This window comes from Pedobacter psychrodurus (assembly GCF_004331735.1).
Classification (GTDB): domain Bacteria; phylum Bacteroidota; class Bacteroidia; order Sphingobacteriales; family Sphingobacteriaceae; genus Pedobacter; species Pedobacter psychrodurus.
Genome location: NZ_SJSO01000028.1, coordinates 1 through 57,671 on the forward strand (window position 1 = coordinate 1; position 57,671 = coordinate 57,671).

The 57,671-nt window shown below is 37.7% G+C and carries 46 protein-coding genes (1 of these 46 running past the window's edge); 16 read left to right on the forward strand and 30 right to left on the reverse strand.

Annotated elements, in window-relative coordinates:
• From EZ456_RS22360 to proS, 5 genes are all read right to left on the reverse strand, one after another.
• The coding region (locus EZ456_RS22360) for a beta strand repeat-containing protein (protein WP_165501395.1) at positions 1-9,032 on the reverse strand (9,032 nt) is incomplete at its 3' end.
• 522 nt (positions 9,033-9,554) lie between these two features.
• Positions 9,555-10,169 (reverse strand): Crp/Fnr family transcriptional regulator, encoded by a 615-nt coding sequence (locus EZ456_RS22365; protein WP_131534006.1) that lies wholly within the window; start codon positions 10,167-10,169, stop codon positions 9,555-9,557.
• 116 nt (positions 10,170-10,285) lie between these two features.
• On the reverse strand, positions 10,286-11,137 hold the full coding sequence (locus EZ456_RS22370; protein WP_131534008.1) for a TIGR02757 family protein: 852 nt from the start codon (positions 11,135-11,137) through the stop codon (positions 10,286-10,288).
• Positions 11,138-11,352: 215 nt separating this feature from the next.
• A complete protein-coding gene (locus EZ456_RS22375; RefSeq protein WP_131534010.1) occupies positions 11,353-12,492 on the reverse strand; it encodes a cystathionine gamma-synthase in 1,140 nt (379 codons plus the stop codon).
• A gap of 97 nt (positions 12,493-12,589) precedes the next feature.
• Positions 12,590-14,062, reverse strand: a complete 1,473-nt coding sequence (gene proS, locus EZ456_RS22380) for a proline--tRNA ligase (protein ID WP_131534012.1) — start codon at positions 14,060-14,062, stop codon at positions 12,590-12,592.
• Between the two features lie 198 nt (positions 14,063-14,260).
• Here proS and EZ456_RS22385 point away from each other — a divergent pair, with 198 nt between their 5' ends.
• Both EZ456_RS22385 and EZ456_RS22390 read left to right on the forward strand, forming a co-directional pair.
• On the forward strand, positions 14,261-15,277 hold the full coding sequence (locus tag EZ456_RS22385) for a hypothetical protein (protein WP_131534014.1): 1,017 nt from the start codon (positions 14,261-14,263) through the stop codon (positions 15,275-15,277).
• Between the two features lie 19 nt (positions 15,278-15,296).
• Positions 15,297-16,826 carry an OmpP1/FadL family transporter gene (locus EZ456_RS22390; protein WP_131534016.1) on the forward strand — a complete coding sequence of 510 codons (1,530 nt, stop codon included), beginning with the start codon at positions 15,297-15,299 and terminating at the stop codon, positions 16,824-16,826.
• Positions 16,827-16,927: 101 nt separating this feature from the next.
• On the opposite strand, the gene EZ456_RS22395 is transcribed toward EZ456_RS22390, so the two are convergent.
• Together EZ456_RS22395 and EZ456_RS22400 are read right to left on the reverse strand one after the other, a co-directional pair.
• Positions 16,928-18,763 carry a UbiD family decarboxylase gene (locus tag EZ456_RS22395; protein WP_131534018.1) on the reverse strand — a complete coding sequence of 612 codons (1,836 nt, stop codon included), beginning with the start codon at positions 18,761-18,763 and terminating at the stop codon, positions 16,928-16,930.
• A gap of 104 nt (positions 18,764-18,867) precedes the next feature.
• Complete coding sequence (locus EZ456_RS22400; RefSeq protein ID WP_086545755.1) at positions 18,868-19,347, reverse strand: Dps family protein; 480 nt, start codon at positions 19,345-19,347, stop codon at positions 18,868-18,870.
• 282 nt (positions 19,348-19,629) lie between these two features.
• Here EZ456_RS22400 and EZ456_RS22405 point away from each other — a divergent pair, with 282 nt between their 5' ends.
• Together EZ456_RS22405 and EZ456_RS22410 are read left to right on the forward strand one after the other, a co-directional pair.
• Positions 19,630-21,150, forward strand: a complete 1,521-nt coding sequence (locus EZ456_RS22405) for a muramidase family protein (RefSeq protein ID WP_131534020.1) — start codon at positions 19,630-19,632, stop codon at positions 21,148-21,150.
• Positions 21,151-21,152: 2 nt separating this feature from the next.
• Complete coding sequence (locus EZ456_RS22410) at positions 21,153-21,797, forward strand: uridine kinase family protein (protein WP_131534093.1); 645 nt, start codon at positions 21,153-21,155, stop codon at positions 21,795-21,797.
• Positions 21,798-21,913: 116 nt separating this feature from the next.
• Here the strand turns inward: EZ456_RS22410 and EZ456_RS22415 are convergent, their stop codons facing one another.
• From EZ456_RS22415 to EZ456_RS22435, 5 genes are all read right to left on the reverse strand, one after another.
• The gene (locus EZ456_RS22415) at positions 21,914-22,573 is read right to left on the reverse strand and encodes a CoA transferase subunit B (protein ID WP_131534022.1); all 660 of its coding nucleotides are present in this window, start codon (positions 22,571-22,573) and stop codon (positions 21,914-21,916) included.
• 101 nt (positions 22,574-22,674) lie between these two features.
• Positions 22,675-23,379 (reverse strand): CoA transferase subunit A, encoded by a 705-nt coding sequence (locus tag EZ456_RS22420; protein WP_131534024.1) that lies wholly within the window; start codon positions 23,377-23,379, stop codon positions 22,675-22,677.
• A gap of 297 nt (positions 23,380-23,676) precedes the next feature.
• Complete coding sequence (locus EZ456_RS22425; protein ID WP_131534026.1) at positions 23,677-24,765, reverse strand: PQQ-dependent sugar dehydrogenase; 1,089 nt, start codon at positions 24,763-24,765, stop codon at positions 23,677-23,679.
• Between the two features lie 288 nt (positions 24,766-25,053).
• On the reverse strand, positions 25,054-27,432 hold the full coding sequence (locus EZ456_RS22430; RefSeq protein ID WP_131534028.1) for an endonuclease MutS2: 2,379 nt from the start codon (positions 27,430-27,432) through the stop codon (positions 25,054-25,056).
• 1 nt (position 27,433) lies between these two features.
• Positions 27,434-27,991, reverse strand: coding sequence for a DUF4296 domain-containing protein (locus EZ456_RS22435; RefSeq protein WP_131534030.1), 558 nt, complete (start codon positions 27,989-27,991; stop codon positions 27,434-27,436).
• Positions 27,992-28,060: 69 nt separating this feature from the next.
• Here EZ456_RS22435 and EZ456_RS22440 point away from each other — a divergent pair, with 69 nt between their 5' ends.
• The 4 genes from EZ456_RS22440 to EZ456_RS22455 all read left to right on the forward strand — a co-directional run bounded on the left by EZ456_RS22440 (position 28,061) and on the right by EZ456_RS22455 (position 31,791).
• On the forward strand, positions 28,061-28,762 hold the full coding sequence (locus EZ456_RS22440) for a YggS family pyridoxal phosphate-dependent enzyme (RefSeq protein ID WP_131534032.1): 702 nt from the start codon (positions 28,061-28,063) through the stop codon (positions 28,760-28,762).
• 1 nt (position 28,763) lies between these two features.
• Positions 28,764-29,231, forward strand: coding sequence for a GNAT family N-acetyltransferase (locus EZ456_RS22445; RefSeq protein WP_131534034.1), 468 nt, complete (start codon positions 28,764-28,766; stop codon positions 29,229-29,231).
• Position 29,232: 1 nt separating this feature from the next.
• A complete protein-coding gene (locus EZ456_RS22450; protein WP_131534036.1) occupies positions 29,233-30,495 on the forward strand; it encodes an aspartate kinase in 1,263 nt (420 codons plus the stop codon).
• 108 nt (positions 30,496-30,603) lie between these two features.
• Positions 30,604-31,791 carry a class I SAM-dependent methyltransferase gene (locus EZ456_RS22455; RefSeq protein WP_131534038.1) on the forward strand — a complete coding sequence of 396 codons (1,188 nt, stop codon included), beginning with the start codon at positions 30,604-30,606 and terminating at the stop codon, positions 31,789-31,791.
• 941 nt (positions 31,792-32,732) lie between these two features.
• Here the strand turns inward: EZ456_RS22455 and EZ456_RS22460 are convergent.
• The 4 genes from EZ456_RS22460 to EZ456_RS22475 all read right to left on the reverse strand — a co-directional run bounded on the left by EZ456_RS22460 (position 32,733) and on the right by EZ456_RS22475 (position 35,605).
• The gene (locus EZ456_RS22460; RefSeq protein ID WP_029276380.1) at positions 32,733-32,930 is read right to left on the reverse strand and encodes a cold-shock protein; all 198 of its coding nucleotides are present in this window, start codon (positions 32,928-32,930) and stop codon (positions 32,733-32,735) included.
• 208 nt (positions 32,931-33,138) lie between these two features.
• Positions 33,139-33,774: a peroxiredoxin gene (locus EZ456_RS22465; protein ID WP_131534040.1), complete on the reverse strand. Its 636-nt coding sequence runs from the start codon at positions 33,772-33,774 to the stop codon at positions 33,139-33,141.
• Positions 33,775-33,937: 163 nt separating this feature from the next.
• A complete protein-coding gene (locus tag EZ456_RS22470; protein ID WP_131534042.1) occupies positions 33,938-35,032 on the reverse strand; it encodes a S1C family serine protease in 1,095 nt (364 codons plus the stop codon).
• 6 nt (positions 35,033-35,038) lie between these two features.
• A complete protein-coding gene (locus tag EZ456_RS22475; RefSeq protein WP_131534044.1) occupies positions 35,039-35,605 on the reverse strand; it encodes an RNA polymerase sigma factor in 567 nt (188 codons plus the stop codon).
• Positions 35,606-35,808: 203 nt separating this feature from the next.
• On the opposite strand from EZ456_RS22475, the gene EZ456_RS22480 reads away from it, so the two are divergent.
• The 5 genes from EZ456_RS22480 (at position 35,809) to EZ456_RS22500 (ending at position 38,862) form a co-directional block, all read left to right on the forward strand.
• On the forward strand, positions 35,809-36,027 hold the full coding sequence (locus EZ456_RS22480; RefSeq protein ID WP_057934272.1) for a hypothetical protein: 219 nt from the start codon (positions 35,809-35,811) through the stop codon (positions 36,025-36,027).
• 147 nt (positions 36,028-36,174) lie between these two features.
• The gene (locus EZ456_RS22485; RefSeq protein WP_131534046.1) at positions 36,175-36,393 is read left to right on the forward strand and encodes a hypothetical protein; all 219 of its coding nucleotides are present in this window, start codon (positions 36,175-36,177) and stop codon (positions 36,391-36,393) included.
• A gap of 129 nt (positions 36,394-36,522) precedes the next feature.
• Complete coding sequence (locus EZ456_RS22490; protein ID WP_086545741.1) at positions 36,523-36,744, forward strand: hypothetical protein; 222 nt, start codon at positions 36,523-36,525, stop codon at positions 36,742-36,744.
• 132 nt (positions 36,745-36,876) lie between these two features.
• The gene (purB, locus tag EZ456_RS22495) at positions 36,877-38,223 is read left to right on the forward strand and encodes an adenylosuccinate lyase (protein WP_131534048.1); all 1,347 of its coding nucleotides are present in this window, start codon (positions 36,877-36,879) and stop codon (positions 38,221-38,223) included.
• Positions 38,224-38,310: 87 nt separating this feature from the next.
• On the forward strand, positions 38,311-38,862 hold the full coding sequence (locus EZ456_RS22500) for a NifU family protein (protein ID WP_131534050.1): 552 nt from the start codon (positions 38,311-38,313) through the stop codon (positions 38,860-38,862).
• Positions 38,863-39,068: 206 nt separating this feature from the next.
• Here EZ456_RS22500 and EZ456_RS22505 read toward each other — a convergent pair whose 3' ends face one another.
• From EZ456_RS22505 to EZ456_RS22525, 5 genes are all read right to left on the reverse strand, one after another.
• Positions 39,069-39,857, reverse strand: a complete 789-nt coding sequence (locus EZ456_RS22505) for an inositol monophosphatase family protein (protein ID WP_131534052.1) — start codon at positions 39,855-39,857, stop codon at positions 39,069-39,071.
• A 59-nt stretch (positions 39,858-39,916) separates the two neighbouring features.
• Entirely contained in the window at positions 39,917-41,065 is a 1,149-nt protein-coding gene (locus EZ456_RS22510) for a prolipoprotein diacylglyceryl transferase (protein WP_131534054.1), read from the reverse strand.
• Between the two features lie 769 nt (positions 41,066-41,834).
• The gene (gene mtaB, locus EZ456_RS22515; RefSeq protein WP_131534056.1) at positions 41,835-43,157 is read right to left on the reverse strand and encodes a tRNA (N(6)-L-threonylcarbamoyladenosine(37)-C(2))-methylthiotransferase MtaB; all 1,323 of its coding nucleotides are present in this window, start codon (positions 43,155-43,157) and stop codon (positions 41,835-41,837) included.
• 235 nt (positions 43,158-43,392) lie between these two features.
• Positions 43,393-43,938: a hypothetical protein gene (locus EZ456_RS22520; RefSeq protein WP_131534057.1), complete on the reverse strand. Its 546-nt coding sequence runs from the start codon at positions 43,936-43,938 to the stop codon at positions 43,393-43,395.
• A gap of 50 nt (positions 43,939-43,988) precedes the next feature.
• Positions 43,989-44,558 carry a UbiX family flavin prenyltransferase gene (locus EZ456_RS22525; RefSeq protein WP_131534058.1) on the reverse strand — a complete coding sequence of 190 codons (570 nt, stop codon included), beginning with the start codon at positions 44,556-44,558 and terminating at the stop codon, positions 43,989-43,991.
• 726 nt (positions 44,559-45,284) lie between these two features.
• On the opposite strand from EZ456_RS22525, the gene EZ456_RS22530 reads away from it, so the two are divergent.
• On the forward strand, positions 45,285-47,138 hold the full coding sequence (locus tag EZ456_RS22530; protein WP_131534059.1) for a PAS domain-containing sensor histidine kinase: 1,854 nt from the start codon (positions 45,285-45,287) through the stop codon (positions 47,136-47,138).
• Between the two features lie 29 nt (positions 47,139-47,167).
• Here the strand turns inward: EZ456_RS22530 and EZ456_RS22535 are convergent, their stop codons facing one another.
• Positions 47,168-47,383 (reverse strand): hypothetical protein, encoded by a 216-nt coding sequence (locus EZ456_RS22535; RefSeq protein ID WP_131534060.1) that lies wholly within the window; start codon positions 47,381-47,383, stop codon positions 47,168-47,170.
• A 290-nt stretch (positions 47,384-47,673) separates the two neighbouring features.
• Between EZ456_RS22535 and EZ456_RS22540 the strand changes: the two genes are divergently transcribed.
• The gene (locus tag EZ456_RS22540) at positions 47,674-47,874 is read left to right on the forward strand and encodes a DUF3606 domain-containing protein (protein WP_131534062.1); all 201 of its coding nucleotides are present in this window, start codon (positions 47,674-47,676) and stop codon (positions 47,872-47,874) included.
• Positions 47,875-47,956: 82 nt separating this feature from the next.
• Here EZ456_RS22540 and EZ456_RS22545 read toward each other — a convergent pair whose 3' ends face one another.
• The 6 genes from EZ456_RS22545 to EZ456_RS22565 all read right to left on the reverse strand — a co-directional run bounded on the left by EZ456_RS22545 (position 47,957) and on the right by EZ456_RS22565 (position 55,010).
• Complete coding sequence (locus EZ456_RS22545) at positions 47,957-48,277, reverse strand: hypothetical protein (RefSeq protein WP_131534064.1); 321 nt, start codon at positions 48,275-48,277, stop codon at positions 47,957-47,959.
• Positions 48,267-48,398 (reverse strand): hypothetical protein, encoded by a 132-nt coding sequence (locus EZ456_RS25700; RefSeq protein WP_262712020.1) that lies wholly within the window; start codon positions 48,396-48,398, stop codon positions 48,267-48,269. Before EZ456_RS25700 ends, EZ456_RS22545 begins: the two co-directional genes overlap by 11 nt.
• A gap of 323 nt (positions 48,399-48,721) precedes the next feature.
• On the reverse strand, positions 48,722-49,585 hold the full coding sequence (locus EZ456_RS22550) for an OmpA family protein (protein ID WP_131534066.1): 864 nt from the start codon (positions 49,583-49,585) through the stop codon (positions 48,722-48,724).
• A gap of 73 nt (positions 49,586-49,658) precedes the next feature.
• Positions 49,659-52,169: a beta-L-arabinofuranosidase domain-containing protein gene (locus EZ456_RS22555; protein WP_131534068.1), complete on the reverse strand. Its 2,511-nt coding sequence runs from the start codon at positions 52,167-52,169 to the stop codon at positions 49,659-49,661.
• 358 nt (positions 52,170-52,527) lie between these two features.
• The gene (locus tag EZ456_RS22560; protein ID WP_131534070.1) at positions 52,528-52,920 is read right to left on the reverse strand and encodes a nuclear transport factor 2 family protein; all 393 of its coding nucleotides are present in this window, start codon (positions 52,918-52,920) and stop codon (positions 52,528-52,530) included.
• 104 nt (positions 52,921-53,024) lie between these two features.
• Positions 53,025-55,010 carry a sialate O-acetylesterase gene (locus EZ456_RS22565; RefSeq protein WP_131534072.1) on the reverse strand — a complete coding sequence of 662 codons (1,986 nt, stop codon included), beginning with the start codon at positions 55,008-55,010 and terminating at the stop codon, positions 53,025-53,027.
• A 219-nt stretch (positions 55,011-55,229) separates the two neighbouring features.
• Between EZ456_RS22565 and EZ456_RS22570 the strand changes: the two genes are divergently transcribed.
• Entirely contained in the window at positions 55,230-55,544 is a 315-nt protein-coding gene (locus EZ456_RS22570; RefSeq protein WP_225876600.1) for an RNA recognition motif domain-containing protein, read from the forward strand.
• A gap of 255 nt (positions 55,545-55,799) precedes the next feature.
• Here EZ456_RS22570 and EZ456_RS22575 read toward each other — a convergent pair whose 3' ends face one another.
• Positions 55,800-57,476, reverse strand: a complete 1,677-nt coding sequence (locus EZ456_RS22575) for a sodium/sugar symporter (RefSeq protein ID WP_131534076.1) — start codon at positions 57,474-57,476, stop codon at positions 55,800-55,802.
• 38 nt (positions 57,477-57,514) lie between these two features.
• Positions 57,515-57,671, reverse strand: partial view of a galactokinase gene (locus EZ456_RS22580; RefSeq protein WP_131534078.1) — the 3' portion only. The gene runs 995 nt beyond the window's last position; the window shows 157 of its 1,152 coding nt (coding positions 996-1,152); its start codon lies off the right edge, out of view; the stop codon is at positions 57,515-57,517.

Below are 57,671 nucleotides of genomic sequence, written 5' to 3' on the forward strand. Positions count from 1 at the left end.
GTTACATCATTTAATGTTGGAGCTATTGCAGTTCCATTGTAAGTATCGTTCAAAAGTACATTAGCAACTGCTGTTCCACCTGTTACTGAGTTGGCAGTACCTGCATCATCTTTTGCCAATAGTACACCCGAAGCCACGGTTACTTTTACCGTTGCGGTTGAAGTTTTCGAGGCATCTAATTTATCGGTGATGGTATAAGTTAAGTTATAAACACCAGCTGGGGTATTTGCGGCCACACCCACCGCTCCTGTTGAAGGATCGAGGGTTACCTTGCCATTGCTATCGTTTGTACCGTTGGTAATGGTTACATCATTTAATGTTGGAGCTATTGCAGTTCCATTGTAAGTATCGTTCAAAAGTACATTAGCAACTGCTGTTCCACCTGTTACTGAGTTGGCAGTACCTGCATCATCTTTTGCCAATAGTACACCCGAAGCTACCGTTACTTTTACCGTTGCAGTCGAAGTTTTAGAGGCATCCAGTTTATCGGTGATGGTATAAGTTAAAGTATAAATACCGGCTGGGGTATTTGCTGCAACATTTACCGCTCCTGTTGAAGGATCGAGGGTTACTTTACCGTTGCTGTCGTTTGTTCCATTGGTGATGGTAACATTAGATAGCTTTGCTTGTGCACCACCATTGTAAGTATCATTACCCAGAACATTCGCAACCGCTGTTCCGCCGGTAACACTATTTGTACTTCCACTATTATCAACAGCTAATATCACTCCAGTAACCAAATGAATAGTAACAGTTGCTTCTTTTACATTTCCAGGTTTTGTTTTATCTTCAATTTGATAAACCAATGTATAAGTCCCAACAGGTGTACCCGGAAGAACATTCACTTTTCCTGTAGCAGGATCAATAGATATGTTAAGGCTTGAACTCGAAATCTGAGTGATGGTCACATTAGCTAAAGTAGCTTGGTTACCATCCACCTTATCGTTAACCAAAACATTGCTCACTGCAACACCACCAGTTACGGCATTTAAAGTTCCTTCATCATCAACAGCATAAACTCCAGTATTGGTTACAGCTGGCGTATTGTTGCTCTCACTCGTTCCCGAAATATCAGAAACATTGCCGTTTAACGGATCTTTTCCATTAACCGTGGCCGTATTGCTAACTGATCCTAAGGCTTTTTCAGCATTAGAAATTGTATAGGAAGCCGTTGCCGTTGTACTTGCTCCTGGCATCAATGTGCTAGTCGCTAATGTAATTGGCCCTGTAACTTTACAATCGGTTACAACTAAGTTATTCAAGGTAACGTTACCGGTATTTTTAACTGTAAACAGGTAACTGATCGAGTTCCCATTAATGTTTAATGTTCCTGTTTTCACCAAAGTAACCACCGGACTTAAAGCGATGTTAACATCAGCTGTTGCTGTCTTTGCCGTTGGTAGTTCGGTAGTATTAACACTCGCTGAATTGGTAATCTTTCCAGTATTATTCGTTGGATTACCATTATTATTTAAATCTGATTGAAGTACAGTATAAGATCCATTGTAAGTCCAGCTTTCACCTTTTTCTAAAATATTATCTGTATTTCCGGTTTTCGTAGGATTACTTAAGTTGCCGCCAAGCAATGGATCGCTAACAATCACATTATTTTGACTAGTGTTACCCGTATTAGCAACTACAATTGTATAAGCGATCACATTTCCAGCCTTATTTACTGAAGTAACATTAGCAGATTTTGTTATTGATATCGACGAACAAACAGGAACAGATACCGTTACCGTAAATGTATTACCAACACAGCCACCTGTTACAGTCGCTTTTGGTGTTACGGTATACACGATTGTTTGGATACTGTTACTCGTATTGAATAAAGTTTGCGTGATTGTATTGCCGGATCCGTTAGCTGCACCTGTTACATTTGCATTTACCGCCCAAGTGAACGATGCTGGAACCGAATTCCCTCCATTAACAGTATTATTGATGTTTGATGTTTGAATATCATAGCTAAAGCTTCCTGCACAGTCTAAAGTCCTTGCATCATTAAATCCTTTAGGAGTTGGATAAATCGTTACCGTGATCTGTGAACGCGTTGCACTCTCACAACTGTTTAATGTCTGGCTCGCATAATAAGTTCCGTTGCTTAAAGCCGTAGTCGAAGCCAAAGCAGTTCCACCGGTTGCCTGTGTATACCATTTAACAGCCGTTCCCGTTGCAGCTAAATTCGCGACAGTAGCATTTGAAATTTCGCAGAAGGTCTGGTTATTTGCAGTCGGTGCTGGCGTTGCGGTAATCGTTACCGTAATCGAAGCACGTGTCGCACTCTCACAGCTGTTTAAAGTCTGGCTCGCATAATAAGTCCCATTGCTCAAAGCTGTTGTCGAAGCCAATGCAGTTCCACCTGTGGCCTGTGTATACCATTTAACAGCCGTTCCCGTTGCAGCTAAATTGGCGACAGTAGCATTTGAAATTTCACAGAAGGTCTGGTTGTTTGCAGTCGGCGCTGGTGTAGCGGTAATCGTTACCGTAATCGAAGCACGTGTCGCACTCTCACAACTATTTAAAGTCTGGCTCGCATAATAAGTCCCATTGCTCAAAGCTGTTGTCGAAGCCAATGCAGTTCCACCTGTGGCCTGTGTATACCATTTAACAGCGGTTCCCGTTGCAGCTAAATTCGCGACAGTAGCATTTGAAATTTCACAGAAGGTCTGGTTGTTTGCCGTTGGTGCTGGTGTAGCGGTAATGGTTACCGTGATCGAAGCACGCGTTGCACTCTCACAGCTGTTTAAAGTCTGGCTCGCATAATAAGTTCCATTGCTTAAAGCTGTAGTCGAAGCCAAAGCCGTTCCGCCGGTTGAAGAAGTATACCATTTAACCGAAGTTCCTGTTGCCGCTAAATTGGCAACGGTTGCGTTTGATATTTCACAGAAAGTCTGGTTGTTTGCAGTCGGTGCTGGTGTAGCGGTGATCGTTACCGTGATCGAAGCACGTGTCGCACTCTCACAACTGTTTAAAGTCTGGCTCGCATAATAAGTTCCATTAACCAAAGCTGTAGTCGAAGCCAAAGCAGTTCCGCTTGTTACCTGTGTGTACCATTTAACTCCTGTTCCCGTTGCAGCTAAATTGGCAACAGTAGCATTTGAAATTTCACAGAAGGTCTGGTTGTTTGCAGTTGGTGCTGGTGTAGCCGTAATTGTTACCGTAATCGAAGCGCGGGTTGCACTCTCGCAGCTGTTTAAAGTCTGGCTCGCATAATAAGTCCCATTGCTTAAAGCTGTGGTCGAAGCCAATGCAGTTCCACCCGTAGCCTGCATATACCATTTAACAGCCGTTCCTGTTGCAGTTAAATTCGCGACAGTAGTATTTGAAATTTCACAGAAGGTCTGGTTGTTTGCAGTCGGCGCTGGTGTAGCGGTAATCGTTACCGTAATCAAAGCACGTGTCGCACTCTCACAACTATTTAAAGTCTGGCTCGCATAATAAGTCCCATTGCTCAAAGCTGTTGTCGAAGCCAATGCAGTTCCACCTGTGGCCTGTGTATACCATTTAACTCCTGTTCCCGTTGCAGCTAAATTCGCGACAGTAGCATTTGAAATCTCACAGAAGGTCTGGTTATTTGAAGTCGGTGCTGGCGTTGCGGTAATCGTTACCGTAATCGAAGCACGTGTCGCACTCTCACAACTATTTAAAGTCTGGCTCGCATAATAAGTTCCATTAACTAAAGCTGTGGTCGAAGCCAAAGCAGTTCCGCCGGTTGCTTGTGTATACCACTTAACCGAAGTTCCTGTTGCCGCTAAATTGGCAACGGTTGCGTTTGATATTTCACAGAAGGTCTGGTTATTTGCAGTCGGCGCTGGTGTAGCGGTAATCGTTACCGTGATCGAAGCACGTGTCGCACTCTCACAACTATTTAAAGTCTGGCTCGCATAATAAGTTCCATTAACCAAAGCTGTGGTCGAAGCCAAAGCAGTTCCGCCGGTTGCCTGTGTATACCATTTAACAGCCGTTCCCGTTGCAGCTAAATTCGCGACAGTAGCATTTGAAATTTCGCAGAAGGTCTGGTTGTTTGCAGTTGGTGCTGGTGTAGCGGTAATGGTTACCGTAATCGAAGCGCGGGTTGCACTCTCGCAGCTGTTTAAAGTCTGGCTCGCATAATAAGTTCCGTTGCTTAAAGCCGTAGTCGAAGCCAAAGCAGTTCCACCGGTTGCCTGTGTATACCATTTAACAGCCGTTCCCGTTGCAGCTAAATTCGCGACAGTAGCATTTGAAATTTCGCAGAAGGTCTGGTTGTTTGCAGTTGGTGCTAGTGTAGCCGTAATTGTTACCGTAATCGAAGCGCGGGTTGCACTCTCACAACTGTTTAATGTCTGGCTCGCATAATAAGTTCCGTTGCTTAAAGCCGTAGTCGAAGCCAAAGCAGTTCCGCCGGTTGCCTGTGTATACCATTTAACAGCCGTTCCCGTTGCAGCTAAATTCGCGACAGTAGCATTTGAAATTTCACAGAAGGTCTGGTTGTTTGCAGTCGGTGCTGGCGTTGCGGTGATCGTTACGGTGATCGAAGCACGGGTTGCACTCTCACAACTGTTTAATGTCTGGCTCGCATAATAAGTTCCATTAACCAAAGCTGTAGTCGAAGCCAATGCAGTTCCACCCGTGGCCTGTGTATACCATTTAACAGCCGTTCCCGTTGCAGCTAAATTCGCGACAGTAGCATTTGAAATTTCGCAGAAGGTCTGGTTRTTTGCAGTCGGCGCTGGTGTAGCGGTAATCGTTACCGTAATCGAAGCACGGGTTGCACTCTCACAACTGTCTAAAGTCTGGCTCGCATAATAAGTTCCGTTGGTCAGAGCCGTAGTCGAAGCCAAAGCAGTTCCGCCGGTGGCCTGTGTATACCATTTAACAGCCGTTCCCGTTGCAGCTAAATTCGCGACAGTAGCATTTGAAATTTCGCAGAAGGTCTGGTTGTTTGCAGTTGGTGCTGGTGTAGCCGTAATTGTTACCGTAATCGAAGCGCGGGTTGCACTCTCGCAGCTGTTTAATGTCTGGCTCGCATAATAAGTCCCATTGCTTAAAGCCGTAGTCGAAGCCAAAGCAGTTCCACCGGTTGCCTGTGTATACCATTTAACAGCCGTTCCCGTTGCAGCTAAATTCGCGACAGTAGCATTTGAAATTTCGCAGAAGGTCTGGTTGTTTGCAGTTGGTGCTGGTGTAGCGGTAATCGTTACCGTAATCGAAGCACGGGTTGCACTCTCACAACTGTTTAAAGTCTGGCTCGCATAATAAGTCCCATTGCTCAAAGCTGTGGTCGAAGCCAATGCAGTTCCACCCGTGGCATGTGTATACCATTTAACAGCCGTTCCCGTTGCAGCTAAATTCGCGACAGTAGCATTTGAAATTTCACAGAAGGTCTGGTTGTTTGCAGTCGGTGCTGGCGTTGCGGTGATCGTTACGGTGATCGAAGCACGGGTTGCACTCTCACAACTGTTTAATGTCTGGCTCGCATAATAAGTTCCATTAACCAAAGTCGTGGTCGAAGCCAAAGCAGTTCCGCCCGTAGCCTGTGTATACCACTTAACCGAAGTTCCTGTTGCCGCTAAATTGGCAACGGTTGCGTTTGAGATTTCGCAGAAAGTCTGGTTGCTTGCAGTTGGTGCTGGTGTAGCGGTTCTCACAATAACATCGAAAGTAAAAGTTGCTCCACTACAACCATTGTAAATTGGCGTCACAGTATATCTTACTGTGGCATCAGCTCCAGAGGTATTTGATAAGGTTTGCGAAATTGGCCCAGCAACATCTGTTGATTGATTCGAAAATCCAGAGGCTGTTCCATTCGTTAAAGCTGCTGTCCAGGTATAGGTTGTCCCGTTTACATTACTATTTGGTGTTACGCTAAATGCCGATGCAGAACAGATTGTTGTTCCGGTTGCCGAAGCGGTAAGCGTGGGCACTACATATACCGTTATAGTGAAAGGATTACCTGAACACGATGAATAAATAGGTGTAACCGTATAAGTCGCCGTTTGCAGCGTTGTACCTGAATTGGTTAAGGTTTGATTGACCGAAAGTTCACCAGTACCAACGGCTCCTCCCGTAATGTTTGCAGAAGAAAGCGTTGGATTAGCCCATGTATAGGTTGTTCCGTTTGGCACATCAATTGGTGCAAAAGTAAAACTGCCTGTTTTACAGATATAATAAGTTTGATTGGCAATTACCGGACGAGGCGTTACCATTACATTTGCAGTTCCCGAAGCCGCATTTGTACAGCCTCCACCAGAAACAATTGCTCTATAAAGCGTAGTAACAGCAATGTTTGTATAGTTTAGGCTTGTTGTTGTATTCGCAATTGTTGTCCAGTTTATACCGTTATCTGTTGATGATTCCCAACGCACAACGGTTGAAGGTGCACCAGACAATGTTAATGTACCATTCGAACCAGAACATACAGTACCCGCCCCACTGATCGTCCCTGTCGAATTAATAGTTACAGTATGATTTGCAGTTTTAGTTCCGCATATTCCCACAGCAGATGCTGTAATTGTTGCCGTACCGTTATAAACCGACGACCAGGTTACTGCGCCCGTACTGGCATTAATTACACCAGAATTTACGGGACTAATGCTGTAAGTAATTCCGGTAGCATTACTGGCTGTTGCCGAATAGGTTTGTGTTCCGAAGCCTTGACAGCGAGACGAAGTTGCTCCCAGAGCAAAAACGGGGGTAGTTACCTGAGGACTAACAATTATAGATCCAGTTGCCCTAATAATCGTAACAGATGGGGACGCATAAGTTGCTCTTACTGTATAATTATAATCACCAGGATTGGATACCGTCCCTGCATCAATCGTTAAAATGGTATTTCCACCGGAGGTTGTGGTTCCATAATTCAGACCTGAAGGACCTAAACCTGTAACTAAAACGACAGGTGTTCCTGTAATCAGATATTGGATTGCTGTAGTAGTTCCACCAACACAGATCGATTGGTTATCTGTTCCCGATGCCGACGTTAATGAAATATTTACTGGCGTAACACTAGCAGAGGCCGTATTATTCGATAATACAGGATCTGCCTGAGATCCCGTTACTACCGCTGTATTGTTATAATTTCCAGAATTATTAACTTTAGCCGTTATAGTAAGTATAAGGCTTTGACCAGCATTCATGCTTCCTATGGACCACAAACCTGTAGCCGGATCATATGATGTTCCCGTTGCCGCAACACTTGAAACGTAAGTGTATCCAGAAGGAAGTAAATCTGTAGCCGAAACACCAATAGCATTACCGGTGCCAGTAACCGTACCTGATGCGATATTCGAATTTTTTACGGTGATGGTAAAATTAACTGTCCCTCCTTTTACCGGTGATGTATTGTCAACTGCCTTGGTTAAGATCAAATCAACATTACACAAGGCAATGGTTACCGGAAGCGATTGTGAACTGATGCCGCAATCTAATGTAGAGGTTATGGTATAAGAACCAGAAAGCGTAGCTTGATACGTTCTCGAAGTTGCACCCGCAATAGCCACCCCGTTTAAGTACCATTGAAAAGGGGCATTACTATTTGCATCGGCACTTAATAAGGCAGATGCACAATCAGCCTGCGCATAGGTTGGTTTTAATGCTTTCTCTGGAAATGGGGAAAGAAAATTCGACATCGAAAAACCACCACCCGATTGTACCATTGCAACAGTCCACCTGGTATTACTACTTAAATAGAATGAATTTGGGCTACCAATATTCGTATTTTCAAAATCGATGGCATAAGCTCCGGAACTTCCTAGTTGTCTACGTACACCCACCCCAGGGATAGTTTCCACATCTGTATTGTTAAATACCGGAGAACCTCCATTGGTGGTTAAATAGATTTTATCAGTAGAACTTTTGGTAATCAGATAAGCGAAATATGGCAAATCTCCTAGATTATTCCCTCTAAACTTGTAGGTTTCTGCTTTTAATGAACCTCCACAGGCACTCAAAGGCGCTAAAGTTGCGATATCAACCTCACATTGATTTGCCGTACCCGAATAGGCCACTACATTTTTTGTCGCTACAATCCTCGATCCTGAAGATGCATCCCCCACCTGAACGTTCCCTGTATTTGTTCCCGTAGATACCCCATTTGGAAAAGTAATAAAACTTCCCTCAGCAATTAAGTTATAGGTATTGGTTGATTGCAGAACGCCATTGTGATCAAAATTGGATACCGTTACATTGGTATTCGCTTCTGTAGCTATAATAGTTGTTTGTTCTGCGGTATTATTTCCTTTTCCCCTAATCACCACATACTCATTGCCCAAAGAAGAAATTGGTGGCACCGGATTATAGGCACCATCACCACAGGCTTCAGGCGCATCTACATTTATTCCGGTGTTCATTACTGCAGGACCTGATGTTTCCACCAAACTGCCCATCACAGCCTGTAAAATATAACTTTGACCTGAATTTAATGTGGTAATGGCTGTACCATTAAGCTTGATTGTCGTATTATTTTCAAGGGCTAAAATACTGTATACTGGCCGCTTGGTAGAGACACTGGCAGCCACACCATTCAGATCTCCATCGCGATAGTAACCCACCCTAAAAGCATTACCAACCGCAGCATCTCCAAAACTAAATAATGAAGCATTCCCTTTGATATATTGATCATTTGTAGAACTATACGATCCAGCTGGAATATCGTCAGAAGCTACATTTCTAATATTTACCGCAATTGGATTATTGCCGGTAACTATAATTCCTGCGGCGTTAAGTATCGTATTCAGACTATTTTTTGCCAAACCAACAGGATCGCCAGCAAACCTATAAACTGCAGGATTTCCGGGTGTGGGTGTTAAAGTAGTAACTAAACTTCCATCACTTTTCTTAATTGTTGCAGTTGTTCCAGCTGTATTGGTAGAAATTACAATTTCATTGGCGCTACTCCAATATTGCCAGGGTGCAGGAGCAATATAGTGTGTTTTGTAGGTTTGCGCAGTAGCGGAAGAAATAGAAACCAGTAAAAATAACGAAAATGCCATTAGTTTAAACCATGTTTCCTTTTGAAAACTGAAGAGAAAGCGTTGTGTAATTTTATTCATTTTCCACTTGGAAGTAATAGGGTAATCACTGCATATAAATGACCTCATCCAATGAGCACATAATCTTCCTAAAAAGGTTGTTTTTCAATAAAAAATTCTCTTTATAGGATGCAGTAAAAACAGCGTTTATACGCTGATTATAAAACACTTTTGAAGAGATAGAGACTATTTTAAAATGTTGTTTTTAAGGGCCGCAAAAGTATGTTATTTTTCACATTCCTGCAAGCACCAAAAAACCACAATATTGCCGACTATTTTATACTTAAATTGCAAAAAACTGTCTTATCAATACTACAAAGCAAACAAAAAAAGAAATTAACTTCTACCATGCTGGCAGACAACAACTAGCGAACGAAGTGTTTTTTTGATATTAATCAACAACTATCTAATCATATGTAGTATTTATACTACTAATTAAAGTTAAAATTGTTGTTTTTAAACAAAAACAAAAAGGGTTTAAGATCTGTTAAATCCTAAACCCTCTACCATAAAAAAACAAGAAAATAAATCGAATTAATAGAATTAAATCTTAGCCCTAATCCTACTTAATGTTTCGAGCCTGATGGCTAAAAAAGAAGCAATGTGTTTTAAAGAAACCCGGTTAATTAAATCAGGGAAGGAGACCAAAAACCGTTTATATCTTTTCTCGGCTGACGAAATCCGGCACAGATAAGCACGTTCCTCTGCCGAACGGTAATACACTTCCATCATCTTTCTGCCAACAATATTGGCTTCAGGAAAATTTTCGTAAAGGTATTCGGATAATACATGTGGAATAGCAACTAAATCTACATCTTCTAATGCTTGTAAATATTCTTCCGAGTCGCCATCTACCCACAAATTGCGTATGGTACCTACAACTTCATTCTCTTTGGCAATCCATGTGGTAATCTCGTTATCTCCATCTTTTATAAACCCCCTAACCACACCTTTAACAATTAAAAAAAGGAACTTGTTACGATCTACCGGCGAGACAAGATATTTATTCTTTTTGTAGCTGATTGGAAAGGTGTGTTGATTGATCCGCCTTTCTATTTCCTCGTTAAGGGGGTGAAATTTTTTAAAAATTGAGACTAGAGGAGAAAAATTATTGTATTTCTTCCATCTATCTTCATCAGATAAGTTAACTGCGATCATAATGAAACTGTTGGGATAGACGCAATAATGCTAAACTAAGCAGGATCACGATGTAAGTATAGGAAGATTGAATCAAAAAAAGAATTTTTTTTTGATTTTTCTCAATTTCACAAATTTTAAAGTAACTTTTCCACACCTAAACCAAATAAAGCAAAATCATACTTCACCGGATCTGAAGGATCGAAATGTTTCAAATTGTCGGTTAATTCAATTGCAGTTAACCAATCCGTCTGCTTTCTGTTAATCAGTCCGAGTAGTCGCCCTACCCGATCTACATGCACATCGCAAGGACAGATTAGATCTTTTGGCTTAAACATATTCCAGATGCCGAAATCGACACCTTTTTGATCTACCCTAACCATCCACCGCAAAAACATATTTAAACGTTTACAGGTAGATTTTTGCTTTGGCGAGGAAATATGTTTCTTCGTCCGGTGAGGAAAATCTTCCAAGGAGAAAAAATACTGTCTGAAATGGTTCAATGCCTGCGCTATTGAAAAGTTAAGCTCATCAGCGTAACATACTTCCGAGGCATATATTATTTCAGATTTAAATGATGAAACTTCTAAATATTCAGACCGAAAGACATCTTGCTTAGGTACAAATGCCTGCTCTAAACTGTCGAAGTTTTGATAATGCTGCTTAAAAAACGAAATAAAATAAAGTAAGTCGGTATCGTTAAATGTGCGGTGTTTAAAGTTCAACAGGCGTTTTAAATCGCTATCCGTATGATTAATAACAAAATCGTAAGGCGCATTGTCCATCCGGCCAAGTAGTTCCTTACATTTATTTATAATTGTTTTCCGCTGCCCCCAGGCTAAAACCGCAGCAAAAAAGCCCGCAATTTCTATATCCTGCTTTTTTTCGAAAAGATGGGGAATACAAACCGGATCGTTTGCTATAAAATTTGGCTGATTGTATTGTTCAACTTTACTATCCAGAAAATTCTTTAACTCCAAAAATTGCATTATGAGTTATGTTTAGATGTAAATAGCAGCACAATTGTTGCCATTTAAACCGGATTGAAACGGTATACTTTTTTGTTTTTGCTCATTTTGATGAAGTAGATACCTCCACAAAAAAGATTTAGTGTAAAGCCGGAATACCACTAATATTAGCACAACAATGGCTTTACAAAAAAGTAAAAATCGGACAGATATCTGGTACCTGCCCGCTCGAAATATTATACTAGTGCATTAGCTAAATCCTCTAAAAGATCATCGATATCTTCTACCCCAACACTTAAACGAAGTAAGTTATCGGTAACACCTACTTTCTCTCTTTCCGCTTTCGGAATAGAGCCATGTGTCATCGTTGCAGGGTGATTAATTAGCGATTCTACCCCACCTAATGATTCGGCCAAGGTAAACACCTTAAAATTAGACGAGATCCTAAAAGTTTCTTCCAGGTCAGCACCTTTTAATGTAATCGAAATCATACCGCCAAAACCACGCATTTGTCTTTTAGCTACATCATGATTAGGGTGATCTTCAAAACCCGGCCAATAGATTTTATCAACCTTTGGATGTGTTTTTAAATAATGCGCAATACGCTCCCCATTTTCGCAATGTGCTTTCATCCTAAGATGAAGTGTCTTAATTCCCCTCAAAACTAAAAAAGCATCTTGCGGACCTGGTGTTGCACCACAGGCATTATAAATAAACCAAAGATCTTTATACAATTGCTCATCATTAGTTACTAAGGCACCCATTACTACATCAGAGTGGCCACCAATATACTTGGTTACCGAGTGCATTACAATATCAGCGCCCAAATCGATCGGGTTTTGTAAATAAGGTGATGCAAATGTATTATCAACCGTAAGGATTAAATTTTTCTCCTTCGTAATTTTTGCTACCCCTTCAATATCGATAATCTGCATGGTAGGATTGGTAGGTGTTTCTATCCAAACCAATTTCGTTTTATTATTGATGTACGGCAACATATTCTCTGGTTTAGAAAGATCCAGAAAATGGAATTTGATTCCATATTTAGTAAAGATTTTGGTAAAGATTCTATACGAACCACCATATAAATCATTTCCGGTAATCACCTCATCGCCCGGCTGCAATAATTTTAATACTGCATCTGTTGCACCCATTCCGCTCGAAAAAGCCAGGCCATATTTGGCGTTTTCTAAAGCAGCTAAACAATCCTCCAAAGCTTTACGCGTGGGGTTTGTTCCTCTCGAATACTCGTACCCCTTATTATCTCCGGGAGATTTTTGCCAATAGGTAGAAGTTTGATATATCGGTGTCATTACCGCACCAGTGGTTGGATCAGGCTCTTGACCCGCATGTATAGCTTTAGTTGCGAATTTCATTTTTTTTGAGATTTGAGATATTAGACATAAGATTTGAGACACTAGATTTGAGATTTATATTTCATCTCATGTCTCAAATCTCACATCTCACATCTGATTAATATGCTCTTGCAAACAATACCCTTTGTATAGATGGTTTTCCTGAATAAATACAAACACCATCTTCCAATTTGTTGTCCAATGGAATACAACGTATAGTCGCTTTTGTTTCTTCTTTTATTTTTTGCTCAGTTTCTGGTGTTCCATCCCAATGTGCTGAAATAAAACCCGCTTTGGTATCTAACAAATCCTGAAACTCCGTATAACTGTTAGCTTCTGTAATGTGCTCATCGCGATAAGCCAATGCCTTGTTGAACATACTTTGCTGAATATCCTCCAGTAGTTTGATGATGTAAATATCCAATCCTTCCTGAGGTACCGTTTGTTTCACCTTGGTATCTCTACGGGCAATTTCGACTGTTTTATTCTCTAAATCGCGACCACCAATGGCAATACGGATTGGCACACCTTTTAACTCGTAATCGGCAAATTTAAATCCTGGGCGCTGTGTATCTCTATCATCAAATTTCACAGAAACCCCCAGACCTTTTAAACGCATGGTTAATTCGTTTACATAGGTAGAGATTTTAGCTAAATCTTCGTCTCCTTTGTAAATCGGAACAATAACCACTTGTATTGGTGCTAATTTTGGTGGAATAATCAATCCAGAATCGTCACTGTGTGCCATAATTAAAGCACCCATTAAACGGGTAGAAACCCCCCATGATGATGCCCAAACGTGATCTAATTTTCCATCCTTACCCGTAAACTTAACATCAAAAGCTTTTGCAAAATTCTGACCTAAAAAGTGAGAGGTACCTGCCTGTAAAGCTTTACCATCTTGCATTAATGCTTCAATACAATAGGTATCCAATGCACCTGCAAATCTTTCGTTGGCAGATTTACGTCCCCTGATTACTGGAACTGCTAACCAGTTTTCTGCAAAATCGGCATAAATATGTAACATACGTTCTGTTTCCTCAATGGCTTCTTGTGCCGTAGCATGTGCAGTATGGCCTTCTTGCCACAAGAATTCAGCTGTGCGCAAAAACAACCTGGTACGCATTTCCCATCTTACCACATTCGCCCATTGATTGATTAAAATTGGTAAATCGCGGTAAGATTGAATCCAACCTCTATAGGTATTCCAAATGATGGTTTCTGAAGTTGGACGAACAATTAATTCCTCTTCTAACTTGGCTGTTTCATCAACCACGATATTTCCGTTACCGTCGTTTTTTAAACGGTAATGCGTTACCACTGCACATTCTGTCGCAAAACCCTCAACGTGAGAAGCTTCCTTAGAGAAAAATGACTTTGGAATGAATAATGGAAAATAGGCATTTTGATGGCCTGTATCCTTAAACATTTTATCTAAAACAGCCTGCATTTTTTCCCATATAGCATAGCCATTTGGCTTTATAACCATACAACCACGCACAGCAGAGTGCTCTGCTAGATCTGCTTTTAACACAATATCATTATACCACTGGGAATAATCTGCCTCTCTACTTGTAATTTCTTTGCTCATGTTATGTATTTGGAACGTAATTTGTACGTTAAAAAGTATAAAATTCGATGGCAAATTTATAAATTTATGCCTACAAACGATTAACAAATAATATCAATTATTTTATATCATTTTTTTGACTAAATAAATAGTTAATAATTAGTTAATTTTGAAACCGTTTATTAAATTCGTGAACACACACAACTAAATATAAACACAATGAAACCAATTAAATTTTTACCCATTGTTATGATTGCCGCCGCAGGGTTGGTGGCATCATGCGCTACATCAAAATTGGCTCAAACTAAGCCAGCTGATGATGTTTATAATAGCGTAGCGAAAGCTCGGGAGGTCGAAGTAGTCCTTCCTTCACAACGCCAACAAGCACAAAACCAGGCTCAAGGACAAGGACAGGAAGAATACGATGAATATTATGGAACCAGTAATCCTTATTACGATATGGATTATTCATCTAGAATAAACCGTTTTTATAATGGTTATAGCTTTCAAGGCTATTACGACCCTTATTTTGATAATTATTATTATGGAAACAGTTATGGCCCTTCGAACTACTTGGGTTATGGCCTGGGTTGGAACAGTGGATACGGTTTAGGTGGCTGGGGTGGTGGCTTTGGATACGGAAGCATCTGGAACAACCCATTCTATTATGGCAACTTTGGTTACGGATGGAACAATCCTTGGGGTTGGAACTCATGGGGACCTAATTCTTATTACGACCGTTATGGTTGGGGCGGTGGATATTACGGCGGAGGCTGGGGTATCGGCGGCGGATATTATGGTGGTGGAGGTTTCGCCAACAGAGGTGGTTCTTACAGACCAAGGCCAGGAAGCAATGATAGAGGTGTACCAAGATACAATGGCAATGCAAATGCTGGAAACTCAGGCAGACCTAGCAGATCGGGTGTAAGCAATCCAAATGGTGTAGGTTATGCGCCAAACAATAATGCAGGCAGACCTAGCAGAAACCAAGGTAACGGCAGCTACACACAACCTCAAGGCTCACAAGCTGGCAGACCAACCAGAAATGACAACTATAGCCCTCAAGGTACACAAAGTAGCAGGCCTACCAGAAATGAGAACTATACCCCACCTACCAGAACAGAGAGCAGACCTAGCTACTCTCCTCCTCCATCAAATGGCGGTGGCAATAGTGGTGGTGGTTCAACTGGCGGTGGCGGTGGTGGATCAAGACCATCTAGAGCAGGAAGAGGTTAATTAAATTTAAACACACAACATGAAAAAATATATTTTAGCTTCACTAGTAGCTACAGTAGCTGCTATGGGAACGTCATACGCCCAAAGTTATGCACCTGATGCATTCCGTTTCTCCCAAACCAATTATGGTAGCTCAGCCCGATTTAAAGGAATGGGTGGCGCACAGATTGGTGTTGGTGGAGATATCGGTTCAATTAATGCAAACCCTGCCGGATTAGGCCTATTCACCAAATCTGAGTTTAGCCTTACACCAGAATTTAATTCAGTTTCTAATAACAGCGCTTATTTAGGCAATAATACTAAAGCAAATAAAAGCCAGATTAACCTGAATAATATTGGGGTGGTATTTTACAGTCCAGCGGCAAGAATGAAAGGTGCTGATGTAAATAAAGGATTGGTAAGTACTGTATTTGGCTTAAGTTATACGAGAAACAACGATTTCTTAAATAACATCAATTATAATGGAACAAATACGAATAGCTCTATAAGAGATTCTTATGTAGACCAGGCGAATGGCGGTGGAATTGAAAATTCGGTAGCCGGCGATGCGTACAATAGTTATTTAATTAATAAAAATGCACCTAATTTCCCTAACAGATATTCTGCAGAACCTTATAACAATGCTAGTTTCAAACAAAATTGGGACGAATCCAGATTAGGGTCAACTTCAGAATTTAATGTAGCAGGTGCCCTTAATTTTGGCAACAAAGTGTATATCGGTGCCACAGCTAGCTTTGTGAATGTGAAGTACACCAGTGATGCAACTTTTACTGAATCAGGTATCGTTAATTCATTCGATGATCAATTAGCTATCCCTGCTTACACCGGAAATGAAAATTATAACCTAATGCATTTCAGAAACCAGGAAACCAAAGGTGGTGGATTTAATTTAAAACTGGGTATGATTTTCAGACCGGTTAATGAGTTAAGGATTGGTTTAAACTTCCAAACCCCAACCTGGATGAACATTGAAGACAATACTGCTGAAACCTTACAGGCTAATTTAGCAGGAAATGCAACAAATGCACCTTCTAGCTCAAATAACCCAACTAAATATTATACTTTCAGCTATAACTTACGTACACCGTTAAAAGCTTCTGCAGGTATTAGTTATGTAATAGGCGGTACAGCATTAATATCTGCAGATGTGGATTATATAGATTATGCTTCGATGCGTTTTTCTGATGTAGATGGATATGACCTCAATACAATAAACGACAATAATGCTTTTATTAAAGAATCTTACAAAGAGGCTATTAACTATAGAGTTGGTGCCGAAGTAAAGGTAACTAACGAACTTAGCTTAAGAGCTGGTTACGGTGTAAATGGAAATGGCGTTAAAGGTGGAGATAATAAGTTTTACCAAGGTCAATATTACTCTGGTGGAATTGGATACCGGATAGACAACTATTATTTCGATTTAGCGTATCAGAACTACCAAACAAATTTCAGCTCAAGTCCATATTTATTGGACGATTATTCTGAACCTGTTGCAGATGTTAAAAGCAATAGAAACAACGTATTCTTAACTTTCGGTGTAAGATTTTAAGCGCTAAACATTAGCATATATTACAAAAGGCTTCAGTAAATCAACTGAAGCCTTTTTCGTTTATTAACAAATTAATATTAAAAAAGAGGAAAGTTCTCCTATTAAATTATTCCATGTAGACTTCCACCCTTTTGAGCCAAAACATCCAGTTTTTTTTCAACCGCTTCATCTTTAATCAATTCAGGTGCGTGGTGGGGCTTTTTCCTTGCATCAATAATTAATGAACCTTTACAGCCCCAATGTTTATTGATGGTAAAGTCGTTAATACCATATATATCAGCCGCCGGGTTGCTTCTGGTAAAAGCCACCCATACCAGATTATCAATGGTTGCAGCGGTAAACGCTGCATCATCTGCCAATATAATTAAAGGTAAGCCCGATAAATCCTGATTCATTAAAGCCATATTCAATAAGGCAATTTCAGCGGCTGTTTTCTCGGGGTTTAAATATTTGTTGCTTTCTAAAACCAAAACCCCTGGAATGGCTATTTTCGGTTGATAAAATCCATCACTCAGTTTCAAACCCGCCGGAATTTCATTCCACAGTTCACGCTGTTTATCCCCTGCTGCTGCAATTACAACCTTCGATCCGCTGTTTAATCCATCGCCACTATAATCAAGTGTATCAATTGTAGTATTGGTATAAAAATGAATATCCCTCGTTAAATCGATCCGTTCTAAAATATGAGTTAGAAATGCTTCAATATGATGCGTACTTAAATGCTGGTCATCTTCTTTGGCTGCGATAAACAGATATTTAGCTAAACTCAATTGGTTTTTTCCTAGTATATGATTGGCTATGGTTAAAATTTCCTGAGGTCTCCGCACTTTTAAATAAGGTGTATAACGCTCGCTACCGATAGCAAAAAGCAAAGGGTGAACGCCAGCAGCATCAACCGCATGAACTTCTTTTAAACCATGTATTTCCTGTGGTATTGCCGAACCTGTAATTTCATGGATCAAAGCCCCAAAACTGGTATCCTCCTGTGGTGGACGGCCAACAACCGTAAACGACCAGATAGCATCCTTTTTATGATATACATTGTGTACCTTCATCAAAGGAAAAGGATGTGTTAAACTGTAATAACCCAGGTGATCGCCAAATGGCCCTTCTGGTTTATTTTCGTTTGGATAAACCGTTCCGGTAATAATAAATTCGGCATCTGCTGAGATGCAAAATCCCTCATCATCATAGAAATAACGAAATCTTCTATCTCCTAAAGCGCCAGCAAAAGTCATTTCCGATAAGCCCTCTGGTAATGGCATTACAGCAGCTAAAGGATGTGACGGAGGTCCGCCAACAAAAATGCTCACTTTTAAGGGTTGGCCAAGTGCATTAGCTTTCGATTGGTGCACCCCAATCCCTCTATGAATCTGATAGTGTAATCCGATCTCCTGATCCTGAATGTAATCGTTCCCACCTAATTGGATGCGATACATACCCAGATTTGCATTTAAAACACCCGGTTTTTCAACATCTTCGGTATAAACCTGCGGCATGGTTACAAAAGGACCACCGTCCATTGGCCAGTTTACAATCTGTGGTAACTGACTGATACTTGTTTTTAAGAATTTGCTTTTTGCAGATGGGGTTTTAAGTGGCAAAGCCGATAATGCCGACATTGCCGAGCCAGCATATTTAAACGGATTTTTTAATGCTTTTATAGGATCATTCCGTAACGATACCAGTTGTTGTACTTTTGGCAAGGTATCTCTAAAAATAAACTTTGATCGTTCTAAAGTTCCAAACAAGTTTGAAACAGCAGGAAATGGACTTCCTTTAACTTTTTCAAACAATATAGCTGGTCCTTTATTTTCATAAACCCTTAAATGGATGGCTGCCATTTCTAAATAGGGATCTACTTCTTCTTTTATTCTGATTAAATGACCGTGCTTTTCAAGATCGGATACACATTCTGCTAAACTTTTGTATGCCATGCCCAAAGATAAATAATTAGATTTTCCCAGAAACAAAAAAGCCTCATATAAGCAGATTTTACAATAAAGCTACTTACACGAGGCTTTTAACCTAAACTTATATGTTATTTTTTTCCTGCAAAAGAGCGTAACATCCAGGTATTTTTCTCTTTAAACTGCATAAAACGGTTAACCATGTCGTTAGAGCCATCGTCTCCGGCGGCATCTGTAGCTTCTAAAAGTTCTCTTTCTAACTCAATTAATGAGGCCATATCATCTAAAATGGCATCAACCATATCGAGGTCTTTTAAACCAATGGTATCAATCTCTTTAATTTTAGACTCTTTAATATAATCGGCAAAACGGCTATGTGGCGCTTTACCCAAAGTTAATACACGTTCGGCTATCTCATCAATAGTTAACTGTGCATTGGTATATAACTCTTCAAACTTAACATGTAGGGTAAAAAAGTTTTGCCCTTTAATGTTCCAATGGCAACCTCTTAATTTTTGATAATGAATATGGTAATTAGCCAAATAATCGTTTAACAGATCTACAACTGGTTTAACTTCTTTCTCGTTTAAGCTTATTTCTTTAGCGTCCATTTTTTTATTATTTATTTATGTTTTTAATGTCTACGTAACAACTCAAATTTATAAAAGTTTTGCTCAAATATCGCTTTTGAACAATACCTTATTTATTAGATCGTTTAATATTCAATGTTGTACAAAACAACAATTTATAAACATTTGTTAATGAATAGCATATCTTTATCACGAAGTTAATTCATCTCATTTTTACTTAAAAACGAACAACAGAACTTAAGATGGTTAATAATATTATTCGTATAATTGCTCCCTTTGACTAAGAAATTTACATAAAAATAAATGCATAAAATATATTTATCTGCTGTAGTGTTATTTGCCTTAAATATTGCAAATGCCAAAGCCAATACAGCGAGAGACTCTATCGGTGTAGAAAACAATAAAGGCAAAAAACTGATCGTTCACCAAACCGTAGCAAAAGACACCTATTATTCAATAGGAAGAAGATATAATGTTTCGCCTAAAGATATTATGAGCTTTAATGATAACAAATACCTTCAGGTTGGAGTAATTATCAAGGTACCTACTAACATTCCCTTTATGGCTACGGGTCCTTCGTCAAATACGACACAAAGCGCATCAGCCTCAAATGTTATAGAACATACCATAAAGCCAAAAGAAAACTTAAACATGTTGGCCGAAAAATATGGTACAACTATAAGTGAGATTAAAGCTTTAAACAACCTGAGCGGAAATAATTTAAGTATTGGCCAGGTTTTAAAAATTCCTGCAAAAAACACTGAACTAACTAGTGCATCAACACCAGTAACACCGCCAGCAAAAAACAATACAGAAACAGTAGCGGCTAATACCCAATCGGCAGATCAGACCATGATCGAACATACAGTTCAGCCTAAAGAGTTTTTAGGAAAAATTGCAGAGAAATATGGCACCACCGTTGAAGAAGTAAGAAAAGCAAACAACCTTTCTGGAAACAACTTACGCATTGGCCAGAAACTTAAAATTCCGGCAACAAAAAACATTGATGAAAATAAAGTGGTAGCTGCTGTTGAAGAAAAATCCGTTCAGGAGAATAAATCTATAGATGCAGCAGGTAAGCATACCGTTTTAAGAAACGAAACCATTTTCACCATTGCCAAGCAATATGGGATTACTGCTTACCAGATTAGAAAACTGAACGATTTACCTGATAATGCCATTACCATTGGTCAGGTTTTAAAAGTACCAGGAGGGATTATTGCCGATGTTCAGGTGCCAAAAGAAAAACAAGCTGAGGCAAAAGTTAAAGAAACACCAGTTGTAAAAGAGGAAAGCTTTATCCATACGGTAGCTACCGGAGAAAACATTTTTACCATTGCAAAAAAATATAATTTAACCGCTTATCAGATCAGAACAGCAAACAAGCTTGAGGATAATGCGATTAAAGTTGATCAGAAACTGATTATTCCTAAACCACCACAACCTAAATCGGTAAATGATTTATCGAAAGAAGAACAGGAAAATGAACCAGACAGTACTATGGTTAAAGACCCTAAACTTCGCCGCGATCCGAGCGTTTATGGTTTAAGTCAGATCGAAGAAAAAGGAACTGCAGTTTGGATTGCAGACCAGGATCTAGATGGGACAAAAATGTTGGTTTTACACCGTACGGCACCTGTAGGCAGGGTAATTAAGATTACCAATCCAATGACCAACCGCACTACCTTTGCCAAAGTTGTTGGTAAATTTACAGAGAACGAATCCACAAAAGATGTTATAATTGTAATGACTAAAGCCGTAGCCGATTCATTGGGCGCTTTAGACAAACGTTTTTTCTGCAATTTAACATATAGTGCTCAATGAGTTTGAACAAAAAGCCATTTATAATTGGTATTGCCGGTGGTAGCGGATCAGGTAAAACATTTTTCTTAAACTGCTTTCTTCATCATTTTAAACAGGATGAAGTAACACTTGTATCGCAAGATGATTATTATATCCCTGCGGGCGAAATGACTCAGGAAGAAAATAAATTATACAATTTCGACCTGCCATCAACTATTGATAGCGAGCAGTTTTTAAGGGACATTAAGCAGTTAATGAGTGGTGAGGTGGTTTACAAAAAAGAATACAACTTCAATAATCCATTAGCCGTTGTTAAAATTTTAGAAATTAAATCGGCACCAATCATTATTGTAGAAGGTCTTTTTATCCTCCACTTTAAAGAAATTGCCGCACTATTGGATCATGCTATTTTTGTTGATGCAGATGAACAGGTAGCTTTAGATCGCCGTATAAAACGTGATGGTTTAGAACGTGGTTACCCCGAAGAAGATGTGTTATATAAATGGCACAACCACGTTGTTCCTGCCTATAAAGAATATTTATTGCCTTATCGCGAACAATGCAATAAGGTGATAATGAATAACACCAACGATCCTGAAGAAATTATCGGTATAACAGAAGATATTTCGAATGATTTAAGAAATAGTATTTTAGTAGATATACATTAATCAAAGAAGTCAAGCTTTAAAAGCTTGACTTCTTTTTTGATAATACGTTTTGTCAGGCTGAGCGGAGTCGAAGCCTTAACCATCCGGGTTTGTGCCCTCACAAACCAAATTTAATATTAATCCAACTTCATTTCAGGAATCTCTCCTTCTACTACCAGTCTTCCAGCCGTAGATTGTTGTATAAATTCGATACTTACGCCCGGTGCACGTTCCAAAAGTTTAAAACCACCCTCAGGCAGAATATCCAAAACCGCCAGTTCAGTTACAATTTTTTTAATGCATTTTACCCCCGTTAAAGGCAAAGTACATTTTGGCAACAATTTACTTTCTCCAGCTTTATTAATGTGCTGCATCGCCACAATAATATTTTTGGCTGATGCCACTAAATCCATCGCTCCGCCCATTCCTTTTACCATTTTTCCTGGGATTTTCCAGTTGGCAATATCTCCATTTTCTGACACCTCCATGGCCCCCAGAATGGTTAAATCTACCTTTTGTGCACGGATCATCCCAAAACTCATAGCCGAATCAAAAATAGATGAGCCTGGCAAAGTGGTAATGGTTTGTTTCCCTGCGTTAATTAAATCGGCATCTTCCTCCCCTTCGAAAGGAAATGGCCCCATGCCTAATAAGCCGTTTTCAGACTGTAACACGACATTAATTCCCTTTGGAATATAATTAGCAACCAAAGTAGGTATACCTATACCCAGGTTAACATAGTATCCGTCTTTTATTTCTTTAGCAATACGCTGTGCGATTTCTTCTTTTGAAAACATATTTTTTTTAATGATTGATTGAAAGAATTTCGAATGAGTGAATATTGAATGACTGAGTTTCGAATGAGTGAATGATCGGATTTGCTATTCGACTTCGGACTTCAGACTTCGGACTTTCTCACCGTTCGCTGTTCGATTCTTTTCTCATAATCTTTCCCTTGAAAAATCCGATGAACATAAATACCAGGAGTATGGATATAGTCTGGATCTAATTCACCAGCTTCTACCAACTCTTCTACCTCGGCAATGGTTATTTTACCCGCCATAGCCATCACTGGATTAAAATTCCTGCTTGTTGATCTGAAGATTAAATTCCCTGCGGTATCTCCTTTCCAAGCTTTAACTATAGCAAAATCGGCATCAAATGCATATTCCATTAAATAATCCTTGCCATCAAAATTGCGGACTTCTTTCCCTTCTGCCACTTCAGTACCCACACCTGCAGGCGTAAAAATTGCTGGCATACCATATCCGGCTGCAAGGCAACGTGTAGCTAAAGTACCCTGTGGAATAAGGTCTACCTCAAGTTCGCCACTCAGCAATTGTCTTTCAAATTCTGCATTTTCACCTACATACGAAGAAATCATTTTTTTAACCTGGCGTTGTTTCAGCATTAAGCCAATACCAAAATCATCAACACCAGCATTATTCGAAATGCAGGTTAAATTTTTCACCTGCTTGGTTACCAAAGCGTTTATGCAATTTTCCGGAATACCGCAAAGCCCGAAACCACCAAGCATGATGGTTGCGCCATCTGATATATCTGTGATCGCTTCTTCAGCTCCAGATACCACTTTATTTATCATCTTATGAATTTTTTGGTTAGTTCGCTAAATTACAAATTGCCTTTAAAATTGCAGCAATTATAATTTTTAAATCTATCTGGAATATTAATTAATTGGAATTAATCTAAATAACTGTTACCTTTGTGCTGCAATGATTTACGAGAGAGAAGAAAGTCTATTCATATTACCCACAGATCCTGAATTTCAAAAAGGAATGGGTTTTATTTTCAGTTGTACCGCTGAGCATAAAAAGTGTTGCGAGAAATTTAAAAAAGGCAAACGTTGTAAAAAGTGTCCAGGGAATAAAAAGAAATAAGCCTACTTCGCAATTTCTACAATCTTATCATCATTTCCGTTACTGGTACAGATATAAATTTTCCCTTCGGGTGATTGGCAAACGGCCCTTATTCTACCATAAGTGTTTACATAAAAGTCTTTCGTTCCTGTAATTTTGGTTTGCGCATCATCTAATTTAAGCTGCATTAATTTAGTTCCTTTTAACACAGCCAGCAACAAAGAATTCTTAAACTGCGGAATATAATCCGAATTGTAATAGGCTAAACCGCTAGGTGCAATAGTTGGTGTCCAATTAATTAGCGGCTCTGCCACATTGTTCGAACTGCAAAACGACTGCTCTCCACTTTCATTACAAAAACCTTTAATATTTGGCCATCCGTAGTTTCTCCCCTTTTCGATTACATTAATCTCATCATCAGAATCTGGACCATGTTCTGAAGAAAAAATTTTATTACCTACCAAAATCAATCCTTGTGCATTTCGATGTCCTAAAGACCAAACTGGGTTATTTGGATAAGGATTATCGGCAGGGATAGAGCCATCTAAATTTATCCTTAATATTTTACCAGCTAAAGAATTAACATTTTGAGGGTTGCCAGTATCAGCTGCATCGCCAGTACTGATAAAAAGTTTACCACCACTGATCAGCAAACGTGAACCATTATGAATTGAAGCAGCAGGAATTTGATCTAACAAAACCTGCGGACTGGTTAAATTTCCTCCACCGTAGGTATAACGTACAACTTTGGCTTTATAGCTACTTCCATAGCCATAAACTACATAAACGTAAGGATTGCTGGCAAAATCGGGATGCAGCGTCATGCCGAGCAAGCCACCTTCACCATTTGTTCGTACATCTGCTATAGTAAGTAAGGGTATTATTTGTCCGGTGGTAGGATTTAAACGACTAATTTTACCTGCTTTTTCGGTGAACCAGATAAAATTATCAGGACCATATACTATTTCCCATGGCAGGCTTAATCCTGCTGCAACTACTTTTGATTTTAATTCTACATCAGGTAAAGTACCTGGATCGTCATTATCATCACCATTCTTTTTGCAATTTGTAACGAATAGCATTACAAATAAGCAGAGTAGTATTGTCCTCATAACCGTAACATTTTAGAAATAACAACATTACAGTTACAAAGTTTTATTTTTATTGGGATGGGGCGTCATTTCGAGCGTAGTGCAACGAAGCCGAGAAATCTTTTAAATTAGTGTGTGTCAGATGGCAACACCTGACACACAATTAAAAGATATAGATCTCTCCACTACGGTCGAGATGACGATGATCGGATAGAACTTTTGCGCTTGCGCTCGATCCGATAGCTATCGGATCGAGATGACGCGCTTGGGGAACTCAAATCTCATGTCTCACATCTCGTATCTCACAGATCAATTCAAATACACATACGTAATCCCATCTCCACCTCTATCCGCATGTTCATCCTCCATCCTATTCACCTGGCTATATTTACGCAGGTACTCTCTGATCATTTTCCTCAGAATCCCATCACCTTTGCCATGAATCAGTTTAATAGATGGGAAACCTAGCATAATGGCTTTATCCAGGTATTTTTCCACTTCAAACAAGGCATCTTCAGTACGTTTGCCTCGGAGATCCAGTTCTGCCCTAAAGCCTGAAACTGCATCATTCATGCGCCCGGCGAAAGAATTTGCACTGCTTTGGATTACTTTTTTAGCTTCTTTATTACTTACTTTTTGAACGCGGTTCTTTTTAACTGTTGATCGTAAATCGCCAATGGCCAAAATCAACTCATTTCGGTTCATCTCTAAAACCTGGCCAATGGTTTCACTATCTGTAAATTTAACTAAATCACCAATTTCAATTTCTCCTCCAATTACCACTTCTATCGGCTTTGGTCGTTCTTTTGGTATGGTATTTTTAACTAGCTCCCTTTGTAAATTCTGACGAAGTTCTTTAGTTACTTCTTTATCGGCCTGTGTTTCTTTAATCTCGGCAATGGTATTCTCAACCAGTTTATTGGCATTTTTAATAATATTCTGTGCCTCTAACTTAGCCTCTTTAATCAGCACCTTCTTGTTCTCTTCTAAAAAGGTCTTTAACTTTTCGTTTTCAGCAACCAGGTTTTTGGCTTTGTTCTGTTGGTTAGCTAAGCTTACTTTGGCATCGTAAACGTTTTTCTTCTCCCGTTCCAAATCAACAAGCATCGTATCTACCCTATTCTGGTTAGAACCAGTTTTTTCTCTGGCTAACTGAATAACCTCTTTGGGTAAACCAATATTCTGTGCAATTTCGAAGGCGTATGAGCTACCAGGCTTACCCATTTCCAAAATGTAAAGCGGTTTCATTTTGGCATTATCAAAAAGCATTGATGCATTTTCCAAACCCGGGGTATTGCCAGCAAATAGCTTTAAATTAGAATAGTGCGTGGTAATTACTCCTCTAACCTTTTTATTGTTCAACACCTCTAAAACAGCCTCAGCCATTGGTCCGCCAAACTGCGGATCGGTTCCGGTACCAAATTCATCAATCAGCACCATCGTTTTTGGAGATGCGTGCTCTACAAAATAGCGCATCTTTTTCAGGTGTGCGCTATAGGTACTCAAATCACTTTCTATGGATTGATCATCGCCGATATCGGCAAAAATGTTTTCAAAAATCCCCACTTCGCTATTGGCGTCGACCGGAATTAGCAAACCTGTCTGCAACATAATCTGCAAAAGGCCAACAGTTTTCATACAAACCGATTTACCGCCCGCATTTGGTCCGGATACCAACACCACCCGGGTTTCGGCATCAATGTGAATATTTAAGGGCGTAACGGTTTTCTTTTCAGCGGCAAATGAGATCGATAACAAAGGATGCCTTGCATTAATCAGCTTGGTTTTCGGCTCCTTTAATAACCCTGGCATTTCAGCTTCAATATCCATGGCAAATAAAGCCTTTGCACGAACAAAATCCAGCTTGGTAAGGAAACCATGGTAAGAAAGCAATAATGGTGAATACGGACGCAAATCATCCGTTAAGGTGATTAAAATCTTAATAATTTCACGGCGTTTATCAAATTCTAAATCGCGCAGCTTATTATTTAATGTAAAAACTTCTTCAGGCTCAATATAAACCGTTTGCCCTGTTGCCGATTCATCATGTACAAAGCCTTTTAATTTACGTTTATTCTCGGCCAAAACCGGGATACACATCCTACCATCACGAATGGTTAAACTACCATCAGCAACCCAATTATTAGCAATAGCCTGCTTATAGATCGAATCCATGCGCTTACGCACATCTTGCTCTGCTTTCGAAATCGCAGAGGTGATCTCCTGTAATTCTTTTGATGCATTGGGCTTAATCTTTCCTTTGGCATCTATAACGGTTTCTATCTTACGAATGATCGTTTTTTCGATCGGCAGATGCTCAAATAAAGCTTCTAGTGTGGGGTATACTTCTGCACGTTCTTCGAAAAAACGGAGTACCGAGAAAACAGTATGTAATGAAGTATATACCTGAAACCACTCATCCTCTAACAGGTAAGTACCTTCTACCCTGATCTTTTCAACCAGCGATTTAATATCAAAAAAGGTATTAATCTGTAGTGGTTCCTGATTTTGCAGGATGCTCTTAAACTCGTTTGTTTGGCGTAAAAATTTATCAATCTGATCAAAACGGTTCATCACCTGCATCTTTTCTACCATTGTTTGCCCCATAGGGCTTAAACAATGTTTGCTAATCAGTTGCCTGATCTCTACAAAACCTAAACGTTCTAAACAATTTTCGGGATATAACATATTATTGTACTACGGCTGGAGTGGGAACGGCACTCACCACTCCAGCTTTTTTTATATTAATGAGTGAATCAGCCTGCTTTTTCTTTTTTGCAATTTGAGCAACTGCTTTAACCTTTGATAAAGAATCTGGTTTCATTTTTTTTCTGATCGCAAGAGAATCGGCCTTAAATTTCTTTGCTATCACCAATGAGTCGGCTTTAAATTTCTTTTTCTTGATCATTAAGTCAGCTAATTCTGTTCCTTTTTTTTGCTTGGCTAAAGATTTCTGTATGTTTTTATACATCGCTTCTAATGCTGCAGGATTGGTATTATACCAGATTAAACTCTTGTTATATTCGGCAGAATCAGTACCAAATTTTTTATAAATCCCTTTATAATAAGCTGCTGCCACCTTCTTTGCAGAATCTACTACATAAATGCTAGAAATGTAGCCATCAACAATGTGCATATCGTATAAAATCTTCTCCATTTTATCAGGTTTGATAATGTCGCTAGGTACACCCGGTTTGCAACCAAACCATAATATAGCTGTCATTAAAACCCATATTAATCTCTTCATGCTTAATTTAAATATTATTTTTTGCCCAAATTGCGGCAAGGTTATTAATTTTACCAAAAATAGTTATAAATGAGCATAGCTGATAATCTTAAACAATATAAAAGCGAAGTTGGATCAGACGGGGTTAAACTAATCGCAGTTTCAAAAACACAATCAGTAGAATCAATTTTAGAAGCCTACAACGCCGGACAGCGCATTTTTGGAGAAAACCATGTACAAGAAATGGTGGATAAACAGGCGCAACTTCCTAATGATATCGAATGGCACCTCATTGGCCATTTACAAAGCAATAAGGTAAAATACATTGCACCTTTTGTTAAACTTATTCATGGGGTAGATAGTTTAAAATTGCTACAGGAAATTAACAAACAGGCCGCCAAAAACAAACGCCTAATAGATTGTTTATTACAGGTTTACATTGCTGATGAAGACACTAAATTCGGACTTGGTTTTGATGAAGTAATCGAATTATTGCGTGCCGAAGCGTTAGCCGAATTGAAAAATATCCGCATTGTAGGTTTAATGGGGATTGCCACCAATACCAAAAACGAAAAGCAGATTACAACCGAGTTTCACGAGCTAAAAGTATTTTTTGAAGGTATTAAAGTAAGCTTTTTCCGCAAAGATGATGCTTTTAAGGAAATATCGACTGGAATGAGCGCAGATTATAAAATCGCAATAGAAGAAGGAAGTACGATGGTACGCATTGGTAGCAGTATTTTTGGCAAAAGGGTAATTAAACATTTCAAAAACGATATTACAACCAATTAATATGGATTTTAACATCAGGTTTGCAACCGCTGAAGACTGTCCAAGAATATTGGAGTTAATTAATGAGCTCGCCGTTTATGAGCGTGCCCCAGAAGAAGTAACTGTTAGTTTAGATCACTTTATCGATGCTGGTTTTGGAAAAAACCCAGTATGGAAAGCTTATGTAGCCGAAGTAAATGATACTGTTGTGGGCTTTGCATTATACTATACACGCTACTCTACATGGAAAGGATGCAGGTTATACCTTGAAGATTTTATCGTAACAGAAGAATTTAGAGGAAAAGGTCTGGGCAAAGTATTATTCGAAAAAGTGATAGAAGAGGCTAAAAACGGTAATTATAGCGGCATGGTTTGGCAAGTGTTAGATTGGAACGAGCCCGCAATCAATTTTTACAATAAATATAAAGCAACTTTAGAAAGTGGCTGGTTAAATGCGGCTTTCTCTAAAGAACAAATCAAGGCATTTTAATATGGATATTTTTAAGTTTGGTGGTGCCTCGGTAAAAGATGCAGATGGAGTGAAAAATCTGGCCAATATTGTGCGCGATTACAAAAAAGGAAACTTACTGATTGTAATTTCTGCAATGGGTAAGATCACTGATAAATTGGAAAAGTTAACCCAGGCATTTTTATCACAAAGTGATGAAGCACATGCAATTTTTGATGAGGTTAAACATTTCCATTTCAACATTATAGATGAGCTGTTTCAAGGCAAATCCAATCCGGTTTATGATGATGTAGCTAACACATTTGTTGAAATTGACTGGTTAATTGAAGATGAGCCTGATAACAATCCCGATTATATTTATGATCAGATTGTATCTATCGGGGAAGTAGTTTCAACAAAAATTGTTGCGGCCTGGTTAAACGAAACCGGGAATAAAACCCTTTGGGCCGATGCCAGGAATTACATCCAAACTGATAATACCTACCGCGAAGGAAGAGTAGATTGGGCCAAAACCAGCCAGATTATCCAAAAAGACTTATTGCCTCTTTTAACCGATAACATTATCGTAACCCAGGGCTTTATTGGTGGAACGAGCGAAAATTATACGACAACATTAGGTCGTGAGGGTTCTGATTATTCTGCAGCCATATTTGCCTCTTGTTTAGATGCCGCTGCCTTAACCATATGGAAGGATGTTCCAGGTGTTTTAAACGCAGATCCAAAATGGTTTGATGAAACTGAGAAAATTGACCAGCTATCTTATCATGATGCAATAGAGCTTACTTATTATGGCGCAACTGTAATACACCCAAAAACAATAAAACCGCTTCAAAACAAAGGTATTCCCCTTTTTGTAAGGTCATTTATCCAACCAGAAGGCTCAGGAACGGCGATTACCAAAGAAAATAACCCCTTGCCTATCCCCTCTTTTATTTTTAAGGTTAACCAGGCATTGATTTCTATTTTCCCTAAAGATTATTCTTTTATTATCGAAGAAAATCTGAGCAACATTTTCGAACTTTTCCATACACATAGGATCAAAATCAATACCATGCTCAACTCTGCCATCAGCTTTTCGGTAAGCGTTGATGATCATCCCACTCAAATTGAAAAACTGATCAAAGATCTGTCGGAAGAATTTACTGTAAAATACAATAAAGGTTTGGAACTGGTAACCATCCGTTATTACAACCAACAAACAATAGACCGTGTAACGGTTGATAAAGATATTTTATTAGAAGTTAAGAGCCGTCATACCTGCCAAATGGTAATGAAGAATAAATAGGTAAAAGTCACAAGTACAGAGTCAGAAGACAAGTGCCCATCTTGATACCTGATACTTAATACTAGATACCGAATACTCGCTACATAATACTTGATATTACCCAAAAAAATGAACAACAAACTTTTAGCCAAAGCCATACAGGATTATATCAGCACAAATTTGAATGCAGACGTAAATCAGATTGCTTTAGCAAAAAGTCCGTTCGAAGGTATTACTGCTGCCGAGCTAGCCACACAAATTACTGCCAAAAAGAAATCGGAAAAGAAATTACCGACCTGGTTTAATACTGAAAACATTTATTATCCCCCTGTATTATCCATCGAACAAACTTCTTCCGAGATTACTGCGAAATACAAATCCAAACTGGCTAAAGGTGATACATTAATTGATATTACCGGAGGCTTTGGAATTGACAGTTATTACTTTTCGCAAAAGGCAAAAGCAGTTACACATTGCGAAATCAACACCGAACTATCCGAAATAGCCCAACATAATGCACAGGCTTTACACGTAACAAATATCGAATTTAAAGCTGAAGACGGGATTGCCTATATTCAGTCTACCGAGAATCATTTCGACACCATCTATGTAGATCCTGCCCGACGAGCCGAAAAGGGCAAAGTTTTTATGCTGAAAGACTGTACACCCGACATTGTAAGCAATCTTAATTCCTTATTAGAAAAATCGTCAAGAATAATCGTCAAAACTGCTCCTTTACTCGATATTTCAGCAGGATTATCAGAATTGAAACAAGTTAGCGAGATCCATATTGTAAGTGTAAAAAATGAATGCAAAGAACTTTTATGGATAATCGATAAAGGTTACGATGATGATACAAAAATTATAGCTGTAACCTTAAATAAAGAGATTGAAAAAGATTTTTCCTTCTATAAATCTTCTTCAAATGGTTCAGTGCAGTTTACAGACAATTTAAGCCTTGATGATTATTTGTACGAGCCAGATGCTGTTTTACTAAAATCAGGTGCTTTTAATTTAATTGGCTTAACGTACAACCTATTAAAATTACACCCTCAAACCCAGCTATTTAGTTCGGAAATTGTAAATAAAGATTTTCCAGGCAGGATTTTTAAAATTGAAGCAGTACTCACTACCGCAACACTTAAGAAACAAGGAAATTTAAAAGGAAATGTAATTGTTCGGAATTATCCGGCAAAGCCTGAAGATTTGGTTAAGAAATATAAAATTAAAGCAGATCAAGATCAGTTTTTAATTTTCACCAAAGTCGCTAATGGAGAAAACATCATTATTAAAGCATCGATTATTCAATATTATTAGGTTGTCATTCTGAGCGAAGCGAAGAATCTTTTATTTAAGTATCGAGATCTACAAATACAAAGCTTTAAGATTCCCATCTGCGCCTATCGTGTAGACACAAATATTTAAGAATAGTCTAGGCGTTTTGCTAGCTTGCTTTAATAAGACACAAGTGTTACCGAAGAACGCCCGTCAATCCCAAGTGGCAGAAGAATCAAAAAAACAGGTGTAGAAAAGAACAAATAGCACTACCAAGCCTGAAACGCAGTAGTTTTGTGTTTATAAGCACTGCGTTTCAGGTTTAAATGATATTAAACACAAAACAAAGTGCCGCTGTTTTTTTGATTAGCGTGGGGCAGTGAAAAGCCACATTGCTGGATTGACAAAGCATTTTTGCATACTTTTGATGCCTCAAAAGTTTGATGCCCTGCGGCATAGGAGCAGAAAAAGAATTAAATAGATGTGTCCACACGATAGGTCTGCACGGGAATGACGATCGTTCTTATACAACCTGTCATTCTGAATGCTTGAAGAATCTCTCCTTTAGAAAAAATATTAGATAGACAACCGACCTTTTAGGCTATTGCAGTCCCGCTCCCGCTTCTGCCGATGAAAAAATCGGCATCTCGCTAAGATCGGGTTTAACAGGCTTACATCGTACAACCATATTTGGGGTAAAATAAACCTGACCGACAGCGTTATCCCGATTTAAGTATATATTTTCAATGTACGGAGCTTTATATCGGGATTAAGCAAAGGGCAGGACTATCGGAACCGAAGCACCACAGTCACTGCTTTCCAAAAAACAATTACTTCGTGATTAGCAAAGAAAAAGAGGTACGACACGCTTAACTAAGCTACTCAAATTATTCAAGCGCTCAGAATGACAAGATTCTTAATACAAAAAGCCTCTCAAATGAAAGGCTTTTTGTAGGGATGAAGAAATAAGTTATAGATATTGCTTAAACTTTTTTAACGTTTACTGCTTGTAAACCTTTTCTGCCTTCAGCTACTTCAAATTCTACGGTGTCGTTTTCTTTCAAGCTTTCGATTCCACCTAAAACATCTTTAAAATGTACAAATAAGTCTTTATTGTCTTCTTGTACAATAAATCCAAAGCCTTTTTGAGTGTTAAACCACTTAACTTTTCCGGTTGCCATAAAAAAATAAAAAATTGTATAAAATAAATAAACGTTTTACGCTTTGATCAGCATTTCATTCAACCAATTGCGTATTAATACAAGTATAACAACCAGTTTAAGCGTTAATATTGAAACAAAACTACCAAATATAATAATTTACGAATATAATGCAAGCCATTTCTAGCCATTCAACAAGAATGTTGCGTTGCTAAATAAAATCGTCGAATTATTTATTTGGTTGAGGCGTAGTACGTAAATATGGCTTAATTACTTTATGTCCTTTCGGAAATTTAGCCGGAATATCTTCCGTTTTAATACTATTTACTACAATTACATCTTCCCCGTCTTTCCAATCGGCTGGTGTAGCAACACTATAATTTGCGGTAAGTTGTAAAGAATCAATCACCCTTAACACTTCATTAAAATTTCTTCCAGTAGATGCCGGATAAGTAATGGTTAATTTCACCTTTTTATCGGGACTGATTACGAACAACGAGCGAACGGTTAAAGTTTCAGATGCATTTGGGTGGATCATATCGTATAGATTAGCCACTGTTTTATCTGGATCGGCAATAATTGGGAATTCGACAGAAGTATTCTGCGTTTCGTTAATATCATTAATCCATCCTTTGTGCGACTCGGCAGAATCAACACTAAGCGCCAGAACTTTAACGTTTCGTTTTTCAAATTCACCTTTTAAAGCTGCAGTTCTACCCAGCTCTGTTGTACAAACAGGGGTATAATCGGCAGGGTGAGAAAATAACACTCCCCAGCTATCGCCTAAATAATCGTAAAAATCTATTTCGCCAATGGATGTGTTGGCCTGGAAATTCGGTGCGGTATCGCCTAATCTTATACTCATGATATTATTAATTTAAATTTGACTAAAACAAATCTAAACAATAGTATAGTAAATACATAGATTTAATATTAATTTAAGACCTCCGAATTACAATTCCAATAAAAAACCCTGAAGAAGCAATCTTCAGGGTTTAAAAATATTAATTTGTTTGGGGGTGTTACATTTAGTAGGCTTTTATCATAAATACATAATCTTGTATTTTTTCGATCTGTTTGGTACGTTTTAAACCAGACAGCAAGCTTTTTTTATTGACAGAAAGCTTATTTACGCCTAATGAATCTTGAGGAATGGCCCTCATAGCCTCTAAAATATATTTTGATTTAATGGCAAAGGCTGCGCCTTCTGTCTGATCTGGCTTGCCACTAATAATACCCACCAAATTCCCGTTATTATCTAAAATTGGGCCACCGCTATTACCTGGATTAACTGAAATAGCTACCTGATACTGAGTGGTATCACCAATAAAACCATTTTTAGAACTCACGTAACCCTCTCCAAGTACAGCATCATCTTTTGGATAACCTAAAGTGTATACAATTTCACCAATGTTACTTGTAGTTCTTTTAATGGTATAAGGAATAGAAGATAAGTTACTAAAGTGTTTATCGTTTATTTTAAGAATTGCGATATCGTTTTGAGGATCTGTATAAACCGATTTTACCTTAAAAGATTCTCCTTTACTGTTTTGCACATATAAAGAATCAGCGCCATTAATAATATGCAGGTTAGTTAAAATGTAACCATTTGTAGAAATGGCAAAACCAGTACCACCAAAACTATTCTGAATATTTGGTTTATCAGAAGTTGTATTATTATGCTTAATTTTTCTGATTAAGCTATTTTGTGTTTTAATAGCATTATTTACCTGATTACTTAACTGCCTGTACCGCTCTGCCTGTTTAGTATTATGTTGAATAGAGTAAATAGAAACCAAAGAGAGTACAATGAAAGATGCTGCTACCGCAATTGCAGATTTATGCTTGCGCCACAATTGAACCACACGTGAAGGATGAGGCCTAAGTGTAGAAGCCAAACCTTCCACATCAATCTCTGAATGAATCTCGTTTAATTGATCTTTTAAGCGCAACTGCTCAGCAAATATTCCCATAGATTCTAAAAAGAACTTATGCGAAACTACTTTATGATCTACTGTGGCATCATTACGACGTAACTGTTCCAAGGCTTCAGTTTCCTGTGCATTAAGTTTACCTAAAAGATAATCTTCAATAATTGCATCTAACTCCAAATCGTTTCTCATTTCAAATTATGGTTGAAAAAATATTTTCTTTAACCTTTGCAGGCATTTATATTTCTGCGTTTTTGCATTATCGGTATTGGTATAGCCGAACTTTTCGCAGATATCCTGCATGGATAAATTGTGGATATAAAAATCCTGAATAATGGTTTTACAAGGTTCACCCAGATGATCGAGTGCTGATTGCATTTTTACAAAAGCAGCATCTTTCTCTTCGTGGTGCTCTACATCTTCCTCAACAGCAAATACATCTTCATAATCGGTAATACTACCGGTCTTTTTACTGTTTAGGCTAAGTTTTTTTAGCCAAATACGCCTACAAACCGAATAAATATAGGTTTTCAGTTTGCTGCTGAGCTCAAAATTACCCTCCTTAATTTTGTTATATAAAATTATTATGGCTTCTTGATAAACATCTTTTGCATCATCTTCATCACCGTTATTATTCAGGATAAACTGCAAAACCATCGCGTAATAAGCCTTGTATAACTTGTTAAGTGTATCTTCTGAGTTATTTAGAATACCTAAAATAACCTCTCTATCTGTTGGAACTGAACTCTTTAAACTGTTATTCACTAGTTAATACATTTTTCGATAAATAGTAACCCAATATTAGACAAAAAAATATTTATAGCCACTATAATTGCTTAATACAAACTTAAAGCAAACAGTAACCCAAGCAGCGATAAAAAATATTTTAACTTTTTTTGTAAATTTTCGGGTTACCTTTTTACCTTTGCGGCATTAATAAGAAATTAATTACTTAAAAAAATTCAAAAATGAAAAATGCATTCAAATTAGGCTTTTTAGCTTTAGCTTTATCTTTATCAGTTGTTGCTTGTAACTCAGAAAAAAAAGCTGAAGGTGCTGATACAACTTTAACTGATTCTTCTACTATCGTTACTGATACTACTGCAAAAGATACTACAGTTAAAGATTCTACAGTAAAAGATACTACTGTAAAAACTACTACAACTACAGAAGAAGTTAAACACTAGTCTAACTTTACTTATAAAAAAGGGCTTTGAAGATATCTTCAAAGCCCTTTTTATTTTTTTTACATTTTTTTTTATTTTCTTGGGTTACCTTTTTAAATAATAGGTATTAACAGGTAAATTAATTAATTACTTAAAAAATACTCAAAAATGAAAAATGCATTCAAATTAGGCTTTTTAGCTTTAGCTTTATCTCTATCAGTTGTTGCTTGTAACTCAGAAAAAAAAGCTGAAGGTACTGATACAACAGCTACAGATTCTTCAACTATCGTTACTGATACAACTGCAAAAGACACTACAGTTACAGATTCTACAGTAAAAGATACTACTGTAAAAACTACTACAGAAAAAACTGAAGTTAAACACTAGTCTAACTTAATCATAAGAAAAACCTCCCGATGTAAAATCGGGAGGTTTTTTTATTTTATTTAAAAAAACGGGTTACCTTTTTACATTTTACGTATTAACAGTAGATAGTAACCTAAAACAAAAATCAAAATGAAAAATGCATTCAAATTAGGCTTTTTAGCCCTAGCTTTATCTTTAACAGTTGCTGCTTGTGGCGAATCAGGTAAAAAAGCTGATGGCGCTGATACGACAGTTACAGATTCTTCAACTATTATTACAGACACAACTGCTGTTGATACTACTGTAAAAGATTCTACAGTGAAAGATACTACTGTAAAAGCTACTACAACTACAGAAGAAGTAAAACACTAATTTATTTCACAAATTTTTATAAAAAAGGCCTTAGAAATTCTATGGCCTTTTTTATTTATATTAATTTCTAGGAATCAAGACCTTAAAATCCATCAATTGTAGTAAATTTGCGGCAAAAATATAATCCGCATAATGAATTTAACATCACTACAGGCTATTTCACCAGTTGATGGTCGTTACAGAAAAACAACCGAAAGTTTAGCTGCTTACTTTTCTGAAGAAGCCTTAATCAAATACCGTGTTTTTGTAGAAATTGAATATTTTATCGCGCTTTGCGAAATCAACTTGCCTGGCTTAGAAAATTTTGACCGAAATCTTTATGCTGAATTACGCAAAATCCACGAAAATTTCTCAGAAGTTGATGCTTTAGAAATTAAAGAAACTGAAAAAGTGACCAATCATGATGTTAAAGCGGTTGAATATTTTATCAAAAGTAAATTCGACATCTTATCACTTCAAAACTATAAAGAGTTTATCCACTTTGGCTTAACCTCACAGGATATTAATAACACCGCCATCCCATATTCAATAAAACTGGCGTTGAATGATAGTTATTATCCGGCAATTAACACTTTAATTGAAAAGATAAATGCACTGGCAACAGAATGGAAGGATATTCCGATGCTGGCACATACGCACGGGCAACCTGCCTCTCCTACCAAATTAGGTAAAGAGTTTTTGGTTTTCGCAGAACGTTTGGCTATTCAGGTAGAAAGTTTAAAAACCATTCCAAACAGCGCGAAGTTTGGTGGTGCCACAGGAAATTTTAATGCACACCATATTGCTTACCCTGAAGTAAATTGGGTTAATTTTTCGAATCAGTTTGTTAATGAGACTTTGGGCCTAACACGTGCACAACATACTACACAAATTGAACATTACGATCAATTTGCAGCGCAATGTGATGCATTAAAACGTATAAATAATATTATTATAGATTTAGACAGAGATATCTGGACGTATATTTCTAAAAACTATTTCAAACAGAAAATCAAAGCCGGAGAGATTGGCTCATCGGCTATGCCACATAAGGTTAACCCAATCGATTTCGAAAATGCTGAAGGAAATGCAGGAATTGCCAATGCTTTATTCGAGTTTTTCGCGGCCAAATTACCAATATCTCGTTTACAGAGAGACTTAACAGACTCTACTGTTTTAAGAAACGTAGGTGTTCCTTTTGGACATACCTTAATTGCCATTAATTCTACGCTACGCGGATTAAACAAAATTTTATTAAATGAAGCTGCTTTACATGCCGATTTAGACGATAACTGGGCAGTTGTTGCCGAGGCTATTCAAACGGTGTTAAGAAGAGAGAACTACCCTAACCCTTACGAAGCCTTAAAAGAATTAACCCGAACAAATTCAAAAATCAATGCAGCAAGTATTGCCGAGTTTATTGAAGGCTTAGCAGTTTCTGAAGCTGTTAAAGTGCAATTAAGAACGATTACACCTTTCAATTATACTGGCGTTTTCTAGTCAAATTAAATTGACGTTAAGCAGACAGCTAACAAAGGTTTTATTAGTGAGTAATTGTTAATTTTGTTTATTCAAATTGATTAAGACATGACGATTAACGTATATACAGAACAAACTCCAAATCCAGCTACCATGAAATTCATGGTAAACAAGCTGTTAATAAATGGCAGTGAGGATTTTGCGACTAAAGAAAGTGCAGAACAATCGCCGTTTGCGAAAGAGTTATTTAAGTTCAACTTTGTTTCTGGCGTTTTTTTCGCCAGCAATTTTGTTACCATTACCAAAACAGATGATGCAGAATGGGCTGATATTGAAGCCATTTTAAAAGAATTTGTTAAAGGAGCTGTTGAATCTGAATTAAAAATTAAAGAAGTAACTACCGAAGAAGCACCTGCTTTTGAAGGTACAGAAACTGAGATTAAAATCCAGCAGATTCTGCACGATTATGTACGTCCAGCTGTTGAACAGGATGGTGGTGCAATTACTTACAAATCTTTTGATGAAGGTGTGGTTACCGTAGAGCTACGTGGTTCTTGCAGTGGTTGTCCGTCTTCTACCATTACGCTTAAATCTGGTATCCAAAACTTATTACAGAGAATGGTACCGGAAGTTACAGAAGTAGTTTCTGAAGCGCTTTAAAATTGTGCATTTTTCATAGTACATATAGTGAAAAGGTCCCGATGAGAATTGGGACCTTTTTTATGCTTCTTTTCGTCATCTCGATCCGATAGCTATCGGATGAAGTGCAACGAAATGGAGAGATCTATATCTAGAATAGATTTCTCCTCCAAAGGAGCTCCTTCGGAGCACTGCGGTCGAAATGACGATCTGCGAGGATACTTCTACTAAAAATACTGCTTAATCGCAGTCAACATTTCAGCAGTAAGTTTACCATTGGTAGCCAAGATCTCTCTTTTGGTGAAATATTCATTTCCACCCGAAAAATCATATACCTCTCCTCCTGCCTGCTGCACGATAAAGCATCCAGCTGCAAAATCCCACTGTTGTAGATTGTATTCGAAAAAGGCATCGAAACGGCCACAGGCGGTATATACCAAATCGATCGCTGCTGCACCAATTCTACGTACACCGTGGCTTTTCTGCATCATTTCTGTCAATAATTTTAGATATTGAGGCTGTTTATCAAACTGATAATATGGAAAGCCTGTTGCCAACAAACTTGATTTTAGATCAGGATTAGTTGAAACCTTGATTTCTTTCTTATTCATAAAAGCAAGTCCGCCTTTATGCGAATAAAACATCTCTCCTCTATTTAATTCGTAAACTACACCAATAACAGGCACGCCATCTTCATAAAGCGCTACGCTTATACCGTAAGTCGGAATACCGTGGATAAAGTTAGTTGTACCATCTAAAGGATCGATGATCCAGGTAAAGGTTTTACCTATACGGCTAATGGTTTTCTCTTCGGTTATAAAACCAGCATCGGGAATTAATTTTTCTAGATTTTGAACCAGTTTCTGCTCTGCCGTTTTATCAACATAAGAAACCATATCGTTTAACCCCTTATATTCAATTTTTTGGGCATCAAATTGCATTGCTTCTTTGCGGATAAAGTTTCCGGTAAGCTTTACAATAGAGATTACCTTATTGCATAATAATTCGTAATTCATAGCTATTTAACAACAAAACACAGCTGTTGTTGGATTTTAAATGAACTTATAAGTAAAATTTAAGCCAGTTTATTCTTATTTCTTAAAGCATAAACACTTAATGCAATGCCGCCAACAACAAGAAAAGTAGAGATCATTTCTGCCTGGGTAAAAGACAAACCAAAAACATGATATTTTGAGTTTACACGAATTAATTCAATGCAGAAACGCTCAATACCATTTAAGATCATGTAAATGCCAAACATTAAACCTGGTGCTTTTATTTTATCTCTAATGCGCCATAAAAAGGCAAAAAGGATTAAACAGATAATTACTTCGTAAATAGGTGTTGGATATACCCCTTGTGCCAATTCATTACAAAATTTACCACTACAGCCAGGGATTGGAATTCCGTCTCCTACCACGTTATTTGGATATTTGTAGGACCATAACCAATCAGGCAGCCAAGAAAAAGGCTTCGGGTTAAGGTTCTTAATTCCCCAGTCACCATCGCCAGCTAAGTGGCAACCGATGCGGCCTACAGCATAAGCCAGCATCATTCCCGGCCCGCCTACATCAAGCATATGCAAGGGCTTAATTCCGTTTCTTTTAGCAATAATTAATACTGCCGCACCACCGCAAATTAAACCACCATAAAAAGTTAAACCACTGAACGATAATAACCGCTCGATAGGATGTTGAACAAAATCATCCCAATATTCTAAGTTATCGAAGAACTTTGCCCCTAAAAACCCCCAGATAGCCGCCCAAACAATCAGATTACTCATGGTTTGGTATGGGTGGATGGTTACCTGTGTTTCTTTTGGTTTATCCAGCTTATGTTTATTCTTTTCAGTATAATCCCAATAGGCAAATAAACCAGCAAAAAACAAACCACCAATTATATTTCCTTTGGTCGACATTAAAATCGCCTGTGCATCATTTACAAAAAGTTTATAGTTCAACAATGCATAAACCAACTTATAACCAATAACAAAGCCGAAAAGGCCATTCATGATCAGCTCTGATGTAGTAGCAGGTTTGCCAACCACAATTGTCTTTTTAATTGGGTGGAGTATGCCTAATGCTTCTTTACGCTTAAGCTCTTTGGTAAAAGCCCAATAACCAGCAACAAACGCCAGCGCTACAAAAACACCGAAAGTATTAAATGGGAGCGGTAAATTAATGCCGAATAAATATTCTAAGAAATGTGAAACGGTAGGAAACATACAAATAATTTGTTGCGAAGATAGGAAAGAAAGACCAAAGCTGAAAGATTAAAGACCAAAGCTGAAAGACTAAAGCGGAAAGACTAGAGACCAAGGCAAAAAGACGAATGGCCCAAGCTTAAAGACCAAAGCGGAAAGACTAGAGACCAAGGCAAAAAGACGAATGGCCCAGCTTAAAGACTAAAGCGGAAAGACCAAAGACCAGCGGTTAAAGCTGGGAGAAACAGGTAAAAATCTATTTTTTATTTTGGAAAAGAGTGGTTCGGTTGTTATCGGTTAGGACAGTCCTGCTCTGCGCTTTACTTCGTGCTCGCTCCGATCAGGTTTAATTAACCTATTACAGTAGTTCTTGGGGAAAATTTTGACCAAGCGATACCAATTCCATGATCCATATTACATTTTCCATCATTAAAGATCCTTCGACTACGCTCAGGATGACAAACAAACGGTGATGAAAAGATATTGACTCAAGACTTCCGACTAATTACTCCAGACTAAACTAATGATGTGCGTAAACAGTTTCCAGTTCAGCTACTTCTACTTCTCCAACAGCCCTGCTCTGCGCTTTACTGCGTGCTTGCTCCGATCAGGTTTAATTAACTATTACAGTAGTTCTTAGGGAAAATTTTAACCAAGCGATATCTCCATCATCCATCTTACATTTTCCATCATTAAAGATCGTTCGACTACGCTCAGGATGACAAATCGAGAGGATGACAGACTATGATATTATAAACTTCGGACTAAGGACTTCAGACTCCGGACTAAACTAATGATGTGCGTGAACGGTTTCCAGTTCAGCTACTTCTACTTCTCCGTCGGCAGTAATTTCTAAAAGCTTAACCGCTTTCAGTTCATTTACCATAACCGGATCGTATTTGGCGCGTACTTTTACATAGTTTTTGGTAAAACCATGCATGTAACCCGATTTCTGATCTGCTTCGAAAAGTACTTCAGCTTCAGCACCAATTTGAGATTCGTAGAAAGCCCTACGTTTTTTATCAGATAAAATATGGAGCATTTTACTGCGCTCATTACGCTCGCTGCCTACCACAACGCCTTTCATTTCGGCTGCAGCTGTTAATTCGCGCTCAGAGTAAGTAAATACGTGTAAATAAGAAATATCAAGTTGGTTTAAAAACTGATAGGTATCCAAGAAATCCTCTTTCGTTTCACCAGGGAAACCAACAATTACATCAACGCCGATACAACAGTGCGGCATTACTTCCTTAATTTTGGCAACACGCTCTACATACAAATCGCTACGGTAACGACGGCGCATTAAACCTAAAATCTTATCAGAGCCCGATTGTAAAGGAATATGAAAGTGTGGAACAAATCTTTTTGAGGTAGATACAAACTGAATGATCTCGTTGCTCAAAAGGTTCGGTTCAATAGATGAAATACGGATTCTTTCAATTCCTTCCACCTCATCTAAAGCTTTAACCAGGTCAAAAAATTTATCTTCACGCTGGCCATTTCTGATTCCAAAATCGCCTAGATTTACACCGGTTAATACAATTTCCTTTACACCACCTTCTGCAATCATTTTTGCACGGTTCACCACGTTTTCAATGGTATCGCTACGGCTTGCACCGCGTGCCAAAGGAATGGTACAATATGTACAAGGATAATCGCAACCATCCTGTACTTTCAAAAAAGTACGCGTTCTATCGCCAATCGAATAAGAGGCAATAAAATTATGGTTTACTTTCTCTATATTTTGCTGGTGAATAAGGGCTTTGGGTTGTTTGGTTAAATCGGTAATATATTCTACTATCCTGAATTTTTCTGCAGCACCCAAAACCATATCAACACCTTCTATTTCGGCAATTTCCTGTGGTTTTAACTGTGCATAACAACCTACAATGGTTACAAAGGCATTTGGCGAATACTTTAGCGCCTCTTTAACAACTTTACGGCATTTTTTATCGGCATGCTCTGTAACAGAACAAGTATTAATCACATAAACATCGGCCTGGTCCTGAAATTCTACTACGGCATAACCTGCATCGGTAAATAAACGACCGATAGTTGATGTTTCGGAAAAGTTGAGTTTACAACCTAATGTATAAAATGCGACCTTTTTCATTGAGGCTGCAAAGATACAATTTTTAGATATTAGATTGGAAACAATATATTTGAGAATGAATAACTGACAAAAGACAGACTATAAATTGTTTGGAACACATATAGTTGTACCATCCTTTAACCGCAGTTCATGCATTCCTTCAGGACAAGCTCTTTTTTCACAGCCCGACAAACAGATACCTAAGACTATTAATACAACTAGAATAAAGCTTAATTTTAGCATGGGTATCGACTATTTAGTTTGAGTTATATGATTTAATGCATTCTTTTACAGCTTCAAAGCTATAACTATCATCTTTTTTGAATTTTTCCAGCAAGGCCGGATTATCAGCTATTAAATTATACATACTATCTTTCCGCTCCTTCCGCGAACCAAAGATCTGGTTACTTTTCACTTCAAACAATTGTCCGTTTTGTTTGCTGGCATACCAGATCACCACGTATTGATTATTCCCACTTTGTCTGTAATATTCGAACAAATCAATTTTGCCTTTAAGCAATCTTTGTAAAAAATCGGGGCTCTTTTTATCCGGGCGTACTTTAACGAGATAATTTATCTCTTTTTCTACTTTATAAAATTCTTTGGTTTCGCGGATTGGAATTTTATTAAAACTGGCACCTCCCTTCGGCTTGAACCGATAAAAACCAATAAATTGTTTTTTTATTTCACCTTTTAAAGTGTCGTTCTTTGAATTAATTAGGAAATCCTGTTGAGCGTTAACCTGAGAAAAAAAAGCACATGACAATACACAGCATAAGATAGCGCGTAAAAATAGTTTCATGATATTGGTTTAAATCGACCAAAAATATTAAAAATTTGGAAAAATACCAATTACTGCTCCTGCCACCGATAACTTTCCTGTTCGAAACCTGCCAGATCTAACACCCTGCTAATTACTGTTCCTGCAACTTCTTCTATGGTTTTAGGCAAACTGTAAAAAGATGGATTAGCCGGACAGATGATTCCGCCTGCTTCAGTTACAGTTTTCATGTTATTGATGTGAATTAAGTTAAATGGGGTATCTCTTACTACCGCTATTAATTTCCTGCGTTCTTTTAACACAACATCCGCCGCCCTCGAAATCAAATCGTTCGATATTCCATGTGCCACCCTACCTAAAGTTCCCATAGAACAAGGAATGATAATCATGGTATCGTATCTTGCCGAGCCCGATGCAAAAGGTGCATTAAAATCATTTTTGTTATAAAAGGTAAAGTCTTTAAAATGGTTATAATCCTGGTTCCCCAGTTCGAATTGCCAAACCGCTTTTGCATTATCGCTCATCACTACACCAACAGCCTCAATCTGATCTTTTAATTTTATTAACCGGTCAAATAAAACTTTTGCATAAATAGAACCGCTGGCACCTGTAACCGCAACAATCACTTTCTTTTTTATCATAATACAAAAATAGTTTTTCTAAATCCATTAAAACAAAAAAGGGCCAGAACAATGTTCTGACCCTACATCTACCTATGAAAAACATACCCTCGAAAGGGTAAGAACAAATATATATAAATTTTTAAAAAAATGTTAGTAAGAAATGTTAAATCGCTTAAATCAAATATATAATCTAAAAACAAAACGTAACGAATTGATTACCAAATAAATAATTTTCAAAAAAAATACATAAAAACTTTTTTTATACTTAAAAAGACACTTTTTTCAACAAAATACAGCTTAAGATTGTCTTACAAATCAGGCATAATCACCCAATATGTCCCTACTTTACATTTATGCTATTCTTTTTACACTTTTGACTTTACAATTTTTTGATATTGATATAACATGAAATTAAATTGATTGCATAAAAATATCAATACGATTTTATAACTTATTCCCTTCATAACCCTTAAATTTTTCTTACACCAAAGCCAATTTCGATCGTACGCGGCTTAATGTTTCAATCGCATGCATAAGAATGAAGCAATAATGTTTTAACGACGGCAGGTTGAGCGCTCCAAATACGACATCAACATACTGAAAAATAACAACTTACAAACAATCAGAAGACAATACACTTACAATTTATACTATTTTGTATGATAAATAATTACACCGTCTTTACAATTCGGTTGGCGATTAACTGCTTAACGATTATATTTGGGAAAGTGTCAACTTAAATTTATGATAGATTTAGCCTCTCCATTCTTAAAAGCACTGTTAAAACATTCTAAGAACCCCATAATCATTTTTAAAGTAAAACCGATATTGGTGGTAGTAGAACATAACGATGCTTACCAAGCTTTAATAGAGCGGGCAGGTGGAAAATTAAAATTCTATGATATTAACATTATCCCAAACCTCTTATCTGATGCTGAAAAGGCAGTTCTGATTAAAACAGTTCAGAAAGTAAGCGAGCTTAAAGCAAAGGACACCCTGGTTATTCATCCCATCTATTCTAACTCGCCAAACGTTAAATGGGAATTGGAATTTTCGCCTGTATTACAAAACGATCGTCCGGTTGAATATATCATCTGTTCACTAAGGGAAATTCCACTGGATGAAAATGACCTTGAGCATATTTTATTTGAACTTTCAGAAAGTGAAGCACGTTTTAGGGGATTTTTCGAGCAGGCCCCTTTAGGCATGTGCGTATTAAAAGGCCCAGAGCTTATTACCGAGTATGCAAACGATAACATATTAAAACTTTGGGACAAAAGCAGGAAAGAAGTAATTGGGATTCCGCAAGCAGAGGCACGACCAGAACTCGAAAAACAGCAAGCACTTGTAGCGCGTGTAAAAGATATTTTTAAAAACGGCCAGCCCTTAACAATCAATGAATTAAAACTTTCAACACCGGTTTCAGACGGTTATTTTATAGCTTTTTATGAGCCGTTAAAAAATGATAAAAATGAAGTAACCAGGATTTTAGTGATTATTAAAGATATCACGGAGCAGGTGAATTTTAAAAAAGAATTACTTAAAGCTAAAGACATCCTAAAAATAGCCATGGATGCATCGGAGATGGGCTCATGGAATATCGATCTAGAAAGCAAACAGGTACTTTTATCAGAAAGGGCACAACAAATTTACGAACTGGAAAATGACAGGTTGGGTATAGAAGAAGCCAAATCATTAATAAGTGTGGAATACATAGGACATCTTACTAGCGGTATCAGACGCGCATTACACCACCGAAATGCTTTTAACATCGAATACCAAATTAATTTGAACGGCATAGGCACTAAAAATAAATGGTTAAGAACAGCAGGAAAAGCCTATTATAACGAACACGGAAAAGCTGTTTATATAGCTGGAGCTGTTTTGGATATTACAGAACATAAACAGGACGAAATTAGAAAAAATGACTTTATCGGTATGGTTAGTCACGAACTTAAAACTCCATTAACATCGTTAAGCGCTTATGTACAACTTTTACAGCATAAATTTAAAGAAACTGATAACGACTTTACCATTCAGATACTTGATAAGGTAAATGTTCAGTTAAAAAGAATGTCGTTAATGATTGATGGTTTTTTAAATGTATCCTTACTAGAATCTGGCAAAATTTTATTGAACAAAACAAATTTTAACCTTGTTGATTTGATTAAAACTATGGCTGAGGAAAATAGAATTGTTTTACCTAGCCATTTTATCCAGGTGATTGGTTCGGAAGAAATGATTGTAAATGCAGATATGGAGAAAATCGGTAATGTGATCAATAACCTGATTGGAAATGCAGCGAAGTACTCAAAAAAAAACTCGTTAATTGCAATAAAGTGCGAAATAAAAAAGGGTTATGTAACTGTAAGTGTGGAAGATGAAGGCATAGGTATTAGAGAAAATGATATACCCAGACTTTTTGACCGTTTTTACCGCGTAGAGAGTCCTGACACTAAAACAATTGCAGGATTTGGAGTTGGCCTGTACATTTGTGCCGAAGTAATTGAAAGGCATAAGGGAAAAATTTGGGCAGAAAGCAAATTCGGTGAAGGTTCTATATTTTATTTCAGCTTACCCACTTCAAATGATCAATAAGATATTAATTTTGCTTAGGGCTTGTAAAATTAAGCCCTTATTTCTTCCATTTCTAATTTAACTTTAACCGCTATCAAGCCACGCTCGCCTAATTCTATTTCAAAAATTACTTTCGAATTTATATTAACTTGATCAGATACGTTATCTAACTGAAAGTGAATATCCTGGCCATTTTCATCAATAATGATTCCATGTCCGTATTCAAAATCAATGTGAGTAACCTCTCCGTTCCTCATATCACCCATTACAGAATATTTTTTATAAATAATGAGCAATTATAGTCAATTTACGTATAATTAAAAATACATAAATTAATTTTTTGAACAACTATAGGTTTTATCAAGCAATATTTACTACTACTAAAACGAATTAATAGAATCAAATAGAATGATTTCTTTATTCCGTTTTAAATAAAAAAATTAAAATATATTTTTAAACAACTGTTATACAGCTTGTTATTACAAATAAAAAAATCTATTTTTATAGGGCCAAATCGAGCTTGCGCGTGTTAGTAACTGAATTAATCATCCCAATTATGAAAAATCTCACCCAAACCTCAAGCATTAAAGAAGAAATCATCTTATTATCAGAAGAAACAGATCGAAATTATTGGGCTAACCGTTTAGGCGTAAGTTCTGAAGTTTTAAAATCTGCAGTGAGGGCAACAAGAAGTATTATGTTAAATCAAATCACAGCTTATTTAAACCAACGAAAGAAAAAACTCAGTATTTCTTGATTTTTTTATCAGAATAATTATCAAATATAAATAAGAAAGTTCCTAAAGCTTAATTTAAGAACTTTCTTAGGTTTTAAAATAACTAATACTTTAATCTACCTGTACAATAAGCCAATAAATTGGCCGGCTCTTTTAAGCTTTTTTTGACATTTAGATTGTCTTTAATGTGGTTAACCGCATTTCCAAGCTTCTGTTGTAGAAGATCAAGCATATCCACAATATTTTCTGGTGCAATGCTTAATGATAATACGGGGTAATATTTATCCTCCAGATCTTTTTTCTGACTATTAGTTACTAAGTCCAATGTCCATTCTTCGTTTACCGAAAAACCGTATTCGTGCCTGGTATTGTTTAGTTCGTACAAAAAAACCTTTGCCTGAACCCGTTGGTCGTTATTTACCATTTTTACTGGTTTTTTTAGCGAAAACATCTATATCAGTTTTTGCCGATTTACCTTTTCCCGATTGATAATCTGAGGGTGCCTTTTTGTTTACACTGGCCTCTTTCTTTTTGTCTCTACTCATTTCATTAAACGATTATAGTTTCGTAAGACTAATCATCATTGCATAAACAATTCGGTGATCAGAATCCCCATTTAAGATTAGCGCATACCGCTATGGTAATCAGTGAGAGAAAATTGTAATAAGAAGATTACTGATATAATCAAATATACATTTATAACGGGCTAAAATCGTCATATCAATATGGTTATAGAGATATATTTTACCTGCGGTAACGGTGCCAAACCCTGTACCATTTTTTATTATTGAGGTAACTGCGATGGTAGATACAACAAAGGGTTGGGAAATTAATCCCAACCCTTTATATACTAAATTATTTTATGCTTTTATTTTTGAGATTGCTCAGGCGCTTTTCCAATTAGATCCATAAACTGATCTAATTTAGGGGTAATAATAATTTGCGTACGTCTGTTTTTCGCTTTTCCGCCTGCGGTAGTATTATCAGCAATCGGGTTAAACTCTCCACGTCCACCAGCAGTTAAACGTTTAGGATCCACTGCATACTTGGTCTGCAATACCTGAACTACAGATGAAGCACGTAAGGCACTTAGATCCCAGTTGTTGCGGATGTTGGTTTGAGCAATAGGCACATTATCCGTGTTACCTTCAATCAATACATCATAAGTATCGTAATCTTTTATGATTTTGGCAATTTTGTTTAGAGTTTCTCCAGCTTTATCAGAAACTTCGTAACTGCCCGATTTATACAACATGTTATCAGCTAAAGAGATGTATACTACGCCTTTAAGCACCTGCACATCAACATCACCCAATTCTTCTTTACTTAACGATCGCGTTAAATTATTGGTTAACACCATATTAAGTGAATCGCTTTTGTTTTTGGCATTAACCAGTTGTTTGATGTATTTATTTGAACTATTAATCTCATCAACTAGTTTTGAAATGTTAACATTTCCCTGGCTACTAGAATTTAAACATTTATTTAAAGCATCTTGCAATGCCGTTACATTGGCTTTTTCTGAGGCGATCTGCTCTTCTAAACTTTTAACCCTACTGGTACTACCACTAAGCTCCCGTTGACTATCCTGATATTTATTACTTAGCTCTTGATTTCTTTCTCTCAACTTAGCATAAGTATCCTGAAGTTCGGTATATTTCTTATTGCTTACACAACCTGCTGCAAGTGCAAGGGTAAAGAGCATTATAGGGACTGATTTGTATAATTTCATAATTTTAATTTATTTATTGATAGTACATTAACAAATTTCTTGCCGCAATGTTTAATATCGCCTGGAACTGATGTTAAAAAGCGTTAATCTTTACTGAATCGAAGCTTGCCAATGCTTTATATGTTCTTAATCCTATACTACCGGATGGATATTGATTATCTGCAGCAGAAAGAATAGGCTTAGCTGATCCGTTTATAAAAATATCAAATTTATCCTCCTTCGCCACTATTTTTAAGGTATACATTTTATTTATTTCAACAGGATATTTTCCTGAACTTATAACGGTCCATTTTTGCCCGTCAGCTTTCCCCAACAGTACCGTTCCATTGGTCTGATCTAAACCCACATAATACCCTTGGTAAGCGTCGGGTCCAATTGCCGGATTAGAAACCCTGAACATTAAACCTGCATCGCCCGCGGTATTGATTTTAACATCTGCCTGATAAGTAAAATCTTTAAAATCAGTTCCATTAGCCACATATTTAGATCCATTTATCCCATAACCACCAGAGCCTGCGTTTGATGCCGCGTTAACCTGTCCATCTTTCCAAAACCAGCCACCACCATAAAAAACCCAATTGCTGGCCATTCCCTGATCAAAATTTTCAAGCAAAGTCTTATTTATTTTTTTTGGCTGACCGATTACAGGGAAACAACTTAGGCGTATATTTTCAGATCCGAAAGGCACCAAGATCACTTCTTCTTGCTTTTCGTTAGACGCAATTGGACTAAAGGGCACATCAAAAGCTGCCACTTTATTATAGCTTAATCCCCATGATGGAATCTTTTTTGCCCAAACTTTTAATTTAATCGGTGCATTTGCTGCAATAAAAGGGTTTTCTGGCATTGTCGATCTCACCACGCTAACGTTACTAAAATTGCCTTTATCTATCACTAAGCCATAATTCCACGCCGATTCCGGACGGATTTCGTAATCTGTAAAGCCAGCAACCGGATGCGTTTTGGTTAACTTATTTACCGCCTTAATTTCTAGTGCATAAACAATAGGGCCACGTTCTACACTTACCGAATTGTTTACTTGCGCCTGGGTGGTAATTTGCATCGGAAAATCCAGCTCTAATTGGTCTTGATCTTTCCATTCGCGTACTATAGTAAACATTTCTCCAGCTTTTACTCCTTTTAATATCGTTCCATTTAATTTTATGCTGGGTTTTACACTCCAGGCTGGGATTCTTAATATCAAAGGAAATGATGTGGAAGCGGCAAGACCAATTTTTAACCTGATCTGTTCTTCGAAGGGGTAATTGGTTTCTTCAGTAATTTTTATTTTTTTGTTCTCGGCTACCACAGTTTCTATTTCCATCGGGCCATAGGTAATTATCGCCAAGCCTTTCTCTGGAGTAGCCACTACACTACTTTTCACAAAATAAGGCCAGCCCATGTGCATATTATAGCGACAGCAGCCAAAACCAGAATAAGGACTAGAAACGATACCTGAGCCATAATCTTGATTAAAGCCATGCTCTCCGTGAATACTTTGAACCTGATTGGGTAATGTATAATACGAATGGTTTTTAAAATCGCGGCTAAACTGTGCTGGCAGCGCATTAAAAGCCACCTTTTCCAACTGATCGCCAATTTTAGCATCATGAATAACCTTTGCTGCTGTTTCTAAACTCTGCATCCATTCTACCACGGTACAGGTTTCTACGCCTTCTATACTGCTTGTGCCCGCCAGGAATTCAGTTCCAGAACCTAAACCTTCCGGCTGACCGTGGTCGTGCATAATATGGGCTATGCCTTTAGAAAGTGCTTCAACATTAGAAGGAAGATCTTGAAGTTGCGCATAAACCACTGGAAATTTTAAAGCTTGGGCCACATTTACCATATGTTTTGGCTGAAAATCATCACCAAAAAAGTAAAACCTGTTGTTGCTATAAATATCGATCCAAGGGTATGCCTGTTGTTTTAACTTTTCTACTAGTTTTAATAAATCCTGATCGCCGGTTTTATTGTAAAGCCAAATGGCAATTTCCATATTATCGCCTGCTCTTGATTTTGCCCACTCTTTTAATGGATCAGCATCGAGGTTATTGAGTTCGTATTTAAAATATTTTGAGAGAAATGGAATAACCCTTTTATCATTTGTGGCCTCGTAATAGCTTTGCAAAGCATACATCATTGGCATGCGTGGCCACCAGTCTTTCATTTTCGGCGGGCCGAATAATCCGTTGGCTTGTTGATTGTTTAAAGTCCAATCGATATACTTTTGCGCTTTCGCTTTTAGCATAGGATCATCTAAGGTATACGCCAATGCTACCAAACCTTTAACATAATACGGTACCCGCTCCCATCCATTTCCATCGCCCCCTAGCCAATCGGAGTTTTTACCTAAATTATCTTTTTCCGGGTACAACTCTTCTGCCATTCCTGTTGCACCATCTCTTTGTTGTTCTAGTTGCTTTAATAACCATCCTTTGGCTTTAATACTACCTATTGGCAATTGCACATAAACATGCTGTTTTAATGGTGCTTTATTAAACTCAGTTAAATTTTGGGCATTCAAAGTATGAATAGATAGACAGGAAACCAGAAAATAAATTGAAGTAATTATTCTTTTCATAAAAGGGTTATTGGTTAGATAATATTTTATAAAACTAATAAATATGAGCGAATATTAAAACGATTTAGTAACCTAGATTCAAATAAATAAAAAACACCGTTTAGTTGGCTAAAGCAAGCTTAAACTTTGAGAATAACAAATTGAAAGGTAAAAAATTATACAGTTTGCAAAGCCTAAGGTTTACACCAAATTGTGATATATACCAATTTTTAACCCGCTATGATAAGCATCGGCCTTGTTCGCCAATCAAGCTTTTGGTGGAAACTGAGATTAGTTCTATATTAGATCTAGAGAGCGTTAATTTAGAATCGGGGGATAGCCATTGGTTATTCCCCGTTCTTATTTTTAAGTAAATATTTTATATTGAAATGCTTGTACAACTAGCAGAAATCACTTTCCAATCTTCTTTCACTTTACCCCAAACCCTCAACCATTGATATTTGCCATTTAGCAATAAATCGGCATAATTTCCTTTGATAAAAATACTTGCTGAAACAATAACAATAGATTCAAAAACACGTATTTCCCGCTTGGATACGTTGATCTTGGTAATTTTGATCATGCCGCTCCGGTAGGCATCCAGGTCCATTTCTTTATCCAACACATTCCCATACTGATCATGAAAAAGCATCCCATCGGCAATCAACAAATCGAGTGTGCTCAGGTCTGTTTTTTTAAACCCATCTAATAATTTTTCTTCAAGGTCGGCAATCAGGAGAATGGTTTCCTGGTCTGATAAAGTATTTGGCATAATTTCCGGTTAGCCAGTAAAAATATAAAGTAAGCCACAAAGAATAGCGCAACTCTAAATATTGCCTGCATTACACGCATTTAGCCACACACATTGCACAAATTTTATTTCTTTGCAAAGGTAAGGCCTTGCCAGGTATCTGTTCTAAAGGGTGATGCTGGCAAACCATCGTTGCTAACAAGGTTACATACAGGGTTATTTCCCCATCCATAACGAACCGCAACAGGATTTGCTACCTGATCGCTGCTTACCGTAATCTGATTCCCTTGGATGCTTGCTTTGGCCCAATAAAATTTCTTATCAGCTCCAGCGATGGCAAAACCTGTTAATGCTGCACCATCTGCAGCTTTTAAACCGTTTTGGCTATTGCCAAAGGTTAAACTGATCTGTTTTCCTTCAATTTTATTTGATTGATAAACGGGGCCAGAATAGTTTATTTTTTGACCATATGTTTTAGCCAAGGCAATTAATGCCAATCTTCTGCCTACCTCTTGTTTATTTTTAGGGTGGATATCTTTTGCATCACCAATATCAATAATAGTTGCCATGCCTGTATTTGGCAAATCAAGTGTTTTTTGCTGTGCCTCCCTAAGTTCTGCCCAGGCAGATTCTACTGGCGCATTATCAATCTGCATAAAATTGGCCAATTGAACAAAATAGAAAGGAAAATCACCCTGCGCCCATTTCTGACGCCAATCTTTGATCATCGTTGGAAATAATTCGCGGTATTGGTAAGCCCTATCGGCATTACTTTCTCCCTGGTACCAAATAGCTCCTTTAATTGAGAATTGTTGATAAGGATGAATCATTGCATTGTACAAAACTGTTGGCCGGTTAGGACCATTTTCTTCGTAGGGCTTGGGCTCGATGTTTTTAAAATCCAAACCTATTTTATATTTCCACTCACCAGCTAACGAAATTTTTTCGGCAGAGACATTTGTTAAATTTAAATCTTTAGCATCACCATATAATCCGCCACCTCCCCCGCTATCAAAAACCCTAACCGTGATGATATTTTCACCTACTTTGAGCAAGTTAGCAGGTATTTTATATGTTCTTCCAGCGTTATACCCTACCGTTTCGCCAACTTTTACACCGTTTACAAAAGCAATGTCGTTATCATCAATAGTACCCAAATTAAGCTTTGCTCCGTTTGTTTTCCAGCTTTCTGGAATCGTAACCTTTTTTGTAAACCAAACCACACCATCGAAGTTATTAAGTGCTGCATCTTCCCATAAGGTTGGCAAGGTCATATTTTTCCAATTGGCACTTTCTGTTAATGCCCATTTCATCTGCCCGTCTTGATTACCTGAATCTTTATCCGTAGTGATTTTAACCCAATTATATACGCTTTCTTCGTAAGAAGTTTTCGATGGATTTTTAGCTGATTTCTGGAGCTTATCAACTACAGCAGAGAAATCTGCCATCTTTTTTAACGATTCGGCACTCGTCCAGGCTTCGGCAATTGTTCCTCCCCACGAGGTATGGATCAGACCAATTGGAATCTTGGTTTTTTCATACACTTCGCGTGCAAAAAAATAGGCCGTAGAAGAAAAATCAGCAATATATTTGGGGTTACATTCCTGCCAACCACCATTAGCCACCTTGGCATCGTTAAGCGGAAAATTACTGGTAACATGTTCTGCCTGCAGTAAACGGATATTTGGATATTTAGCTTCGGCAATTTCTTTTTCGCTATTGAGGATTTTGCCCCAACCTGCCAGTGGCATTTCCATGTTCGATTGTCCGGAGCAGATCCACACATCGCCAATTAATACATTATTGAGCACGAGCAATTCTCCATCCGATATTGTGATGGTATACGGTCCACCGTAACCTGGTGTTGCCACTTTAATTTTCCAATTGCCATTGGCATCAGCAATAGCTCCATAATTAATTTTATTCCAGGAAACCGTTACTTTAACTGCTTTACCGGCATCAGTTTTACCCCAGATTGCTGCATTGGTTTTTTGCTGTAAAACCATGTTATTACTAAAAACTGACGGCAATAAAATTTTAGCCTGTAAAAACTGAGTGGTGAAAAGTAAAAATGTGATGAGAAGTATAGATTTTAACTTGGGGATGCTCATATTTTAACCTATTTTTTGATGATTAGAAAGCGAATGTACATTTTCTGTTTGTCAACATCAATATATATACCTGTTCTTCACAAATTTATGATAAAAATAAGGGAAAATTCATACAATTAGTTTGGGTAAGAACATCATTTTGCTTATTTTGCAGGCCTAAAAGAACAGCTCTGGATTTAAAATTTATTGACCCAAATGTTCTCTCAAATTAAAGAATTAATGGTTAAGATTTTCATAGGTGGCCTTCCTGACAATATCCAAGAGATGGATTTGGCAATATTGGTTAGTCTTCATGGTAGGGTAGAAACAATTAAAATTGTTCGCGACAGGGCTACGGGCAAATGTAAAGGCTATGCTTTTTTGGAAATTTATAGTCTTCCGGATGCAAAAAACATTGTATCAACCTTAAATGGCGAAACATTTAAAGGTAATGTAATTACCGTTAAAATATCTGAAGAAGAAAGTGGTGTTCAAGCTGCAAAGCCAAAATCGAACCAACCATTTAAAAGCAAAAGGCCTAGGTTACAACGTTAATTCTGTTTATCAAAACACGCTTTTGTGAAGGTTAATCATTAATAAACAAGAACATTAAGGTTTTCAGACTTAAATTTAGAAGCGATCGTCTTCTTGAACTCGTTTCCGGATCTTCTAGGATGGCAAATTTATCATTAAGGAATTAAGAACATTAAGGCTTAAATTTAAAAGCGGGCAGATCTTTCAAAAAAAAATATACAAAAAAGGGATAAAATCTAAGAATTTTATCCCTTTTTAACTTCTACAAATTATTGTTTACCAATATACACTATAAAGTGCAACCAATAATCCGATGATGATTAAAGCTCCTACTGCAAAACTAGTAGAGGTTTTAAACATTTTAGCATCGATGGCCAATCCTTTAGCTTCTGCCTTAACTTTGTTGCTCGCTAAACTGATGATTACCATACCAAGGATACAGAATACAAACACGAAGCCCATACGATCTAAAAATGGAATTTCGTAAACACCAGCTGCATTTTTAACTGAGAAGCCCATTCCCGATAACCATGAAAGATCGGTAAGGGTAGGTAAGAATTTAAGTAAAATAGATAAGCCGAAGCCACCAATTGTAGCGAATAGTGCTGCACTCGAAGTTGTTCTTTTCCAAAAGAAACCTAGAATAAACATGGCAAAAATACCTGGCGAAACAAAGCCTGTATACTCCTGGATATATTGAAAACCACCTTTTTTATCAATTCCTAAATGTGGCGCAATCAATACACCAAGAATCATGGCTACAACAATAGAAATTTTACCTGTTGTTACCAGGTTTTTCTCAGTTGCATCTGTTCTTAATACTTTCTTGTAAATATCCAGCGTAAAAATAGTTGCAATACTGTTTGCTTTACCAGCCAAAGAAGCTACAACCGCAGCGGTTAAAGCGGCAAACGAAAGCCCTTTTAATCCGGCAGGAAGCAAGTTTAACAATACCGGATAGGCACGATCTGGATTTACAGATCCATCTTGCAGCATTTCTGCTTGAAAGGCGCCATCTTTATACAAAACATAGGCTGCAATACCTGGTAACACCACGATAATTGGCATTAATAATTTTAAAAATGCAGCGAAAAGAATACCCCCACGGGCCGTCTCCAGGTTAGCACCCAAAGCACGTTGAGTAATGTATTGATTACAGCCCCAATAGTTTAAGTTCACAATCCACATACCGCCTACAAGCACACTTAAGCCGGGTAAATCGATATAATTTTCATTATCAGGCTTTAAAATCATGTGGAAATGTTCAGAAGCCTTCGAAGTCATTAAGCTATAACCTTCTAAAACACCTGTTGTTCCATAGTGGGTAGAAACTAAGTTTAAAGCCAAATAAGTAGTGGCCAAACCACCCAGAATTAAGAAAAACACCTGGATAACATCGGTATATCCGATAACTTTCATTCCGCCAAGCGTAATAATAATGGCAAAAATTGCAATGGCATACATACAGAAACTTAAATCGAAACCAGAAATACTGCTTACCGCTAAAGCACCTAAGTAAAGAATTGAGGTTAAGTTAACTACAACATAAAGTAATAACCAGAAAACAGCCATAATCATGGCGACAGTTCCATTATAGCGCTGATGCAAAAACTGCGGCATTGTGGCAATTTTGTTTTTCAGGTAAACCGGAATGAAGAATACCGCAACCACCACTAGGGTTAGTGCGCCCATCCATTCGTAGGTTGCAATGGCTAATCCCATTTTAAAGCCTGATCCGCTCATACCGATAAACTGCTCTGCAGAAATATTCGATGCAATTAACGATGCGCCGATGGCCCACCAGGTTAAAGAGCCTTCAGCAAGAAAATAATCTTTAGAACCTGTAGATTCTGATTTTTTCTTGTTGTAAATGTAGAGCCCATAAGCGGCCACAATAACGAAGTAGATTGCAAATACAATGTAATCCTTCGTGTCTAATAAGTTGTTTTTCATTGATTTATTTGGTTAGTATACCTTGGGTTATTTAAATTTTAATTGAATAAACTGGTTCCGTTATCGGTTTGAACGGTGTAGGCATCAAGCTTGAGTCCGAATTGCAATAAATATTTTGAAGATAGCTCCTCGATTAAATCAGCAATTTTTTCTTCTTTAACAATATTGATGGTACAACCACCAAAACCACCGCCC

Excerpts from the sequence above, each read along its gene's own strand:
- EZ456_RS22365 (WP_131534006.1), bottom strand. The coding sequence starts at position 10,169 with ATGATCGCAGTTAACTTATCTGATGAAGATAGATGGAAGAAATACAAT.
- EZ456_RS22370 (WP_131534008.1), bottom strand. The coding sequence starts at position 11,137 with ATGCAATTTTTGGAGTTAAAGAATTTTCTGGATAGTAAAGTTGAACAA.
- EZ456_RS22375 (WP_131534010.1), bottom strand. The coding sequence starts at position 12,492 with ATGAAATTCGCAACTAAAGCTATACATGCGGGTCAAGAGCCTGATCCA.
- proS (WP_131534012.1), bottom strand. The coding sequence starts at position 14,062 with ATGAGCAAAGAAATTACAAGTAGAGAGGCAGATTATTCCCAGTGGTAT.
- EZ456_RS22385 (WP_131534014.1), top strand. The coding sequence starts at position 14,261 with ATGAAACCAATTAAATTTTTACCCATTGTTATGATTGCCGCCGCAGGG.
- EZ456_RS22390 (WP_131534016.1), top strand. The coding sequence starts at position 15,297 with ATGAAAAAATATATTTTAGCTTCACTAGTAGCTACAGTAGCTGCTATG.
- EZ456_RS22395 (WP_131534018.1), bottom strand. The coding sequence starts at position 18,763 with ATGGCATACAAAAGTTTAGCAGAATGTGTATCCGATCTTGAAAAGCAC.
- EZ456_RS22400 (WP_086545755.1), bottom strand. The coding sequence starts at position 19,347 with ATGGACGCTAAAGAAATAAGCTTAAACGAGAAAGAAGTTAAACCAGTT.
- EZ456_RS22405 (WP_131534020.1), top strand. The coding sequence starts at position 19,630 with ATGCATAAAATATATTTATCTGCTGTAGTGTTATTTGCCTTAAATATT.
- EZ456_RS22415 (WP_131534022.1), bottom strand. The coding sequence starts at position 22,573 with ATGTTTTCAAAAGAAGAAATCGCACAGCGTATTGCTAAAGAAATAAAA.
- EZ456_RS22420 (WP_131534024.1), bottom strand. The coding sequence starts at position 23,379 with ATGATAAATAAAGTGGTATCTGGAGCTGAAGAAGCGATCACAGATATA.
- EZ456_RS22425 (WP_131534026.1), bottom strand. The coding sequence starts at position 24,765 with ATGAGGACAATACTACTCTGCTTATTTGTAATGCTATTCGTTACAAAT.
- EZ456_RS22430 (WP_131534028.1), bottom strand. The coding sequence starts at position 27,432 with ATGTTATATCCCGAAAATTGTTTAGAACGTTTAGGTTTTGTAGAGATC.
- EZ456_RS22435 (WP_131534030.1), bottom strand. The coding sequence starts at position 27,991 with ATGAAGAGATTAATATGGGTTTTAATGACAGCTATATTATGGTTTGGT.
- EZ456_RS22440 (WP_131534032.1), top strand. The coding sequence starts at position 28,061 with ATGAGCATAGCTGATAATCTTAAACAATATAAAAGCGAAGTTGGATCA.
- EZ456_RS22445 (WP_131534034.1), top strand. The coding sequence starts at position 28,764 with ATGGATTTTAACATCAGGTTTGCAACCGCTGAAGACTGTCCAAGAATA.
- EZ456_RS22450 (WP_131534036.1), top strand. The coding sequence starts at position 29,233 with ATGGATATTTTTAAGTTTGGTGGTGCCTCGGTAAAAGATGCAGATGGA.
- EZ456_RS22455 (WP_131534038.1), top strand. The coding sequence starts at position 30,604 with ATGAACAACAAACTTTTAGCCAAAGCCATACAGGATTATATCAGCACA.
- EZ456_RS22460 (WP_029276380.1), bottom strand. The coding sequence starts at position 32,930 with ATGGCAACCGGAAAAGTTAAGTGGTTTAACACTCAAAAAGGCTTTGGA.
- EZ456_RS22465 (WP_131534040.1), bottom strand. The coding sequence starts at position 33,774 with ATGAGTATAAGATTAGGCGATACCGCACCGAATTTCCAGGCCAACACA.
- EZ456_RS22470 (WP_131534042.1), bottom strand. The coding sequence starts at position 35,032 with ATGAGAAACGATTTGGAGTTAGATGCAATTATTGAAGATTATCTTTTA.
- EZ456_RS22480 (WP_057934272.1), top strand. The coding sequence starts at position 35,809 with ATGAAAAATGCATTCAAATTAGGCTTTTTAGCTTTAGCTTTATCTTTA.
- EZ456_RS22485 (WP_131534046.1), top strand. The coding sequence starts at position 36,175 with ATGAAAAATGCATTCAAATTAGGCTTTTTAGCTTTAGCTTTATCTCTA.
- EZ456_RS22490 (WP_086545741.1), top strand. The coding sequence starts at position 36,523 with ATGAAAAATGCATTCAAATTAGGCTTTTTAGCCCTAGCTTTATCTTTA.
- purB (WP_131534048.1), top strand. The coding sequence starts at position 36,877 with ATGAATTTAACATCACTACAGGCTATTTCACCAGTTGATGGTCGTTAC.
- EZ456_RS22500 (WP_131534050.1), top strand. The coding sequence starts at position 38,311 with ATGACGATTAACGTATATACAGAACAAACTCCAAATCCAGCTACCATG.
- EZ456_RS22505 (WP_131534052.1), bottom strand. The coding sequence starts at position 39,857 with ATGAATTACGAATTATTATGCAATAAGGTAATCTCTATTGTAAAGCTT.
- EZ456_RS22510 (WP_131534054.1), bottom strand. The coding sequence starts at position 41,065 with ATGTTTCCTACCGTTTCACATTTCTTAGAATATTTATTCGGCATTAAT.
- mtaB (WP_131534056.1), bottom strand. The coding sequence starts at position 43,157 with ATGAAAAAGGTCGCATTTTATACATTAGGTTGTAAACTCAACTTTTCC.
- EZ456_RS22520 (WP_131534057.1), bottom strand. The coding sequence starts at position 43,938 with ATGAAACTATTTTTACGCGCTATCTTATGCTGTGTATTGTCATGTGCT.
- EZ456_RS22525 (WP_131534058.1), bottom strand. The coding sequence starts at position 44,558 with ATGATAAAAAAGAAAGTGATTGTTGCGGTTACAGGTGCCAGCGGTTCT.
- EZ456_RS22530 (WP_131534059.1), top strand. The coding sequence starts at position 45,285 with ATGATAGATTTAGCCTCTCCATTCTTAAAAGCACTGTTAAAACATTCT.
- EZ456_RS22535 (WP_131534060.1), bottom strand. The coding sequence starts at position 47,383 with ATGGGTGATATGAGGAACGGAGAGGTTACTCACATTGATTTTGAATAC.
- EZ456_RS22540 (WP_131534062.1), top strand. The coding sequence starts at position 47,674 with ATGAAAAATCTCACCCAAACCTCAAGCATTAAAGAAGAAATCATCTTA.
- EZ456_RS22545 (WP_131534064.1), bottom strand. The coding sequence starts at position 48,277 with ATGGTAAATAACGACCAACGGGTTCAGGCAAAGGTTTTTTTGTACGAA.
- EZ456_RS25700 (WP_262712020.1), bottom strand. The coding sequence starts at position 48,398 with ATGAGTAGAGACAAAAAGAAAGAGGCCAGTGTAAACAAAAAGGCACCC.
- EZ456_RS22550 (WP_131534066.1), bottom strand. The coding sequence starts at position 49,585 with ATGAAATTATACAAATCAGTCCCTATAATGCTCTTTACCCTTGCACTT.
- EZ456_RS22555 (WP_131534068.1), bottom strand. The coding sequence starts at position 52,169 with ATGAAAAGAATAATTACTTCAATTTATTTTCTGGTTTCCTGTCTATCT.
- EZ456_RS22560 (WP_131534070.1), bottom strand. The coding sequence starts at position 52,920 with ATGCCAAATACTTTATCAGACCAGGAAACCATTCTCCTGATTGCCGAC.
- EZ456_RS22565 (WP_131534072.1), bottom strand. The coding sequence starts at position 55,010 with ATGAGCATCCCCAAGTTAAAATCTATACTTCTCATCACATTTTTACTT.
- EZ456_RS22570 (WP_225876600.1), top strand. The coding sequence starts at position 55,230 with ATGGTTAAGATTTTCATAGGTGGCCTTCCTGACAATATCCAAGAGATG.
- EZ456_RS22575 (WP_131534076.1), bottom strand. The coding sequence starts at position 57,476 with ATGAAAAACAACTTATTAGACACGAAGGATTACATTGTATTTGCAATC.